General features: G+C 68.4%; 32 protein-coding genes (1 of these 32 cut by a window edge). 11 read left to right on the forward strand and 21 right to left on the reverse strand.

Features of this window, described 5'->3' with window-relative positions:
- The 8 genes from BLP83_RS15935 to BLP83_RS15970 form a co-directional block, all read right to left on the reverse strand.
- A protein-coding gene (locus tag BLP83_RS15935) for a nucleoside hydrolase (RefSeq protein WP_176764238.1) crosses the window boundary here: on the reverse strand, nt 1–31 show its 5' portion. It extends 905 nt beyond the left edge of the window; the window shows 31 of its 936 coding nt (coding positions 1–31); it begins with the start codon at nt 29–31; its stop codon lies off the left edge, out of view.
- Between the two features lie 164 nt (nt 32–195).
- Nucleotides 196–2,301 (reverse strand): ATP-dependent DNA helicase RecG, encoded by a 2,106-nt coding sequence (gene recG / locus BLP83_RS15940; protein WP_091245105.1) that lies wholly within the window; start codon nt 2,299–2,301, stop codon nt 196–198.
- 22 nt (nt 2,302–2,323) lie between these two features.
- Complete coding sequence (locus BLP83_RS15945) at nt 2,324–2,707, reverse strand: RidA family protein (RefSeq protein ID WP_091245109.1); 384 nt, start codon at nt 2,705–2,707, stop codon at nt 2,324–2,326.
- A 48-nt stretch (nt 2,708–2,755) separates the two neighbouring features.
- Nucleotides 2,756–4,945: a RelA/SpoT family protein gene (locus BLP83_RS15950; protein WP_091245112.1), complete on the reverse strand. Its 2,190-nt coding sequence runs from the start codon at nt 4,943–4,945 to the stop codon at nt 2,756–2,758.
- A 197-nt stretch (nt 4,946–5,142) separates the two neighbouring features.
- Entirely contained in the window at nt 5,143–5,442 is a 300-nt protein-coding gene (gene rpoZ / locus BLP83_RS15955; protein WP_091245114.1) for a DNA-directed RNA polymerase subunit omega, read from the reverse strand.
- A gap of 266 nt (nt 5,443–5,708) precedes the next feature.
- On the reverse strand, nt 5,709–6,839 hold the full coding sequence (locus BLP83_RS15960; protein WP_091245117.1) for an IS5 family transposase: 1,131 nt from the start codon (nt 6,837–6,839) through the stop codon (nt 5,709–5,711).
- 55 nt (nt 6,840–6,894) lie between these two features.
- On the reverse strand, nt 6,895–7,506 hold the full coding sequence (gene gmk / locus BLP83_RS15965; protein WP_091245119.1) for a guanylate kinase: 612 nt from the start codon (nt 7,504–7,506) through the stop codon (nt 6,895–6,897).
- Nucleotides 7,503–8,351: a YicC/YloC family endoribonuclease gene (locus BLP83_RS15970; protein WP_091245206.1), complete on the reverse strand. Its 849-nt coding sequence runs from the start codon at nt 8,349–8,351 to the stop codon at nt 7,503–7,505. Before BLP83_RS15970 ends, gmk begins: the two co-directional genes overlap by 4 nt.
- A 171-nt stretch (nt 8,352–8,522) precedes the next feature.
- Between BLP83_RS15970 and rph the strand changes: the two genes are divergently transcribed.
- The 4 genes from rph to BLP83_RS15990 all read left to right on the forward strand — a co-directional run bounded on the left by rph (nt 8,523) and on the right by BLP83_RS15990 (nt 15,922).
- Nucleotides 8,523–9,254 carry a ribonuclease PH gene (gene rph, locus BLP83_RS15975; RefSeq protein WP_091245121.1) on the forward strand — a complete coding sequence of 244 codons (732 nt, stop codon included), beginning with the start codon at nt 8,523–8,525 and terminating at the stop codon, nt 9,252–9,254.
- Nucleotides 9,255–9,259: 5 nt separating this feature from the next.
- Complete coding sequence (gene rdgB, locus BLP83_RS15980; RefSeq protein ID WP_091245123.1) at nt 9,260–9,856, forward strand: RdgB/HAM1 family non-canonical purine NTP pyrophosphatase; 597 nt, start codon at nt 9,260–9,262, stop codon at nt 9,854–9,856.
- Nucleotides 9,857–10,031: 175 nt separating this feature from the next.
- Nucleotides 10,032–14,498, forward strand: a complete 4,467-nt coding sequence (gene gltB / locus BLP83_RS15985) for a glutamate synthase large subunit (RefSeq protein ID WP_091245126.1) — start codon at nt 10,032–10,034, stop codon at nt 14,496–14,498.
- On the forward strand, nt 14,495–15,922 hold the full coding sequence (locus tag BLP83_RS15990) for an FAD-dependent oxidoreductase (RefSeq protein ID WP_425389022.1): 1,428 nt from the start codon (nt 14,495–14,497) through the stop codon (nt 15,920–15,922). The genes gltB and BLP83_RS15990 overlap by 4 nt, the downstream gene beginning before the upstream one ends.
- A 417-nt stretch (nt 15,923–16,339) precedes the next feature.
- Here BLP83_RS15990 and glnA read toward each other — a convergent pair whose 3' ends face one another.
- From glnA to BLP83_RS16020, 6 genes are all read right to left on the reverse strand, one after another.
- The gene (gene glnA / locus BLP83_RS15995; protein ID WP_091245131.1) at nt 16,340–17,749 is read right to left on the reverse strand and encodes a type I glutamate--ammonia ligase; all 1,410 of its coding nucleotides are present in this window, start codon (nt 17,747–17,749) and stop codon (nt 16,340–16,342) included.
- A gap of 177 nt (nt 17,750–17,926) precedes the next feature.
- Nucleotides 17,927–18,988, reverse strand: a complete 1,062-nt coding sequence (gene arsB, locus BLP83_RS16000; protein ID WP_091245135.1) for an ACR3 family arsenite efflux transporter — start codon at nt 18,986–18,988, stop codon at nt 17,927–17,929.
- Entirely contained in the window at nt 18,985–19,395 is a 411-nt protein-coding gene (locus tag BLP83_RS16005; protein WP_091245138.1) for an arsenate reductase ArsC, read from the reverse strand. The genes arsB and BLP83_RS16005 overlap by 4 nt, the downstream gene beginning before the upstream one ends.
- The gene (locus BLP83_RS16010) at nt 19,392–19,730 is read right to left on the reverse strand and encodes an ArsR/SmtB family transcription factor (RefSeq protein WP_091245141.1); all 339 of its coding nucleotides are present in this window, start codon (nt 19,728–19,730) and stop codon (nt 19,392–19,394) included. The genes BLP83_RS16005 and BLP83_RS16010 overlap by 4 nt, the downstream gene beginning before the upstream one ends.
- A 267-nt stretch (nt 19,731–19,997) precedes the next feature.
- Nucleotides 19,998–20,201 carry a hypothetical protein gene (locus BLP83_RS16015; protein ID WP_091245145.1) on the reverse strand — a complete coding sequence of 68 codons (204 nt, stop codon included), beginning with the start codon at nt 20,199–20,201 and terminating at the stop codon, nt 19,998–20,000.
- 193 nt (nt 20,202–20,394) lie between these two features.
- On the reverse strand, nt 20,395–21,525 hold the full coding sequence (locus BLP83_RS16020; RefSeq protein ID WP_091245149.1) for a response regulator: 1,131 nt from the start codon (nt 21,523–21,525) through the stop codon (nt 20,395–20,397).
- 285 nt (nt 21,526–21,810) lie between these two features.
- On the opposite strand from BLP83_RS16020, the gene BLP83_RS16025 reads away from it, so the two are divergent.
- Both BLP83_RS16025 and BLP83_RS16030 read left to right on the forward strand, forming a co-directional pair.
- Complete coding sequence (locus tag BLP83_RS16025; RefSeq protein ID WP_091245153.1) at nt 21,811–22,815, forward strand: flagellar motor protein MotA; 1,005 nt, start codon at nt 21,811–21,813, stop codon at nt 22,813–22,815.
- Nucleotides 22,812–23,921, forward strand: a complete 1,110-nt coding sequence (locus BLP83_RS16030) for a peptidoglycan -binding protein (RefSeq protein ID WP_091245157.1) — start codon at nt 22,812–22,814, stop codon at nt 23,919–23,921. The genes BLP83_RS16025 and BLP83_RS16030 overlap by 4 nt, the downstream gene beginning before the upstream one ends.
- 183 nt (nt 23,922–24,104) lie before the next feature.
- Here BLP83_RS16030 and BLP83_RS16035 read toward each other — a convergent pair whose 3' ends face one another.
- Nucleotides 24,105–24,887 (reverse strand): SIR2 family NAD-dependent protein deacylase, encoded by a 783-nt coding sequence (locus tag BLP83_RS16035; RefSeq protein ID WP_091245208.1) that lies wholly within the window; start codon nt 24,885–24,887, stop codon nt 24,105–24,107.
- Between the two features lie 105 nt (nt 24,888–24,992).
- Here BLP83_RS16035 and BLP83_RS16040 point away from each other — a divergent pair, with 105 nt between their 5' ends.
- The gene (locus tag BLP83_RS16040) at nt 24,993–26,699 is read left to right on the forward strand and encodes a hypothetical protein (protein ID WP_091245161.1); all 1,707 of its coding nucleotides are present in this window, start codon (nt 24,993–24,995) and stop codon (nt 26,697–26,699) included.
- A gap of 59 nt (nt 26,700–26,758) precedes the next feature.
- Here the strand turns inward: BLP83_RS16040 and BLP83_RS16045 are convergent, their stop codons facing one another.
- Entirely contained in the window at nt 26,759–27,535 is a 777-nt protein-coding gene (locus tag BLP83_RS16045; protein WP_091245164.1) for an SDR family oxidoreductase, read from the reverse strand.
- Nucleotides 27,536–27,601: 66 nt separating this feature from the next.
- Between BLP83_RS16045 and BLP83_RS16050 the strand changes: the two genes are divergently transcribed.
- The gene (locus BLP83_RS16050) at nt 27,602–27,949 is read left to right on the forward strand and encodes a hypothetical protein (protein WP_091245167.1); all 348 of its coding nucleotides are present in this window, start codon (nt 27,602–27,604) and stop codon (nt 27,947–27,949) included.
- A gap of 22 nt (nt 27,950–27,971) precedes the next feature.
- Here the strand turns inward: BLP83_RS16050 and BLP83_RS16055 are convergent, their stop codons facing one another.
- Nucleotides 27,972–29,297, reverse strand: a complete 1,326-nt coding sequence (locus BLP83_RS16055) for a Vgb family protein (RefSeq protein WP_091245170.1) — start codon at nt 29,295–29,297, stop codon at nt 27,972–27,974.
- A gap of 201 nt (nt 29,298–29,498) precedes the next feature.
- On the opposite strand from BLP83_RS16055, the gene BLP83_RS16060 reads away from it, so the two are divergent.
- The gene (locus tag BLP83_RS16060; protein ID WP_176764239.1) at nt 29,499–31,583 is read left to right on the forward strand and encodes a winged helix-turn-helix domain-containing protein; all 2,085 of its coding nucleotides are present in this window, start codon (nt 29,499–29,501) and stop codon (nt 31,581–31,583) included.
- A 164-nt stretch (nt 31,584–31,747) separates the two neighbouring features.
- On the opposite strand, the gene BLP83_RS16065 is transcribed toward BLP83_RS16060, so the two are convergent.
- Nucleotides 31,748–32,161: a DUF4156 domain-containing protein gene (locus BLP83_RS16065; RefSeq protein ID WP_143006726.1), complete on the reverse strand. Its 414-nt coding sequence runs from the start codon at nt 32,159–32,161 to the stop codon at nt 31,748–31,750.
- 257 nt (nt 32,162–32,418) lie between these two features.
- On the opposite strand from BLP83_RS16065, the gene BLP83_RS16070 reads away from it, so the two are divergent.
- Nucleotides 32,419–32,706 (forward strand): hypothetical protein, encoded by a 288-nt coding sequence (locus BLP83_RS16070; protein ID WP_143006727.1) that lies wholly within the window; start codon nt 32,419–32,421, stop codon nt 32,704–32,706.
- Nucleotides 32,707–33,379: 673 nt separating this feature from the next.
- Here the strand turns inward: BLP83_RS16070 and BLP83_RS16075 are convergent.
- Nucleotides 33,380–34,936, reverse strand: a complete 1,557-nt coding sequence (locus BLP83_RS16075; protein WP_245680063.1) for an RHS repeat-associated core domain-containing protein — start codon at nt 34,934–34,936, stop codon at nt 33,380–33,382.
- A 381-nt stretch (nt 34,937–35,317) separates the two neighbouring features.
- Between BLP83_RS16075 and BLP83_RS16080 the strand changes: the two genes are divergently transcribed.
- A complete protein-coding gene (locus BLP83_RS16080) occupies nt 35,318–37,957 on the forward strand; it encodes an outer membrane protein assembly factor BamB family protein (RefSeq protein WP_091245180.1) in 2,640 nt (879 codons plus the stop codon).
- Nucleotides 37,958–38,335: 378 nt separating this feature from the next.
- Here the strand turns inward: BLP83_RS16080 and BLP83_RS16085 are convergent, their stop codons facing one another.
- Together BLP83_RS16085 and BLP83_RS16090 are read right to left on the reverse strand one after the other, a co-directional pair.
- Nucleotides 38,336–41,227: a M16 family metallopeptidase gene (locus BLP83_RS16085; RefSeq protein WP_091245214.1), complete on the reverse strand. Its 2,892-nt coding sequence runs from the start codon at nt 41,225–41,227 to the stop codon at nt 38,336–38,338.
- Between the two features lie 337 nt (nt 41,228–41,564).
- A complete protein-coding gene (locus BLP83_RS16090) occupies nt 41,565–44,828 on the reverse strand; it encodes a S41 family peptidase (RefSeq protein WP_091245184.1) in 3,264 nt (1,087 codons plus the stop codon).
- Between the last annotated feature and the right edge of the window lie 733 nt (nt 44,829–45,561).

Genomic DNA, 45,561 nt, shown 5'->3' on the forward strand with positions numbered 1-45,561 from the left:
TGTCGATCAGGAGCTTCTGCGTCTTGGTCACGGTGTTCTCGCTGTGTGCGGTTCTAAGTCGAGGGCGCCGGCGATGAGCCGGGCGGTGGATGCTTGGCTTGGCACGGGTCGTGGCCTCAACCGGGGTGAGTGTCCGGGCCATGGTGGGCCAAGGCCCGCTCCATGAGCTCACTTCCGGGTGGGCCGAGGCCCGCCCTAGGCCCCCGCATAGCGGACGGCGGCGCCGATCCAGCGGGCGATGACGCGATCGGCGCGCTCTGGAGCCTCGGCGAGCAAAGCGTCAGCGAGTCGCTGCGCGGCGGGCAGCAGGTCCGCGTCGCGACCGAGGTCGGCAATGCGGAAACCGACCAGTCCGGTCTGTCGCGTCCCCAGCAGCTCGCCGGGCCCGCGCAGTTCGAGGTCCTTCTCGGCGATGACGAAGCCGTCATTGGTCTGACGCAGGGTGTCGAGGCGCTCGCGCGCCAGCCTCGACAACGGCGACTGGTAGAGCAGCACGCAGCTCGATTTGGCCGCACCGCGGCCGACCCGCCCGCGCAGCTGGTGCAGCTGGGCCAGGCCGAGGCGCTCGGCGTTCTCGATCACCATCAGGCTGGCATTCGGCACGTCGACGCCGACCTCGATCACCGTGGTCGCCACCAGCAGCTGGGTGTCGCCGGCCTTGAAGCCCTGCATCACCGCCTGCTTCTCGGCTGGCTTCATGCGACCGTGCACCAGCGCGACGCGCACCTCGGGCAGCTGCGCCAGCAGCTGCTCGTAGGTCGTCTGCGCGGCCTGCGCCTGCACCTCGTCGCTGTCCTCGATCAGGGTGCAGACCCAATAGACCTGGCGTCCCTCCGCGCAGGCGGCGCGGATGCGCTCGACCAGTTCGGGCCGGCGCTCCACGCCCAAGGCCACGGTCTGCACCGGCGTGCGTCCGGGCGGCAGGGCATCAATGACCGAGACGTCGAGATCGGCATAGGCGGTCATCGCCAGCGTGCGCGGGATGGGCGTGGCGGTCATGACCAACTGATGCGGAATCCGGCTGCCGACCAGGCCCTTGTCGCGCAGGGCGAGGCGCTGGTGCACGCCGAAGCGGTGCTGCTCGTCGATGATGGCGAGACCAAGGCCGGCGAAGGCCACGCCCTCCTGCATCAGCGCGTGCGTGCCAACGACCACTCCAGCGCCCTTCGCGATGCGTGCGAGCGCGGCCGCGCGCGCGCGGCCTTTGACCTTGCCGGCCAGCCAGACGACTTCGACGCCCAGCGGTTCCAGCCAGCTGCGGAAATTGTTGAAATGCTGCTCGGCCAACAGCTCGGTCGGCGCCATCAGCGCGACCTGGGCACCCGCCTCGACCGCGTGCAGACCCGCCATCGCCGCAACCACGGTCTTGCCTGAGCCGACGTCGCCCTGCACCAGACGCAGCATGGGCTCGCTCGCACCAAGATCCTGCAGCACTTCGCCGAGCACGCGCTCCTGCGCGGCGGTGAGTGCGAAGGGCAGGTTGGCGCGCAGCGCCTTTGCGAGGCGACCGCTCGCGCGCAGCGGCGGTGCACCCTGCTGGCGCAGGTCGACGCGCTGGCGGCGCAGGCTCAGGTGATGTGCCAAGAGCTCCTCCAGCGCCAGCCGGCGCCGCGCAGGATGCCGACCGTCGCTGAGTGCGGCGAGATCGGTGCCGACCGTGGGCGCGTGCACGAAGCGCAGGGCGCGGCCCAGGTCCGGCAGCTTGAGCTCGGCGCGCAGGCCCGCCGGCAGCAGCTCGAACTCCTCCGACGGCGGCAGCTTCTCGATGGCCGCCTGCACCAGCTGGGCCAAACGCGCGGGCCCGATGCCCTCCACCGCCGGATAGACCGGATCCAGCCGCGCCGACACCTCGCCACGCTCGGACTCGGCGATGCGCCGGTAGCTGGGATGCACCATCTCCATCGACAGGCCAGCTTGGCGCGCTTCGCCATAGCAGCGCACCCAGGCGCCGTGCGTGAACTGCGCGACCTGGCCCGCATGGAAGTGGAAGAAGCGCAGCACCAGGGTGTCGCCGCTGTCGTCACTGATCGCGATCTTCAGCTGCGGACGGAAGCGGAAGCCCTTCTCGACCGCTTCGACACGGCCCTCGACCATCGCCTTCTCGCCGTGGGCGAGGCTGGCGATCGGCGCCACGCGGGTGCGGTCCTCGTAGCTGCGCGGCAGCCAGAACCACAGGTCCTGCAGGCGCTCGATGCCCGCGGCCGCGAGCTTCTGCGCCACCTGCGGGCCCACGCCCGGCAGGCCGCGCACGCTGGCCTCGCCGGCGTGCGCGATGCCCGGCCGCGCGGCGAGGCTGTTCATGGCTTGAACGGGAAGCCCGATCTCAGCCGAGCACCATCACCGCATCGACCTCGACCGCAGCACCGCGCGGCAGGGCCGAGACGCCGATGGTCGAGCGCGCCGGATAGGGCGCCTCGAAGTACTCGGCCATCACCGCGTTGACGGTAGCGAAATGGCCGAGGTCGGTGAGGTAGATGCCAATGCGGGCCACATCGGCCAGCGAGCCGCCGGCGGCCTCGCAGACGGCCTTCAGGTTGTCGAACACGCGGCGGGTCTGGAAGGCGATGTCGCCCAGCACCAGTTCGCCGGTATTGGCCGACAGCGGGATCTGGCCGGACAGGAAGACGAGGTTGCCGCAGCGCACCGCCTGCGAGTAGGGGCCGATGGCGGCGGGCGCTTTGTCGGAATGAATGGCGTTGCGGGGCATGGGCGCTCCTTGCGTCACGGAGTTCGGGGTCAGGGTTCGGAGGCGGTGCTACAGACGCTGGATGCCCAGCACCACGTCGAGCTTGCGCACGCGCCGCATCACGTCGGCGAGGTGCTTGCGGTGCTTCACCTCGATGCCGAAGTGCATGACCGCCATGCGCAGGTCGCGCTCCTGGTATTCGACGTTGTCGATGTTCGATTCGGCTTCGGCGATCGCCGCCGCGACCTGGGCGAGCACGCCGGGCTTGTTGAGCACCTCGACGCGCAGGCCGGCGCGGAAATCGCCCTCGACCTCGCGGTCCCAGTCGACCGGCACCCAGCGCTCGGGGCTCTTCTGCAGCTCCGGCAGGTTCGGGCACTCCATGCGATGCACCACCACGCCCTTGCCGGAGGACAGGTAGCCCATGATCTCGTCGCCCGGCAGCGGCCGGCAGCAGGCGGCGAAGCTGAGCAAGCCATGGCCGGCACCGCTGATGTGGATCTTCTCCAGCCGCGGCGTCGAGCGCCGCTCGCCCGGAAGACGGCCTTCGGTGAGCGCCAGCGCCACCTGCTGGGGCATGCGGTTGCCCAGCGCGATGTCGGCCAGCAGATCCTCCAGGCGGCGCAGGCGATTGTCCTGCAGATAGTGGTCGAGCACCGCCGGCGGCACGCGTTCGAGCGAGGCTTCGATGGCGTCGAGCGCGGCCTCGAGCATGCGGTGACCGAGCTCGACCGCATCCTCGTGCTGCAGACGCTTCAGGTGGTGGCGGATCGCCGTGCGGGCGCGCGAGGACACCACGAACTCCAGCCACTGCGGGTTGGGCACGGCCGAGGGCGCGGTGATGACCTCGACGGTCTGGCCGCTGGTCAGACGCGTGCGCAGCGGCGCCAGCTTCTTGTCGATGCGCGAAGCCACCGCACGGTTGCCGACGTCGGTGTGCACCGCATACGCGAAGTCGAGGACGGTGGCGCCACGCGGCAGGGCGAAGATGCGGCCCTTGGGCGAGAAGATGTAGACCTCGTCCGGGAACAGATCGACCTTGACGTTCTCCAGGAACTCCAGCGAGCTGCCGGCATCCTGCTGCGATTCCAGCAGCTCGGACAGCCAGGCGCGGGCGCGATTCTGGGCGTTGTTGTTGCTGCTCTGCGGGGCGTCGGTCTTGTACAGCCAGTGCGCGGCGATGCCGCGCTCGGCGAGCAGGTCCATGTCCTCGGTGCGGATCTGCACCTCGACGTGCGAGCCGTAGGGGCTGAACAGCACCGTGTGTAGGCTCTGGTAGCCGTTGGCCTTGGGGATCGCGATGAAATCGCGGAAGCGTGCCTCGACCGGCTTGTACAAGGCATGCACCGCACCCAGCGCGTGGTAGCACTGCATGGTCTGCTCGACCACCACGCGGAAGCCGAACACGTCCATGACCCGCTCGAAGCGCTTGGCACGCACCTCGCCAGCCCGCGGTTTGAACTCGTTGCGCATCTTGTTGTAGACGCTGTGCGGCGTCTTCACCCGGCTCACCAGGCGATGCTTCAGGCCTTCCTGCTTGAGCTTCTGCGACAGCGCCGCCTCGATCGTGGCCATCGCCTCGCGGCGCATCACCGGCTGCTGCGCGATACGCCGCGCGATCACCGCGTGCCGCCAGGGGTGCATGGCGCGAAAGCCGAGATCCTGCAGCTCGGACTTGATCCGGTTCATGCCCAGGCGCTGGGCGATGGGCGCGTAGATGTCGAGCGTCTCGCGGGCGATGCGCCGGCGCGAGTCCGCCGACATCGAGCCGATCGTGCGCATGTTGTGCAGGCGGTCGGCGAGCTTGATGAGGATCACCCGCAGGTCGCGGGCCATGGCCAGCAGCATCTTGCGGAAGCTCTCGGCCATCGCCTCGTTGCGATCGCGGAAGCTCAGCTTGTCGAGCTTGGTGACGCCGTCGACAAGCTCGGCCACGGCCTCGCCGAACTCACCCGAGATCGCCTCGCGGCCGAGCTGGGTGTCCTCGAGCGCATCGTGCAGGATCGCCGCGCACAGGGTTTCGACGTCCATGCCGAGCTCGGCGAGGATGCCGGCCACCGCCAGCGGATGGGTGATGTAGGGCTCGCCGCTCTTGCGGGTCTGGCCGTCATGCGCGACTGCGCCGACGTGATAGGCGCGCTTGACCGTGGGGATCTGCTCGGCCGGCAGGTAGGGGCGCAGCTTGACCAGGAGGGCCTCGATGGCCTCCGGACACGGGTCGAAGGGCGCGTCGGCGCTGGCTAGGGCAGAAGGGGGCATGACGCGAGCCTAAACAGCGCCCGACCCGGCGGCAAGCGCGCTGTCGCAAGCGTTTGGGGCCGGTTCGGGCAGGGATTCAAGGTCGCCTCGGCAGGAAGCGCGCGCTCAGGCAAAGAGGCGGGGCTGCGCGCGACGGATGCCGAAAACGCCAACGGCCCCACGCGGGGGCCGTTGCGGAGCATCCGTGCCGGAGCGGCTTAGAGGTCGTCGCCACCCTTGGAAAGGTCGTCGTCCACTTCCGCCGCGGCCCAGGCCAGAGCCTCACGCTCGGCGCGCTCGCGCTCGGCCTTCTCCACCGCCTCGATGGTGGCGATGTCGATGCGGCGGGCGGCGATTTCGCGCAGGGCCAGCACGGTCGGCTTGTCTTCCGGGTCCTGCAGGCCGAGCTGGTTGTCGGCACCGTTGGCCAGCTGGCGGGCGCGGCGCGAAGCCATCACCACCAGCTCGAAGCGGTTGTTCACGACGGCGAGGCAATCTTCAACGGTGATACGGGCCATGGCGGACCGGCTCCGGGAATTCAAACAAGAGCGGAAGGATAGCCCTGCCGGACGCCCGCAGGCAAGCTCAGAGCGTGTGAAAAATCCCAGACGCCGTAGCGAGGGCGTCTCCGGGCTTTCGTGGCAAAACGCGGTTCGTGAATTCAAAGGAGTTTGGTGAACCAAACGACCGCGGAATTCGCGTAGCGCGCTGCCGCCACGGGCGGCCAGAGGCGGCCGCAGTAGGCGGATGGTTTTTTCACATGCTCTCAGAGGGCGTTGACAAATTAGGTGGTCAGGCGTCGAAGCAGCATCCGCGCCTCGGTGAGCCAAACCCAGGCTTCGGATACGCTGGTCTTGCGATCGTGATGCATCAACAGCCGACGTGCGCGCTCGTTCCACGCGTGCGTCCGCTCCACGATCCAACGCTTGGCGATCGCAATGAATCCCTTGGCCTTGACCTTGGCCGGAGACTCGAACAGGTCGAGCTGGTCGAACAGGTCGAGCTGGTCGGGCATAACCCAGCAGGCTGATCGAGCAGCGCTGCGAACCACGTGGACCTTGATGCCGTGGGACTGTGAGACCGTCTGCGCACACTGGCCCGCGTAACCGCCATCCGCATACAGCGTCTGGATCTGCGGATGCTTGGACATCGCTGACGCGACCACCGGGTGGGCGCCATCGCGATCCTGCACGCTGGCGGCGGTCACGCTGACTGCCAGCAACAAACCCAGCGTGTCCACGACCAGATGGCGCTTGCGTCCCTTGACCTTCTTGCCTGCGTCGAAGCCAAGGTCGCCGCCTTGGGGGGAGCCTCGCGTGGACTGCGCATCGATGATCGCCGCAGTCGGCGCCTCGGGGCGCTCCTCTCGGGCACGCCACATACCGCGCAGGACATCGTTCATCCGCTCGAACTTGCCCTGCTCGCTCCACCGCCGAAAGGTGCGATAGACGTTCTGCCAACGTGGAAACTCCCGCGGCAGCATGCGCCACGCGCACCCGGTCCGGACGACGTAGCAACACGCGTCGACCAAGGAACGCCGCGAGTAACGCGGCGGCAGGCCGCGGCCGCCCTCGTTGCTGAAAATGTCCTGCACCAATGCCCACTCCGCATCCGTGAGACAACTTGGGTAGGCCTGCTCAGGGGCAAGCCGTCGATGGGCATCTGTGTAGCCGTAGCGAGGCGTGGAAGGGGCAGGTTTGGAATCCGCATCAGCCACCGCACGGGGAGGCCTGCGCTCGATTCCCGCGCGCTTCAACGCAGAGCGTACGGTGCCCACATGGACCTCAAGCCCTGTGCGCCGCGCAAATTCATTTGCAACCTCGGAGACGGTCGAAAGGCAATCGTCCTCGACGATCTCCTTCAAAACGGTCAGATGGGTCTGGTCCAGCTTGCGGGGACGGCCTGCTGCGCTCATGTGTTGCCACTTCACGGACGGTGCCGCAAATGTAGCTAATTATGTAGACACCCTCTCAGGCCAGCAGCGCCTGGATCAGGCCCGCCTGCCGGCGCGCCTGCTCGGTGCGGCGCAGGCGGTGCGATCGGACGATCGCGCAGAGGTCTTCCAGCGCGCGCTCGAAGCTGTCGTTGACGATCAGGTAGTCGAAGTCGTCGAGGTGGGCGATCTCCTCGCGCGAATTTTCCAGGCGCTTCAGGATCGTCTCCTCGCTGTCCTGGGCGCGGCCGCGCAGGCGGCGCTCCAGCTCCTCGCGCGAGGGCGGCAGTATGAACACGCTGACGCAGTCGGGCACCAGCGCCCGCACCTGGCGCGCGCCCTGGTAGTCGATTTCCAGCAGCACGTCGCGGCCCTGCTTGAGCGGCTCCTCGACGGTGTGGCGGGCGGTGCCTTTCAGGTCGCCGTGCACCACCGCGTGCTCGAAAAACTCGCCGCGCGCGACCATGCCCTCGAAGGTCTCGCGACTGACGAAGTGGTAGTGCGCGCCTTCGGTCTCGCCGGGGCGCGGGCCGCGCGAGGTGTAGGAGATCGACAGCTGGATGTCAGGCTCGCGTTCGAGCAGGGCGTTGACCAGACTGGACTTGCCGGCGCCCGACGGCGCCGCGACGATGTAGAGCGAGCCGCTCATTCGATGTTCTGCACCTGTTCGCGCAACTGTTCGATCAGCACCTTGAGTTCGACCGAAGCCGCGCTGGAACGCGCGTCGATCGATTTCGAGCCCAGCGTGTTCGCCTCGCGGTTGAACTCCTGCAGCAGAAAATCGAGCCGGCGGCCGACCGCCTCGCGGCTGGCCAGCGTGCGGCGCATCTCGGCGATGTGCGCGCCGAGCCGGTCGAGCTCCTCGTCGACGTCGATCTTCTGCAGCTGCAACACCAGCTCCTGCTCCAGCCGGCCCGGATCGAGCGGCTGCTTGAGGTCGGCGATGCGCGCATCGAGGCGTGCGCGCAGCGCCGCACGGATTTCCGGCAGCGCGGTCTTGACCTCGGCGACGATGCGTTCGATGCCGTCGAGGCGCTCGCGCATGGCGGCGGCGAGTGCTGCGCCCTCGCGCTCGCGGGCGGAGATGAAGTCATCCAGCACGGCGTCCATCAGCGCCAGGCATTCGGCCTGCAGCGACTCGGCATCGACCTCGGCCTGCTCGATCAGGCCCGGGTGGCGCAGCAGCTCGGTGAACTCGACTTTGAAGCCGGGGAAGCGGCCGGACATTTCCAGCGCCAGCGCGCTCAGCTGGTCCAGCATCTGCGGGTTGAGCTTGAGACCCTCGCTGCTGGCGGCCGCGCGCAGGCGGAAGCCGACATCGACCTTGCCGCGGGCGATGCGCTGGGCCAGCTTCTCGCGAAACGCAGGCTCCAGCCCGCGCAACTCTTCCGAGAGACGAAAGCCCGGCTCAAGGAAGCGGTGATTGACTGCCCGGACCTCGCAGGTCAGGGTGCCAAAGCCCGTGGCGCGCTCGCCCGAGGCGTAGGCCGTCATGCTGCGGATGGAAGCGGCGGTGCGTGCGCTCATGCGGCCACTCTTGCGGTTGGGACGGGCGACGCGCGGATTGCATGTGCGCGAATCGCAGCAGGATCCACGCCGCGACAAGGGCCGGGGCGCAGGGAGGGCGATGGTAAACTGCGCGGCCGCCGTTAAGAAGCCGCCCCCATGAGCGATGTTGTCCGGCCGTCCGGCCGCCGTTTCGACGCCCTCCGCGAGATCCGCATCGAAACCGGCTTCACCCGGCACGCCGAGGGCTCGGTGCTGATCAGCGTCGGCGACACCCGCGTGCTCTGCAATGCGACCGTCGAGAATCGCGTGCCGGGCTTCCTGCGCGGCAAAGGCGAGGGCTGGGTCACCGCCGAATACTCGATGCTGCCGCGCGCCACCAAGGAGCGCACCCAGCGCGAGGCCAGCGCGGGAAAGATCGGCGGCCGCACCCATGAGATCCAGCGCCTGATCGGGCGCAGCCTGCGCGCCTGCGTCGATCGCGCGGCGCTGGGCGAACGCACCATCACCCTCGACTGCGACGTGCTGCAGGCCGACGGCGGCACCCGCTGCGCCGCCATCACCGGCGCCTACGTCGCGCTCTCCCTGGCCTGCCGCCGGCTGGAGAAACGCGGCGACATCACGCGCAACCCGATTCACGGCGCCATCGCCGCGGTCTCGGTGGGCGTCTATCGCGGCCAGCCGGTGCTGGACCTCGACTACGCCGAGGACAGCGACTGCGACACCGACATGAACGTGGTGATGAACGACGGCGGCGGCTTCATCGAAGTGCAGGGCACGGCCGAGGGCCATGCTTTCCGCCGACAGGAACTGGACGCCCTGCTCGATCTCGCAGCCTCCGGCGTACAGGGTCTGATCGGCTTCCAGCGCGCCGCGCTCGACGCGGCCTGAGCCCCGTGCAGAAGCTCGTTTTGGCCAGCGGCAACGCCGGCAAGCTGCGCGAGTTCCGCGAGATTCTCGCGCCCCAGGGCTTCGAGCTGATCGCGCAGGGCGAGCTCGGCATTCCCGACCCCGAGGAAACCGGGCTCAGTTTCGTCGAAAACGCCCTGCTCAAGGCGCGACATGCGAGCGAAGCTTCCGGCCTGCCGGCGCTGGCCGACGACTCGGGCCTCTGCGTCGATGCGCTCGGCGGCGCGCCGGGCCTGTACTCGGCGCGCTATGCCGGCGCGCATGGCGACCATGCGGCCAATATCGAGAAGCTGCTCGGCGAACTCGCCAGTCGCGAAGACAGCCAACGCAGCGCTTTCTTCATCAGCGTGATCGCGCTGATCGGCCACCCGCTCGACCCGGCGCCGCTGATCGCCGAGGGCCGCTGGCAGGGCCGCATCCTGCACGCGCCGCGCGGCAGCGGCGGCTTCGGCTACGACCCGGTGTTCCAGGACCCGGACTCTGGCCTCTCCGCGGCCGAACTCGAGCCCGCGCACAAGCACCGCATCAGCCACCGCGGCAAGGCCGTGGCGCAGCTGCTGAAGGCCCTGCAGCACCGCGATTGATTTCAGTGCTGCGCGACGCTGCGCGGGCCGCGCCTGAGGCGCCCCACATGGCTGGCCGGAATATGCCCCTTGGTAGTTTGACGCGTCGCACAAGGGTGTGATTGTGTGGGGGTCCGGCTGCCCACGGTGGGCGTCGGACACCGCGCCAGCACCATCCCCCGGGGGCAGCAAGCGTATGAGCGGAATCGAGCATCAGGCGCCGCAGGGTCTGTTCGACCCACGGCTGGAACACGACGGCTGCGGCTTCGGCCTGATCGCGCATCTCGACGACGCGCCGAGTCGCGAGATCGTCGATCTTGGCCTGAGCGCACTCTCGCGCATGACCCACCGCGGCGCGGTCGCCGCCGACGGCGAATCCGGCGACGGCTGCGGCCTGCTGATCCGCCGCCCGGAAGCCTTCATCCGCGCGCTGGCCGAGGATCACGGCTTTTCGCTGGCACCGCTGGCCACCGCCGGCCTGGTGTTCCTGCCGGTCGACGAGACACTGGCCGCGCGCTGCCGCGCCGAGCTGCAGACGCAGCTGGAGAAGGTCGGTTCGCGCATCGCCGGCTGGCGCCAGGTGCCGGTGAACCCGCAGGCCGCGGGCCCGCTCGCCAGAGAACGCCTGCCGCGGATCGAGCAGGTGTTCGTCAACGCCGATCGCGGCGAGGACGCCGCCGGCTTCCAACGCGGCCTGTACACGGCGCGGCGTCGCGCCGAGATGGCGCTGGCGGAGGTCAGCGACTTCCATGTGGTGACCCTGGCCGAGCACAGCCTGGGCTACAAGGGCATGGTGATGCCCGAGCGCCTGCGCGAGTTCTATCCCGACCTCTCGCATCCGCGGCTGGCGAGTTCGGCGGTGGTCTTCCACCAGCGCTTCTCCACCAACACCATGCCGCGCTGGGCGCTGGCCCAGCCCTTCCGCTTCCTCGCCCACAACGGCGAGATCAACACCATCCGCGGCAACCGTTTCTGGGCCCGCGCCCGCGGCGCCCGCATGCGCTCGCCCTTCGTCGACTTCCGCGAATTCCAGCCGCTGGTCAGCCAGGACAGCTCGGACTCGGCCAGCCTCGACAACATGCTGGAAGTGCTGCTGACCGGCGGCATGGACCTGCTGCAGGCCATGCGCATCCTGATCCCGCCGGCCTGGCAGAACGTCGACGGCATGGACCCGGACCTGCGTGCCTTCTACGAATACTTCGCCCTGCACATGGAGCCCTGGGACGGCCCGGCCGGCATCGTCGTGGCGGACAGCCGCTATGCCGCCTGCGCGCTCGATCGCAATGGCCTGCGCCCGGCGCGCTGGGCGCTGTCCAAGGACCGCATGCTGGTGGTGGCCTCCGAGGCCGGCGTGGTCGACTGGCCGGCGCGCGACATCGTCGCGAAGGGCCGACTCGGGCCGGGCGAGATGCTGGCGGTGGACCTGCACCGCGGCGAGTTCCTCGACACCGCGCGCATCGACCAGATCAACCGCGAGCGCGCGCCCTTCAAGCGCTGGCTGAAGCAGGGCGTGCGCTATCTCGAAACCGACCTGATCGACCCCAGCCTCGCCGCCGAGCCGATGCCACGCGAGGAGCTGCTGCGCCATCAGAAGATGTTCAACCTCTCGGCTGAAGAGCGCGACACCGTGCTCAAGGTGCTGGCCGAGACCGAAGGCGAGGCCATCGGCTCGATGGGCGACGACACGCCCCTGCCGCTGCTGTCGACCCGCGTGCGCTCGCTCTACGACGCCTTCCGCCAGGCCTTCGCCCAGGTCACCAACCCGCCCATCGACAGCTATCGCGAGAAGCTGGTGATGAGCCTGCACACGCAGATCGCACGCGAGAGCAACCTGTTCGAGTTGAACCCGGCCTACGCGCGGCAGGTGATGATCAATTCGCCGGTGCTCTCGCAGCGCAAGTTCCTTCAGATCCTGGCCCTGCGCGAAGAGGGCGTGGGCTCGGTGGTGATCGATCTGAACTATCCGGAGCCCGAAGGGCTCGACGCGGCGCTGGCGCGCTGTTGCGGCATCGCCGAAGAAGCGGTGCGCGACGGCAAGCTGCTGGTGGTGCTGTCGGACCGAGCGATCCGCGAAGGGCATCTGCCCATCCACGCGCTGCTGGCGGTGGGCGCGGTGCATCAGCACCTCGTCGCCTGCGGCCTGCGCTCGGACTGCAACCTGCTGGTGGAAACCGCCACCGCCCGCGACCCGCACCACTTCGCCTGCCTGATCGGCTACGGCGCCACCGCGGTGTATCCCTATCTGGCCTACCAGACCATCTTCGATCTCGCCCGCAGCGGCGATTCCGATGCGCGCCTGGCCCAGCACCGCGAGCTCGGCCGCAGCTATCGCCGCGGCATCCGCAACGGCCTGCTGAAGATCCTCTCGAAGATGGGCATCAGCACCGTGGCCAGCTACCGCGGCGCCGCCCTGTTCGAGATCGTCGGGCTGTCGACGGATGTGGTCGCACGCTGCTTCGCCGGTACGCCCAGCCGCGTGGGCGGACCAGGCTTCGCCGACATCGAAGCCGACCAGCAACAGCTCGCCGAACGCGCCTGGAACACCGGCTTCGGGCTGGAGGCCGGGGGCCTGTTCAAGTACATCCACGGCGGCGAGTACCACGCCTTCAACCCGGACGTGGTCGGCGCCCTGCAGGTCGCCACGCTGACCGGCGAACACGAGGACTGGCTGAAGTACGCGAAGCTGGTGAACGAGCGCGAGCCGTCGATGCTGCGCGATCTGCTGGAGCCGGACTTCGAGCGCGCCACGCCGATCCCGCTGGACGAAGTTGAACCGGCCTCGGCGATGTTCAAGGCCTTCGACTCGGCCGGCATGAGCCTGGGCGCGCTGTCGCCGGAAGCCCACGAGGCCCTGGCGATCGCCATGAACCGCCTGGGCGGCCGCAGCAACTCCGGCGAGGGTGGCGAGGATCCGGTCCGCTATGGCACCGAGAAGACTTCGCGCATCAAGCAGATCGCCTCGGGCCGCTTTGGCGTCACCCCCGAGTATCTGGTCAATGCCGAAGTGCTGCAGATCAAGGTGGCGCAGGGGGCCAAGCCCGGCGAAGGCGGCCAGCTGCCCGGCCACAAGGTCAACGAGCTGATCGCGCGTCTGCGCTACGCGAAGCCGGGCATCGGCCTGATCAGCCCGCCGCCGCACCACGACATCTATTCGATCGAAGACCTGGCCCAGCTGATCTACGACCTGAAGCAGATCAACCCGACCGCCCTGGTCTCGGTGAAGCTGGTCAGCCACGCCGGCGTCGGCACGATTGCTGCGGGCGTGGCCAAGGCCGGCGCGGACCTGATCACCGTCAGCGGCTACGACGGCGGCACCGGCGCCAGTCCGCTGACCTCGATCAAGTACGCCGGCGGGCCCTGGGAATTGGGCCTCACCGAAGCGCACCATGCCTTGAGAGCAAATGGCCTGCGCGAGCGCATCATCCTGCAGACCGACGGCGGGCTTAAGACCGGTCTCGACGTGCTGAAGGCGGCGCTGCTGGGCGCCGACAGTTTCGGCTTCGGCACCGCGCCGATGATCGCGCTGGGCTGCAAGTACCTGCGCATCTGCCATCTCAACAACTGCGCCACCGGCGTCGCCACCCAGCACCACGTGCTGCGTGCCAAGCACTTCAAGGGCATGCCCGAGCAGGTGATGGCCTACTTCATCGGCGTGGTCGAGGAGCTGCGCGGCTACATGGCGTGGCTTGGCGTGCGCACGCTGGCCGAGCTGACCGGCCGCAGCGATCTGCTGCGGCCGCGCCCGAACACCGACGCGCGTCGCCAGCGCATCGATCTGCGGCCGATCCTGGCGCCGCCGCCGAATCCGCCGGCCGCGGCCTGCGCGCCAGGGCGCCCCACGAAGGATCCCGACGACTTCCACCAGCGCCTGCTGGCCGAGGTCGGCCCGGCAATCGAAGCAGGCACGGGCGGTCGCTTCAGCTATGCCGTGCGCAATGTGCACCGCTCGGTTGGCACCGCGCTGTCGGGCCTGATCGCGCGCCGCCACGGCAATACCGCGATGGCGGCCCACCCGGTGCGGCTGGATCTGTCCGGCAGCGTCGGCCAGAGCTTCGGCGCCTTCAACGCAGGTGGCCTGGAGCTGCACCTGACCGGCGAGGCCAACGACTACGTCGGCAAGGGCATGGCCGGCGGCCTGATCACGGTGCGGCCGCCCGATGACGCGCGCTATCTGGCGCGCAAGTCGGCCATCCTCGGCAACACCTGCCTGTATGGCGCCACCGGCGGTGATCTGTTCGCCGCTGGAACGGCCGGCCAGCGCTTCGCCGTGCGCAATTCCGGCGCCACCGCCGTGGTGGAAGGCGCGGGCGACCACTGCTGCGAGTACATGACCGGCGGCGTGGTCGCGGTGCTGGGCAGCACGGGGCTGAACTTCGGCGCCGGCATGACCGGCGGCTTCGCCTACGTGCTCGACCTCGACCGCAGCTTCGTCGACCGCTACAACCACGAGCTGATCGACTTGAACCGCATCACCCTCGAAGGCCTGGAAGCGCATCTGCAGCACTTGCGGGGCCTCATCGAGCGCCACCGCGTACTCACCGGCAGCACCCTGGCGGCAGAGGTGCTCGACGACTTCCGCGGCTTCCTGCCGCGCTTCTGGCTGGTCAAGCCCAAGGCCGCCGGCCTCGATTCGCTCATCAACGCACTGCGGAGGGCTGCGTGATGAAGCGCGATCCCATGCATTTCCTGAGCTCCGGCCGCCGCATGCCGGCCGAGGTGCCGGTCAAGCTGCGCATCCTCGACGGCCGCGAGATCTACGGCCAGTACGAGGCCGCCGAGGCCGCCGACCAGGCGGCGCGCTGCCTGGACTGCGGCAACCCCTACTGCGAGTGGAAGTGCCCGGTCCACAACTACATCCCGAACTGGCTGGAACTGATCCGCGAAGGCCGGCTGTTCGAGGCCGCCGAGCTCTCGCATTCGACCAACCCGCTGCCCGAGATCTGTGGCCGCGTCTGCCCGCAGGACCGACTCTGCGAAGGCGCCTGTACGCTCAACGAGGACTTCGGCGCGGTCACCATCGGCAGCATCGAGAAGTACATCACCGACACCGCACTCGCCCAGGGCTGGCGGCCGGATCTGTCCGGCGTGGTGCCGAGCGGCAAGCGCGTCGCGGTGATCGGCGCAGGGCCTGCGGGCCTCGCTTGCGCCGACGTGCTGGCGCGGCAGGGCATCCAGGCCGTGGTGTTCGACCGCCATCCCGAGATCGGCGGCCTGCTGAGCTTCGGCATTCCGCCCTTCAAGCTGGACAAGGAGGTCGTGCGCACGCGCCGGCAGGTGCTGGAGGGCATGGGCATCGATTTCCGTTTGGGCGTGGACGTCGGCCGCGATGTCAGCTTCGATCAGCTGGTGGATGAGTTCGACGCGGTCTTCCTGGGCCTTGGCACCTACACCGCGGTCGACGGTGGCCTGCCGGGGCTGGACCTGGACGGCGTCGTGCCCGCTCTGCCCTATCTGATCAGCAACGGCCGCTACGCGCTGGGCATCGATCCCGAGCCGGCGCGCCTGTGGGGCAAGCATGTGATCGTGCTGGGTGGCGGCGATACCGCCATGGACTGCAACCGCACCGCGATCCGCCAGGGCGCGGCCACCGTGTCCTGCGTCTACCGCCGCGACGAGGACGACATGCCCGGCAGCCGCCGCGAGGTCGCCAAGGCCAAGGAAGAAGGCGTCAACTTCCTGTTCCGCCTGCAGCCCAAGGCGATCCTCGGCGACGAGGAAAACCGCGTGCGCGCGGTGCAGGTGGTCGAAACCCGGCTCGGCCCGCCCGACGCCAAGGGCCGTCGCCAGTTCGAGGAGATCCCCGGCAGCGAGCGCGAGCTCGCCGCCGACCAGGTGATGGTGGCCTTCGGCTTCACCCCGAGCCCGCCGGAATGGCTGGGCAAACACGGCGTCAGCCTGCAGGCCAACGGCCGCGTGCGCGTGGCCGAAGACGGCGCCCTGCCCTTCCAGACCGCGAACGCCAAGATCTTCGCCGGCGGCGACATGGTGCGCGGTGCGGACCTCGTTGTTACGGCAGTGTACGAAGGCCGCGAGGCGGCGAAGTCGATCGCGCGCAGCCTGGGAGTCGCGGCATTGGCCAGCGCCTGAGTCGCCCGGCGCGCGCTGGGCGCACGACGAAGTCATCGCGAGCGCCGGACCGGCGCGAGCCTATCCCGGGGCGGGCCGGCAGATTTGCGCGTGTCCCCAAGGCCCAGTCGACCTGCGGAAGCGGCCTGCAGTCGGCTTGGGCGCACCGTACGCCCGACCCGGGACTCAGTCTGGTGTTGAACCGTCTTGCCTCCGCGCTGGCGTCGCACCTGGAGCCCGCTGGCGTCAGGTCGCTCCTGGCCGTTCGACGCGACTGGGTGACGCACGGTTTGCGGCTGGGTGCGGAATGCGGAACAGCCCCGCGCCCTTGGGTTTTGGCCGGCGACTCAAGTCGCAGGGCTGGTCAAACAAACGGGGCCTGCTTGCGCAGGCCCCGTTGAAGTGCCCCTGGGGAGAGGCGGGTTCCGCTGATGCGGCTTACAGGCTGTAGTACAGCTGGTACTCCAGCGGATGCGTGGCGGCGCGGAACTTGGTGACCTCCTGCATCTTCAGCGCGATGTAGCCGTCGATGAAGTCGTCGCTCATGACGCCGCCGGCCTTGAGGAAGTCGCGATCCTTGTCGAGCGCGTCCAAAGCCTGGTCGAGGCTGTGGCAGACGGTCGGGAAGTTCTTCTCTTCTTCCGGCGGCAGGTCGTAGAGATCCTTGTCGCTGGGCGCGCCCGGGTCGATCTTGTTCAGGATGCCGTCGATGCCGGCCATCATCAGGGCGGTGAAGGTCAGGTAGCCCGAGTTCATCGGGTCCGGGAAGCGCATCTCGATGCGCCGTGCCTTCGGGTTGGTGACGAAGGGGATGCGGCAGCTGGCGGATCGGTTGCTGGCCGAATAGGCCAGCATCACCGGCGCCTCGAAGCCCGGCACCAGGCGCTTGTAGCTGTTGGTGGTGGAGTTCGAGAAGGCATTGATGGCGCGCGCGTGCTTGAAGACGCCGCCGATGTACCACAGAGCCAGCTGCGACAGTCCCGCATAGCCGTCGCCACTGAACAGGTTGCTACCGCCCTTGGCCAGCGACTGGTGCACGTGCATGCCGCTGCCGTTGTCGCCGACGATCGGCTTGGGCATGAAGGTGGCGGTCTTGCCGTTGCGATGGGCGACGTTCTTGACGATGTACTTCAGCATCGTCAGCTCGTCGGCCTTCTTGACCAGGGTGTTGAACTTCGCACCGATCTCGCACTGGCCGGGGCCGGCGACCTCGTGGTGGTGCACCTCGACCTCGATGCCGACCTGCTCCAGCAGACGGCACATTTCGGCGCGGATGTCGTGCAGCGAATCGACCGGCGCCACCGGGAAATAGCCGCCCTTGACGGTCGGGCGGTGGCCGCTGTTGCCACCGTCGTACTTGCGGTTGCTGTTCCAGGGCGCTTCTTCGGAGTCGACCTCGAAGGAGGCGCCGCTCATTTCGTTCTTGTAGCGCACCGAGTCGAAGATGAAGAACTCGGGCTCGGGACCGAAGAAGGCGGTGTCGGCGATGCCGGTCGACTTCAGGTAGGCCTCGGCGCGCTTGGCCACGCCGCGCGGGTCGCGGGTGTAGCCCTGCATGGTCTTCGGATCGAGGATGTCGCAGATGAGGACCAGGGTCGGATCGGCGGTGAAGGGGTCGATGAAGGCTGTGCTCGGATCCGGCAGCAGGACCATGTCGGACTCGTTGATGCCGCGCCAGCCCGGGATGGAGCTGCCGTCGAACATCTTGCCGTCCTCGAACAGGCTGGGTTCGAGCACGCGGGCCGGGAAGGTGACGTGGTGCTGCACGCCGCGGACGTCGGTGAATCGCAGATCGATCCACTCGATCTCGTTGTCCTGGGCCAGCTTCTGAACCTGTTCGAACGACATGAAACGCTCCGCGGGTGGTGGGGACTGCTGCAGGTGCAGCAATCATCGTGCCAGCCGGAGTGCGCGGGCACCTCACTGATTTGGAAGTACATTTCTGAGGATCCGAAGCGCCTCCGCACCCAGCTGGTGCGTCAATACGGAAGCCCCGCACCAGATCAGTGCAATCGCGCCAGCAGCTCAGCCGTGGGCGCTCCGAGGCGCCCGGCGACGGATCCAGGTCACCAGGGACAGCATCACCGGCACCTCGACCAGCACGCCGACGACCGTCGCCAGCGCCGCGCCCGAGCCCAGTCCGAACAGGCTGATCGCCACCGCCACCGCAAGCTCGAAGAAGTTGCTGGTACCGATCAGGGCAGAGGGTCCGGCCACGCAATGGGGCACCTTGAGCCAATGGTTCAAGCCCAGCGCGATCGCAGCGATCAGATAAGCCTGGATCACGATCGGCACCGCCAGCAGCAGGATGACCAGCGGCTGGGCAAGGATCTGCGGCCCCTGAAAGCCGAACAGCAGTACGAGCGTGATCAGCAGGGCGATCATCGAGACCGGCCCGAGCGCAGCCTGCACACGCTCGAAGATGTCAGCGCCGCGCGCGAGCAGAAGGACGCGAAGCGCCTGGGCAATCGCCAGCGGCACCAGGATGTACAGGCCGACCGACAGCAGCAGGGTGGCCCAAGGCACGCTGATCGCCGACACGCCCAAGAGCAAGGCGACGATCGGCGCGAAGGCGAACACCATCACCGCATCGTTGAGTGCGACCTGGCTCAGGGTGAAGTTGGGCTCGCCGTCGACGAGGTTCGACCATACGAACACCATCGCCGTGCAGGGTGCGGCCCCCAGCAGGATCAGCCCGGCCACGTAGCTGTCGAGCTGATCGGCAGGCAGCCAGTCGGCGAACAGGCCGTAGATGAAGAGCGCGCCGAGTGCGGCCATGGTGAAGGGCTTGATCAGCCAGTTCACCGCCAGCGTGACCCCGATCGCCCGCGCCTGCTGGCCGACTTCGCGCATGCGCGCGAAGTCGATCTTCATCAGCATGGGGATGATCATCAGCCAGATCAGCAGGGCCACCGGCAGGTTGACGTGCTCGACTTCCATCGCCGCCAGCGCCACGAAGGCGAACGGAAACAGCTCGCCGAGCCCGATGCCGGCAACGATGCACAGCGCCACCCACAGGGTGAGGTAGCGGCCGAACAGGTCCAGCCCGGGGCGCTGCGCCGCGACTTGCGGGGCGGAGACGCTCATGGGGACACGCCCAGTTCGGCCAGCAGGCGCAGGACACGCGCGGAGATGTCGTCGCGCACGGCCCGGTAGGCCTCATCGTCCATGTGCTTGGGATCAGGCAGGGCCCAATCCTCGCGTCGCTTCGCCGGCACCCAGGGGCAGGAGTCGCCGCAGCCCATGGTGATCACCGCATCGAAATCGATGCCTTCGATCTCATCCAGCGACTTCGAGCCGTGCGCCGACAGGTCGTAGGCGAGCTCGGCCATGAAGCGCACCGCCTTCGGGTTGATCAGCCCCGAGGGTCGGGAGCCCGCGCTGTACGCCTCGACCCGGGCACCGCCGTGGAGACGGGCGAAGGCTTCAGCCATCTGACTGCGGTTGGCGTTCTCGACGCAGACGAACAGGACACGGACGGGTTCGGGGCTCATGGGGCGGGTTCCTGGCAGAGGGGTGGGCACACGCTCGCCGTAGCGCAGGGAGTGCCGGCACAGCAGTTCTCGGTGAGATAGGCGAGCAGCGCGTTCATGCGCTCGAAGTCGGCGACCAGCTGGATGTGTCGGCCGTCGCGGTGGTCCTGCACCAGACCGGCGGCGCGGAGCTGGTTCAGGTGCGAGCTCAGCGTGGGGCCGGGAATGCCCAGCCGGTCTCTCAGTTCCCCCACGCAGAGGCCGGCCGGTCCGGCCTGGACCAGCGCACGGAAGGCGGCGAGGCGATGTTCCTGGCCAAGGGCGCGCAGGCAGTCGAGTGCGATCGGCGTATCCATGATTTTATTTTTCTGGAACTGTCGAAATGATCGCACAAGGAAAGGCCCGCATGTGCGGGCCCCGGTCCTTGCTTCTCTCCTATCCAGCGGAGCGTCCGACAGGCCTCCTGCCCGAACGGCGTCTCTGCGTGCGCGTCCCTGCGCGGGCGGGCCCTCCCTGGCCCCCGGGATCGGCACCGTCCTGGCGCCGATCACCGGAATCCCGGCGGCGCTGCCGCCGGGCGGGCGAGGCCTCCGGCCCCGCCATCTCGGGTGTCTTGCCCTGCGTCAGCGCACGCTGAACGGGCTGCTGCGCAGGCCAGGAACATAGCGGCGGGCCTGAGCGTAGCCGCTGCTGCGGCCATAGCCGACGCCGAAGTCGCGTTCGCGGTAGCGCTCGTGGCCGTCGTCCTGCGCAGGCAGCGGACGCGTCGGCAGGGGGGCCGTGACAGCCGGCGTGCGCGAGGTCGTGCGGGGGTCCAGGCTGTTCATGGTGGTGTCTCCGTGCTGTGGTGTGCTGGTAGACTACAACACCAGAGCAAGAGGGCGATAGGCCGGAAGTTATGCGGACCGCCGTGCGGGGGATCACGGTGGGGGAGCGTTCAGAAACTGGGCGCAAACGGTCGCGCGATGCGCAGCCCGAGACCGGCGTCGGCAAGGAGAGCGCTGGATACCGCCGCTGGGCTCAGCTTTCGGCGATGCGCCGGGCCAGCGCCCGCGCGCGGCGGGCGCGGCTGATCACGCCGGTGACCAGATGTCGCGGCTGGATGGGCTTGGTGAAGAAGTCATCGCCGCCCGCCGCGAGCACATCGAAACGCACGTCCTGCTCGTGGTCGCCGGACAGGAAGACGATGGAAAGGAGCTCGCTGCCGGGCAGAGCGCGGATGCGCGAGGCGATCTCGATGCCGTCGATACCCGGCATGTAGAGGTCTAGCAGCACCACCTCGGGCTGGAACTCGCGCACGGCCTCGACCGCCTGCTCGGGGTCCATGCAAGCCCGGGTCTGCACGTTCTGGCTGCGCAGCACGGCTTCGCAGAACAGGATCTGGCTGCGGTCGTCGTCGACGATCAGCACGCGGAAGGGTTTGGCCTGGCCAGGCTGCACCGCTTCGAGCACGCGCGTCGCCAGCGCCTCGACGCCGTCGGCATGCCGGACGACTTCGTCAGCGCCGGCGCGCAGGGCGAACATGCGCTCGGCCGGGTCGGCGCTGCGGGTCAGCACCAGCAGGGCAAGCCGCCGGTCTTCGCTGCGGTAGGCGTGGCTGAAGGCGCGGGCGCGGCGGGCGTATTCCGGAAGCTCGGTGGCATCGATCAGCACGGCATCCAGTCCGGCTTCGATCGGCTCGGCGATCGCGGCTTCCACGTCGCGCCGGGCTTGCACCTCGATGCCGGTATCGCGCAGACGACGCGACAGGGCCTCGGCAAGCGCATCGTCCTGGCTCACCAGCAGCAGGGTCCGGGCCGGCTGTGCGCTGCTGGCTGCGACCGAGGGCAGCAGGTCCAGATGCACCTCGGGAGCGAGGTCCTCGCACAGGCGGCGCAGGCGCAGGCGCTGGTTGGCATCCGGATGGCGCCCCTCCTCGACGAAGGAGCACAGGTAGGCGGAGAGCGCGATCGCATGCTCGACCACGTCGGAGGCACCGGCCAAGTCGGCCTCGTGGACCAGCTCATCCAGCTGTTCGTGCAGGCCCAGCACCTCGGTGGGCTGCCACTGCCCCATCAGCACGCGGCCAAAACGCTCGACCCACTCGTGCGCATGCGCTTGGGCGGAGGACACCGCGGGGCTGGCATGGGAGGCAGGCAGGGCCGGGGACATGGGCGGGGTCCGTAAGGTCGGGCGTGGCCCGGGACAGCGGTGCCGCCGATTCTAGCAATGCGGAAGGGCTGCACACCCCTACCGGCCATCGCCCCTGCGACGCATCAACCCCGCCGCCCCGTGCCGACATTCCGTCGGGCAGTCAGGAGCGAACGCGTATCCGCGTGCAAGGTTCTTGCCGTGCGGATTCGTCGCACCCCACCGTTCAGCTGCGAGGGAACAAAGCGCCGGCGGCTGCAGTCATGCTTGGCCGCGCCCTCCCCTGCCCCTGCTGGAAATTCCCCCATGAGCCAACCGATCCGCGTCCTCGCCTGGATCCTCGCCGTCCTGGTCCTGCTGGGCGCCGTCGCGGTCGCCCTGGCCTCGCCGCTGGCCGCCGCCTTCGGCGCCACGCCAGTGTTCAACAGCGTCATCCTTGCGGTTTTCGCGGTCGGCCTCGCGGCCAACCTGACCCAGGTGCTGCGCCTGCAGCGTGAAGTGCGCTGGATCGAGGGCTTCAGACGTGCGAACCCTGAGCACCCGCCCGGCGGCCAGCCGGTGCTGCTGGCGCCGATGGCCAAGATGCTCGGCAAGGGGGTCAAGCCGCAGAGTCTGTCGACCGCCTCGACTCGCACCATTCTCGACAGCGTCTACCTGCGCCTTGAGGAGCAGCGCGATCTTTCGCGCTACCTGATCGGTCTGCTGATCTTCCTTGGCCTGCTCGGCACCTTCTGGGGCCTGCTGATCACCATCGGCTCGGTCAGCGAAATCATCGCCGGGCTGTCGGCCGGCACCGACGCTGCGCAGATGTTCGAGCAGCTGAAGTCGCGCCTGCAGGAGCCGCTGGGTGGCATGGCCACCAGCTTCTCGACCTCGCTGTTCGGCCTCGCCGGCTCGCTGGTCTTGGGCCTCACGGACCTGCTCACCGCGCGTGCCGCCAACCGCTTCTACAACGAGGTCGAGGAGTGGCTCTCGGGCCTGACCCGGCTGTCATCCGGCGGCATCGGCAGCGGCGAGGGCGAGACCAGCGTGCCGGCCTATGTGCAGGCCCTGCTGGAGCAGACCGCCGACGGCCTGGAGCGCATGCAGCGCGCGATGCTCGAAGGCGAGCGCGAGCGCCGCGGTGCCGCCGAGCAGATGGCCGAGCTTTCGACCCAGCTGGCGCGGCTCGCCGAGACTCAGGTCGAGCTGCGCGGCGCGCTGAAAGCGCTCGGCCAGGGCAATGCCCTCAGCGAGGACCTGCGCTCTGAGTTCCGCCTGCTCGGCCGCACCATCGCGGCCGCCAGCGAAGCGCGCCGGGGCGCGCCGTGAGCACGCTCGCCGCGCGCCGCCGCCGCGGCGTCGATTTCTGGCCCGGCTTCGTCGACGCGCTGTCGGCCCTGCTGATGGTGCTGGTGTTCCTGCTGCTGGTCTTCGCCGTCGGCCAGTTCGCGCTATCGGACGCGCTGTCCGGCCGTGACCGCGCGCTGGATGCGCTGAACCGCGAGCTCGCGGCGCTCGCCGAGGCGCTGTCGATGGAGCGCAGCGCCAAGGAACAGGCCCTGACCGAGGTCGGCGATCTCACCGCCAGCCTTTCCTCGAGCGAGCGCGCCGTGGCACAACTGCAGATCAACCTGGACAGCACCCGCACCCAGCTCACCGACAGCGAGTCCGAGCGCGCGCGCCTCACCGCCGACGTCAACGCACTCGCCGAGCTGAAGCGCCAGCTTGAGGCGGAGCTGGCCTCGCGCCTGGCCGAGCTCGATGAGAACAAGGAAAAGCTGGTCGTACAGACCGAGCTGTCGGCCAAGGCCGCTGCCCAAGCCGAGCTGCTCAACCGGCAGCTCCTGGCACTGCGCGAGCAGCTGGCGCGGGTCGAAGCCGCGCTGGCCGCGGCGGAAGGCGAAGGCCGGCAGAAGGATCTGCAGATCGAAGAGCTGGGCGCGCGTTTGAATCTGGCGCTGGCCGACCGCGTCAACGAACTGACCCGCTTCCGCTCGGAGTTCTTCGGCAAGCTGCGCGCCGCACTGGGCAACCGCGCCGATATCCAGGTGGTCGGCGACCGCTTCGTGGTGCCCTCGGAGCTGCTCTTCCCCAGCGCCTCGGACGAGCTCAACCCGGCCGGCATCGAACAGCTGCAGCGCCTCGCCAGCACGCTCAAGGAAGTCACCGCGCAGATCCCCGCCGACGTCGACTGGGTGCTGCGCATCGACGGCCACACCGACCGTCGCCCGATCAGCACCGGCCGCTTCCCCTCCAACTGGGAGCTGTCCTCGGCGCGCGCCATCGCCATCGTCAAATTCCTCACCCAGGCCGGCATCCCGCCACGGCGGCTGGCCGCCAACGGCTTCGGCGAGCACCACCCGCTCGATCCCGGTGCCAGCGAGGAAGCCCTGGCGCGCAACCGCCGCATCGAAATCCAGTTGACCAACCGCTGAGGCTCACGCCGCGTACGGCACCGGCAGGCAGCCGCGGCCGTACGCCAGGCGATGGCCGCGCGAACACTGCAGTGGCGGATCGATCCCATCCGCTTCCATAGGCCGGGCCCTGGCCCACCATGGACTCGCAAGACACGACGGGCTCGAACGCCCCGCGCTGCGATCCGGATCGGAGCCACGCTCTCACTCCAGGCGCAGGACCTCGATCAAGCGCGGCAGTGCATGACCCGCGCTGGCCCGCCACAGGCCATCCATGCGCGGGCTGAGCGCCGAAGGCTCCGGGTTGATTTCGTAGCGCGGGCAGGTCTCGGGCGCGATGTCCGGTAGGCCGGCGGCGGGATGCACAAGGCCCGAGGTGCCGATCACCAGTACCAGATCGGCCAGGCGCGCGGCGCGGCCGGCAGCAGTGAACTCGTCGACCGGCAGCGACTCGCCGAACCAGACCACGCCTGGCCGCAGCGGCCCGCCGCAGGCGACACAGCGAGGCGGGGCGACGCGCAGCTCGGGCGCCTCGGCCCAGGCCGGGTCAATGGCGATCGCTTGTTCGGCGTCGCAGTCACGGCAGCGGGTGGCGGCGATGCGCCCATGCAGGTGCAGTACGTCGGTGCTGCCCGCGCGCTCGTGCAGGTCGTCAACGTTCTGCGTGGCCAGCACGAGTCCGGGGCTGAGCTCGGCGAGCGCGGCCAGCGCGCGATGGCCGGCATGCGGCTGGGCCTGCGCGATCTTGGCCATGCGCCAGCGGTACCAGGCCCAGACGAGGGGTGGATCCTCGTCGAAGGCGAAGGGCGTGGCCAGTCGCATGGGATCGAAGCGCGACCACAGGCTGTCCTCGCCGCCGCGGAAGGTGGCGATGCCGCTTTCCGCGGACATGCCGGCGCCGGTCAGCAGCAGCGGGCGCTCGGCGGCACGCAGGGCGTCCAACAGTCCATCGGGGATGGCTTGCGCGGAAGGATCGATGTCACGCATGGCGGTGTCGCGGGTCTGGCGCTGGCCGCACAGCCTCGAACGCAGGCTGGGCGAATTGCAAGGCTTGCTACCATCCACGCTTCTTACACTCCAGGGACTTCCGCCATGAAGCTGCGTATCGCCGTCCTGCCTGCCGCTCTCGCCGCCCTGTTGCTCGCCGCCTGCGGCAAGGACGAGGGTCCGCTGCCGCCGCTGGCCTACGTGCCTGCGGACACGCCCTATGTGATGGGCGCGATCGAGCCGATTCCGCGCGCGGTCGCCGACGAATGGCTGGCCCTGAGCAGCCGCCTGCTGCCGATGTACCGCGACCTGCTGGACCAGTCCATCACCGAACTTGAAGCCAAGCCGGCCGAGGAAGCGCCCGGCCTGCCGCTGCTGCGTGGCCTCCGCGCCGAACTCGAAGGCAAGGCTGACCTCGCCCAGCTGGTCGAGGCCTGGGGCCTGACGCTGACCCCGCTGAGCGCGGTCTATGGCATCGATCTGGTGCCGGTGCTGCGCATCGAGCTGGCCGACGCCGCGCGCTTCGCCGAGGGCATCGCCCGCATGGAGGCCGCCGCCGGCGCCGCGCTGACCCGCGGCACGGTCGACGAGCTGTCGTACTGGAGCTTCCAGCCGGACGAGGCCCCGCTGCGTCTGGTGTTCGCGACACAGGGCAATCAGCTGGTCGCCACGCTGGCGCCGGCCACCGCCGATGACGCCCTGCTGCGCCGTCTGCTGGGCCTCGAACTGCCCGAAGACAACCTGCTGGACGCCGGCATCCTCGCCGACTTGAACAAGCGCCTCGGTTACGTCGCCTATGGCTCCGGCTACCTCGACCATGCGCGCCTGTTCGAACTGTTGGCGAAGCCGATGACCGGCAGCCAGGGGGCCTTCCTGAAGGCGCTCAAGATCACTCCGCCCGACGCGGCCTCCGAGGCCTGCATGAGCGAGGGTCGCGCGCTGACCGCGCAGTGGCCGCGCACCGCGGTCGGCTACACCCGCTTCGACGCCGGCGGCTACCGCATGCGCGCGCTGATCGAAGCGCCAAAGCCGGTGATGGACGACCTGCGCACGGTGCTGGCGCCCACGCCCGGCCTGGCCGAAGCCGCCAGCGCGCTGATGAGCTTCTCGTTCGCGCTGAAGGCCGACGCCCTGCCGCCCTTGGCCAGCAAGTGGGCCAACGCCGTGCGCAGCGCGCCCTGGACCTGCGAGGCCCTGCAGCCGCTCAACGAGAGCTTCAGCGAGCTTGGCGACGCCATGCAGAACCCCGCGATCTACGCCGTCGGCCCCAGCGCCAACGCCCTGCATGTGCTGCTCAGCAAGTTCGAACTGCCCGCGGGCGGGTTCGCCTCCGGCGAGACGCCCACCTTCGAGGGCAAGCTGCTGATCGGTTCGCCCAATCCGCAGGGCCTGGTGGCCATGGCGCGCAACTTCGTGCCGCAGCTGGCCGAGTTCCGACTGGAAACCGATGCCGAGCCGGTTGCCATGCCGACCCTGCCGGATGCGCCGGTCGAACTGCAGCTGTTCGGTGCTGCCAGCGCACAGGCACTTGGCATCGCGATCGGCGAATCCCAGCGCGACAGCCTGCGCGCCTCGCTGGCCGTGGACGCCACCGGCCCGCAGCCGCTGTTCCAGTTCAGTTACCAGGGCAAGTTCTACGGCGGGATCATGCGCAGCGTGATGGAGGAAGCCGCCAAGGCCGACCCCAACGCGCCCGACATGAGCCCGATGTTCAAGATCTACGAGGACATGATCGAGCGCGCCGACGCGCAGATGCTGTTCAGCGCCGACGGCATCGAGTTCACCGCCGAGTACGTGGTGCCGAAGCGCTGAGTGTGGGCGCTCGCATCGGCGCGCTGCGATCCGTCAATCGCTGCGCGCCGATGCAAGGCTCAGAAACCGTACTCGCTGAAGCCGCCGTCCACCGCCAGACACTGGCCGGTGATGTAGCTCGCCGCTGGCAGGCAGAGGAAGGCCACTGCAGCCGCGACCTCCTCGGGCTCGCCCACCCGCCGCATCGGCGTGCGTTCGATCACTTCATCGAGATAGTCCGGGTCGGCCAGCTTTGGCGAGGTGCGGCGCGTGCGGATGTACCAGGGCGCGACCGTGTTGACGCGGATACCGTCCTCGGCCCACTCGCAGGCGAGATTGCGCGAGAGCTGGTGCAGGCCGGCCTTGCTCATGCCGTAGGGCGCGCCGGTACGCACATGGTTCAGGCCCGACACCGAGCCGATGTTGACGATGCTCGACTGCGCATGCTGACGCAGCAGCGGATAGGCCAGCCGGCACAGCTCGAAGGGTGCGGCCAGGTTCAGTTCGACGATCGCCCGCCACTGCGCGTCCTCGTAGTCCACCGCCGCACGGCTCTCGTTGGTGCCGGCGTTGTTGACCAGGATCGACAGCGCCTCGCCGCGGTCCTCGATCCAGTCGAACAGGGCAATGCGCTCCTCCGGTTGGGCAAGATCGGCGGCGAAGGTCGAGCACGACAGCCCCACGATGTCTTCTTCCAGCTCGGCCTGCACGGCCGCCAGGCGCTCGCCCTCGCGGGCTACCAGCAACAGGCGCGCACCCAGCGCGCCCAGCTCGCGCGCGCAGGCCAGGCCAATGCCCCAGCTGGCCCCGGTGATCAGGGCCACCTGGCCATCCAGACGCCAGCGCGATGCACTCATGCCACGACCTCGATGCAGGGAATCCGGCGGGCATAATCGCAGGCCGACTCCGCCGCGAGAACCCGCATGCGCGCCGCCCCCATCCTGATCGCCACCAGTCTGATCGCGCTGCTGCTCGGCGCCTGCGCCGAGGGGCCCGCACCGGCCAGCGACTGCAGTCCGCAGGCGCAGTGGCGTGCCGGCCTGGAGCGTCGCCTGCCCGACCCGGTCTGCAGCGAAGACGCCGCCAAGGAAGCCCATCTGCTTGGTACCGAACTGGCCGGCCTGCGCGCGGAGTTCGATGAACTCGCCGAGCAGTTGCGAACCACCACCGGCGAATCCGCCGGCGCCCTGCAGCGTCGCCAGCGCCAGCTGCAGATCGACATCGAGGCGATCGAATCGGAAGCGCGCATCCAGGGCTGGATCACGCGCTGAACGCGCGGGTCCGGCCGCGACCTCAGGGTTCGATCGGACGATGGGTGAAGAACGCCACCGATACCGGACCCAGCGTGGAAACGTCGATGAACAGCCCTTCGCCCGAACGCTCGGCGCCGCCGTACCAGACGCCCGCCATCCAGCGTGCGTCCGGCATCGCTGCCACGCCCAGGCGTTCGCACTCTTCCGCCGCGGCATTCGGCAGCAGGCGCTGGATCAGATAGCCGCCGCTGCCAAAGCCCGCACCCTCGCCGGCATCGCTGTCCCAGCGCAGTTCGCCGCTGGCGCAGCCGTTGAACTCGATCGAGAGCTGACCCCAAGGTCTGCGCTGGATGTCCCCCGGGTTGAAGTCCGCCCCAAAGGCCGCGCCGGTCGCACTCTGCATGGCCTCGACCCGCAGGCGCTGGCCCTCGACCTCGCCGGCCCCCACCACCCAGTACTGCGAGCCGATCTGCGCCGTATCGAGGGTCCGGGCGGCTGGCAGCACGGCCACGAAGGTGGCACCGCGCAAGCCGCCGGCGCCTGAGCTGACCAGCTCGCCGATCACCTCGCCGCTCGCGGCGTCGATCTTGATCACGCGGTTCTCGCTGGAACTCGCGACCAGCAGCGTGCTGGCGTCGAGACGGTCGATGCCGGTCGGCCTGAATCCGGGCGCGAGTTCGGTGAACACGCGTTCGAAGCCGCCATCGGCGCGGAAGCGCAGCACCTTGCCGGTGGCCTCGCTGGTGACCAGCACGCTGCCGTCAGCCTGGAACAGCAGGCCGCGCGTCCAGTTGAGGCCGCCGCTGCCGGCGGCAATGAAGCCCGAGGTCTGTCCGGTCGACGGATCGAAGCGCACCACGTTGGCGCTGTCGAAGCCGGGGATGTACAGCCTGCCGTCCGGCCCGAAGCGCAGGCCGTTGTCGGCGCCGGCCAATCCCGCGCTGCGCGCGGCCACGACCACCGACGCGTTGGCGCCGGGCGACTCAAAGCGCAGGACATCCGAGCTGGTGTAGCGGCCGACATAGGCTCGACCCTGGGCATCGAAGTCGATGCCGGTGATGCCCGAGCCCGGCGTGCTGACGTACGCGGTATCTACGTAGGCCAGGGTGTCTTCGCGGTAGCGCTCGACCACGCCGCGCCCCTCGGCGATGACATACAGATGCCCCTGGTGACGGCGGATGGCCTGCGCACCATTGAGCCGGGACCGCGCATCGAGGTTGCCCAGCGAGGCACCGGTGCAGCCGTCGTAGACGTGCACGGTCGAGTAGTAGCCACTCACCAGGACGCGCGGGCAGGCCTCGGCCGCGGCGGTGAGCGTGGGCAGCAGGGCGGCGAGTGCGGCAAGCGGCGATAGCCAGCGGATCATGGGGGAGCTCCGTTCGTGTGGAGTCGTCAGGCTGCCCGCGGCCGTCGCCGAAACCCTGCGTTTTGCCGCCCTGAAACCTCTCTTTTTTCTCTCTTCGCAGCGCCAGCGTGCCGGCCCGGCCGCGGGCGGGGCATGGCTGCGGCATGCTGCACCTCCGCCCTGGCCTCGGGTCGCACGGCCTCGCCTGCTACCGTTCGCACCATGTCCGAACTCCACGCCGCCGCCGATGCTGATCTGCAGATCGGCGACTGGCGGCTGACCCCCGCCACCCATCGCCTGAGCCGCGACGGCGACGAGAAGCGCTTGACCCGGCTGCAGGTCCAGCTGCTGCTCGCGCTGGCCGAACGCCCCGGGCAGAGCTGGAGCCGGCAGGCGCTGATCGAGCGGGTATGGCCGCGACGCATGGTGGCCGACGAAGTGCTCTCGCGCGCCATCGCGCAACTCCGGCTGCTGCTGGCGGACGACGCACGCCAGCCCCGGTATATCGAAACCCTGCATGGCACCGGCTACCGGCTGCTGGCCGCGGTCGGGCCGGTCCCCGTCGAAGCACTCCCCGCTGCGGGTCCACCGGCGCCGGCCATGCCGGCAACCGCCGCGATGGGGCGGCGGCGTCACGCCGCGGTGCTGGGGCTGCTGGCCGCGACCATCGGCGTACTTGGAATCGGCCTGCTGGCGCTCGGCGCGCTGCAGCGCGACCCGAGTCCCGCGCGGGGCGCCGCGGACGTGACCCAGCGCATCGCCGCCGCGCAGAGCTTCATGAGCGCGGCGGGTGTGCTGCGTCAGCCGCGATTCTCAGCGGACGCGCGGCAAGTGCTGTGGATCGACACCGCCAGCGGGCGCATCGAAGTCGCCGAGCGCTCCGGCCGACGCCTGCACAGCCTGTCGTTCGGTGCCGCCCAAGCCGGCAGCGCGGCCTTCGCGGCAGACGGGCAGTCGGTCTATGCCCTGCTGCAGACGCCACAGGGCTGCAGCCTCGTCGAAGTGCTGCTGTCGGCGCCGACCTCAGCCCGCACGCTTTCCGCCTGTCGGCAGGCCGGCCTGGGCGTGGCCGTGGACGCCGATGGCAGCCTGCTCTTCACCGGACCGCAGGGCGGGCTGCAGCGCCATCCGCGCAATGGGCGCGCGGAGCAGACCCTGACGCACCCGGACTGCGCGGGCTGCGTCGACAGCCAGCCGCGTCTCGCCGAGGGTCGGCTCGCCTTCCTGCGAGGGCGCCCGGAGGCCCAGGCGATCTGGCTGCAGCAGGCCGCGGGGCCCGCGCAGCAGCTCGCCGGTGGCGACGATCGAGTCACCGACCTGGCGTTCGCGGGCGCGCTCGCCAAGGGCTCGAACGCCCTGCTGGTGGCCAGCAATGCCTGGGGCAGTCCGGGTCTTCTGCAGATCGATCCGATCGACGGCGCGCTTCGATGGCTCGGCGCTCGCGGCGCCTATGGTGTCGATGTCGCGGCCGACGGCAGCCTGCTGCTGGAACTGCGTCAGGTGCAATCGCCGCTCTGGCTGCAGCGCGCCGACGCAGCGCCGCAGCGCCTCACCCAATCGCTCCGCGACGACAGCCAGCCCGCGCTCAGCCCAGACGGCCGGCGCGTCGCCTTCGTCAGCAACCGCAGCGGCAACGGCGGCATCTGGCTGCTGGACCTGGACAGCGGCAGCGAAACCCTGTTGGCACTGCCCGCCGCGCGCGCCTGGACGCGACCGGCCTGGAGCGGTGACGGCCAGCGCCTGTGGCTGAGCCGATACGCGGACGCGGGCGTGCAGGCCGTGCAGATCGACGCGGCAACCGCGCGCCTGCTGCCGACGCCAGAGCCGCTGGCGGCGCGGGCGGCCGAACGGGTCTTCGAGCGCGGCCCCGGCGACTACCTGGTGCAGGTGCTGGAGGGTGAACAGCGCCTGCTGCGCTGGCAGCTCGGTGCGCAGGGCGGGGCCATTGCCGCAAGCCGCGGCGTCGGCGCCTGGGCCAGCGACGGCGAGTGGCTGGTCTTCCAGACCGCAGGGGCGCGCGGCCTGTGGCGCTGGCGCTGGAGCGACCCCGAAGCCCCTGCGCAGCCTGTGCCCGTCGCCAGCGAGGGCGGCTGGACCGTGCATCGGGGCCGCCTGTGGTGGTTCAGCGATGCGCCGCAAGGCCGCCTGCAGCACCGGGATCTGGCCACCGGCGCAACCCGGGTGTGGTCGGAACACTTCGGCGCCGCACCGCGCGAACTGCAGGTGCTGGATGACGGCGCCGCCGTGCTGTTCTCGCGGGTGCTGCGGATCGACAGCGAACTGATGCTCTACACGCCCGCAGACTGAACATCCCGCAGGCGGTCGTCACCTTGTGCAGCGCGGCCAGCGGCGTCGCAGTGGCCGCCCATCGAACGGCGAGCGCGCCGCGACAGCCACTGCGACCGCCCGGCACCCTCGGCAGGCGTCGGCCGCGAGCGCGAGGCCGTGCCGCCTGCGGCGGCCATGCGGCTTCAGTCTTCCAGCGGAATCACTTCGACTTCTTCAAAGCTCGAGGGCCGCGACTCGGCGGGCTGCGCCTGCGCACGCGGTGGCGTGCCGCCCCCGCAGCGCCAGGTGCCAAAGCGCTGCTCCCCGTTCAAGGGCTCGGACAAGGGCTTCAGGGTATCGCCCTGGCCACCGGCGGCCTGATTGCGCGCCAGCGTTTCCAGCTCGTCGCGCACCTTGATCGCGTTGCGATCCACAAACGCCACCCGATCGCGCACGCTGACCGTGATCTCGCTCAGCATGGTGCCGCAGCGGCTCATGTCCGCCCCTGCATCCACCACCCGGATCTGCTTGGCCTCAGGCTCGATCTTGACCCAGGTGCAGGCCGGCAGCAGGACGACCAGGCTGGTGACGAATGCGACGCGGACGGCACGGGACATGGAGAACTCCGGGGATCACTGGGCGCCGCGGAGTCTAGCAAGGCCCACCCCGGGCACCGCGCAGCACCCCACGGCGCCGTTCAGCAACGCGCTGGCGCCGGGCGAGGATCGGCGCGCGCTCAGCTGCGGCGAAACGCCGAACCTCGCGGACATCGAAGTCCGCCGAATGGCGGGCTTTGCTGTTGTGGGTGGCTCGACCTCAGCCGTCTGGGCCTATCTGCCGGGTCCTGGCCAGCCCTGCATTTGACTTCCGGAAAGTGAACCTGACCCCGTTTCCGGTTCGACCCCGCCAGTTCTCCAGCGAAGTCAGGCCTCGCTCTCCGCAGCATGTGGCAAAACAAGACCTGACCCTGGATTTCCCTGCCGGCTCTATAAGATTCTTCAGCGCCGACGAGCGCAGGATCGCCGAGGGCGTGCTCGACTCGCTGATTGTTCAGCACCAGGCCAAGCGGCTGTTTGCACAGCCGGCCAGTGCGAGTGCGAACACCGCTCCCAAAGCCACAGCGCCCAGCAAGAGCAGCGGCAAGCGGCGCGCTGCGCGCTGACCCTCCGCGCAACCCCAAGCCTCAGAAACAACAAAGCCCGCCGGATGGCGGGCTTTGCTGTTGTGGGGGGCTCGACCACAGCCGTCAGGGCCTATCGTTGCCGCGACCCAGCGAAGTCAGGCATCGCCCTCCGTGGCATGTGGCAAAACAAGACCTGACCCTCTGCTTATGTCGGGTGCCGGCGAGCCCTGCATTTGACTTCCGGAAAGTTAACCTGACCCCGTTTCCGACCCCGTTTCCGCTCAATGAACCCGGTTTTCAAGGAAGTCGAAATGCAATGCGTAAACTGACCAAATGTTTCCAGCAAGATCCGCAATTGCATGCCGATACACGCCATTCCTAAGCAGTACTAGTTCCTGCACTGTTAACGCTTGAGGAGCACGAACCTTAGCTTGCGGGAAATCCACTCTTCTCACCGCTCCATAAATGAAACTGTAGTGTCGGGTCAAGCAGCTTGACTCGAATTTGAGCTGAATACCCCGTTCTGTGTAGTTCGCGCTCAAGAGTTGGCTTCTCCAGAAGCTCCGAGGCATACCCGGGATGTATCGCTCCTTTTCCAACAAGCTTTGCGCATTTCCATGAAGTTTGCACCTCAATTCGCCCGCGTAGTCGAGATAGCGCTCCAAATCGAAACGAGTAGAGCCTCCCATACACCTAATGTAAAGAAATCTACTCAACACGCCTCCGAATCTGGGTTGGCTTCGCAGGCCCTATCCAGGCTAGTTCTAGACATTTCGAGTGCAACTCCAGCGGGTCCAAGATACCGAGAATACAAGCCGAGATTCCGGCGAATTTCGTCCCGCATTCTGACCACTCCATCTGGTCCACGGGTAGTCCAACCACGTCTCGATACCTCACGCGCAACCACACGATTGAAACCCGCCTGCCCCTCGGGACCGAGATCCGGTGGCACAGAAGGCTTTCCATGCTTGCCCCACTGACCATCTGTCCGAAGAGTGTTCACCTCAGCGGCTCGGAGACCCTTCTCGTAGCCGGAAATCGCAGCATCACGGAAGCTCCTAGAGTCCTTGTAAACATGAACCTCAAACTGCGACTCACCTCCACCAAGGTTGACACTATCAACCCTCACCACATAGCCTCCACCTATACTCTCATAATCTCGGCGTATCGCTCGGGGAAGTGGATCACTTGATTCACTTCCTGCTTGAAGCGGGTAGATTCCCCTCCGCTCAAGATCACGAATCAGCTCTCGGCAACCAGAACTCCAATCGCAAGCAAGCCGCCCATCCGGATCGGTGTAGGTATAGGGGTTGTTGTTTGCATACCAATACCGATTGAAATTCCCACCGGTACTCAGATCCACATGCACAGGATCCGGGCTGATGAAGCGCATCGCCACCGGGTCATAGTAGCGCGCCTTCATGTAGGTGAGACCGGTCGCGCCATCCTCCATATGGCCGGTGAACGCCGGGCCATTCTGGTACTGCCAGCCGACCAGTGTCGAGCCGTAGGGCGCGCGCACGTCCTCGTGCACGATCGTGCCGAAGGCGTCCGTCTTCTGCCGCACGCTGCCGATCACATCGGTGTGGATCGCCCGCCGCGCGCCGTTCACCGTCTCACCGATCAGCCGCCCGCCCAGCCGCGCGTACTTGCGGGTGGTGCCTGCGCTCGTGCGCTCCATCAGCAGGTCACCGGACTGGGTGTAGACCTGATAGACCGTCTCCCCGCCGCGTACCGTGCGCGCGCGATGGCCGTGGGCGTCGTAGCGGTAGCTTTCCACCACGCTGCTGCCCGCGTTCCACGTCTGCGTCACCCGGTGCGCGCTGTCCCAGCTCAGCGTGAACTGCTGGCCGCCGAACTGGCGACCCGTCATCTGCCCGCGGGCGTTGTGGGCGTAGTTCAGGACCGGCGTCGATACCCCCGCCTGGCTCACGCTCTGCAGCAGACCACTGCTGGCATAGGCGTAGCTGTAGGCCCAGGGCGACTCGGTGCGCAGCGGCGGCTGCGGCGAACTGTTGGCCACGGTCAGACGATCCAGGCCGTCGTAGATCATCGAGCGGCTGGCGTTGCGATACGCGTTGGCGTCGCCCACCAGGTCGTTGATGGCGGTCAGATTGCCGTTGCCGTCCCAGTTCAGGGTATCGCGCAGGCGAGCGCTGCCGAACGCGTCGTCCCTGCGCTCGCTGGGCAGGCCGCGCGCGTTGACCGGTGGGCTCGGAGCCGAAGCCCACGGCCTGTGTGTCCTGGCCGGACGCTTACGGCAGAACACGGAAACAGAAACAACACAGCCCGCCGAGCGGCGGGCTGTGTTGTCTGTGGCGAACGGAGGACCTGGACTCAGCGGTGACTTCCAGCACTGGGTGCTACGAAGCTGGACCTGCGCCGTCACCCGAGCTGACCCCGTCGCCCGGCAGCCCCGAAATGCTTCACGGGTGTGATCGCACGGCGGGCAAGGTACCGCGCCCAGTCGCTATCGAGAATTGACACCGGCTGAGCAAGCGCGATCCTACGCTTGCGTTGCCAAGCGCCGAGCCCATTTGGGCGCCGCGATGCCACCGATCGTCGAGCCACTAGAATTCGGCTTGCCTTCGGAAGCCAACCCTGGGCTTTTCAACCTCTTCGTCTTCAACCCTACGAGAAGTTCATCAGTATGCGCATTGTCTTTTGCTTGGCTGTTTCGATGGCCGCGTCTTGGCTTGCGGTCTGCCCCTTGGTAGCGCAAGCCCAAATCCTGAGAGAAGTGGGCCGTACTTTGGGTGGCTCCGGCTCCTTGGTGCTTCAGCACGATCGTGCGGAGGAGCAAGCCGCCATTGCGCCGGATGGGACGACCTTCCTGCTGGCGCAGGGAGAGTCGGAGTACGTGCTGCGGAAGATCAACTCGCAGGCGCAGGTGCTCTGGTCGCGGGCTCTACGCACGGGCGATAACCGCAGTGCGCGAGGTGTTGGAGTTCACATCTTGGCTAACGGTGATCCGGTGGTGCTGGCGGCCGGGCTTCAGCAGACCGGAGACGATCCCGCTGGCCTGGTCGTGTTGCGCCTGGCAAGTTCCGATGGACGGCTACGCTGGCGCTCCGGCTTCCCAGGTATCGGATTCTCGACCAAGCTGGATTTCGCGCTGTACGAGGACCTTGTGTTCGTGCAGCGTGATGCTGTGGTACGCGCCGTCCAAGTGGATACCGGTGCCGAGGTGTGGCGGACGGATCTCGGCAGTCTCGGCTTCACTTCCAAAATGGCTGTCGGATCAGCACGTGTGGCTGTCGTCGACGGCGCGAGCAGCCAAAACGGAGGCTGCTGCACTCTGCGCGTGCGGAGTCTTGATTCACGCTCCGGCGCACTCCTTTGGACGTCCACGTTCGACCAGATCGGCGAGATCTCGGGTATCTCCGATCCGCAAGTCGTCGTCGGCGCGTCGGGTGAGATCTTGGTCGCGACGCCCCTTTGGACGACGCCGATGGCGCCCCGCCTCATCGCAGTCTCCGACAACGGCACTCTGCTCTGGCAGCGATCACTCTCCCAGGAGTTAGCCTCCATGCGTGAGCTGCGACTGGGACTTGGGCTGCAAGGTGACCCTGTGGTGGCAGCGTTCAACTCGGAGTCTGGGAATCGCGACTACCGACTGGTGCGGATTGATCGGGCTTCCGGCCAGACCCGATGGAGCCACGCCCGGCAGATAGCAAATGCTCAGCGCATCTTGGACCTGCGCTTGGATGCCACAGCGGATATCGCGGTTCTGGCGCACACGCACACCTTAGGCGGCCAAGATCAGGTGATCACCTTGCACCAAGCGGCGGACGGTACGCCGCGCTGGTCGCGCACATGGACGACTGGGCCAGGGCATCGGCTCGAGTCCTGGAAGCTGGGCTTGATCAGCGGGAGCCGCGTCTTCGCGCTCTCGCGCGCGACGCTGAGCTCTATCGTCGGCGCGTCCTTCACCCGCTCCGCGCACAGCGTGCTCGATGCGGCCAGCGGCACGATTCTTGGCGCCAGCCTGGCCGACACCTTTCAGGACGGGCTTGCCGAAGACGTTGAGTGTGTCCGCAATGGGTCGCGCGATCCCCGCACGATCAGCCGGCTCGACTCCGAGGGAGCGGTAGTGACTGCGGGCTGCCAGCTGGCTGGAACCCATCGACAGCTCGTCGTGGCGAAATTCACTGGCGAAGGGCTGCAGTGGACCCGTGGCCTCGGTATCACATCGACAGAGAACCAACGCCCGGCGGCGGTTGTGTCAACCGACAGCATGGTTGTGCTCGCGTCCGCAACCCACTTCATCCTGTTCGGACTTGATCCCGCGACCGGGCAGACCCGTTGGACGTGGCCGAGCCCACCGAACGCAGGCCCCATCACAGGTCAGCCGGAATTCCGCGACGTCATCGATCTGGGCGACGGCACGGTATTGGCAGTCGGCTCGGAAATGGATACCAGCGACTTCCAGCGGCGTGCGTTACTGGTACGCGTTGATGCTTCCACCGGGGCCTTGTTGTACAGGTCCTCCATCGATGATCCAGGTTTCAACCTTGAAGCCAGAAAGGTCCTTGCCACGGTCGAGGGGCAGGCATACGTAACTCTCGTTCGCTACAACGACGCGACTGGCGTTCGGCACCAGATCGCGCGCATCGAGCCCGGGACGGGTGCCCTGCAGTGGCGCTGGCAGCTTCAGGAGGCATCGCAACCCTGGAACGCGGCTATCGGCCATTTGCTTCAGACTCCACTGGGCGTACTGACGGTAGAGGGCAGTCAAAACGGTTTCTGCCGTTTGTCGCAGCTTTCCCCTGGCGGACACCAGCGGTGGTTCCTCGATTGGCGGGAGGGGGCGACCAACTGCACAGGACTGCGGATTGAACGCGGTTCTGCGGGCAGCTTTCTGCTCACGCACACCGGGCCCATCGACGGAGGGGTGAATGTGTTCTGCAAGATCGAACGTCGTTCACTTGCGGACGGCAGCCTGATCTGGACATCAAGACTTCTTCCACAATCGAGTGAGCGATCATGCTCGGCGGCGGACAGCGGCGATGGCCGCTACACCCTTGTCGGCGCAAAGGCTGAGCCAATGCCGGCAGGCTCGACGAGCGAGCGCGCGCGCATCGTGGTGCTCGACTCAGCAACAGGTGCGTTGATTCGCGAGATCGATGCGATCCCCTCCACGCGGGGTAGCGGCGTGCCACTGCCCGAGCTACTCGCGACGCGCGAGGGCGCAGTTGCGGTCCTGGATGTCGTGGGAACTGAGGGAGAGCGACGAATTGCCGCCCTCATGTTCGAGGCGGACGGCCTGTTCAACGATGGATTCGAGTAGCTCGCTCGACAGCCCCGGGACTTGAAGGCGACCAGTCGCTCAAGGGAATCGGACCGGGGCTGACGTTCGCCCGATCAGGGCTCATCGCGCGCGCGGCAACGCTGAAGAATTCAGCGTTGCCGCCCACCACGGAGGGCGCGCCCGCGGATCAAGCACGCGATGCTGGATCCAGCGTGACCGAGCGAAGCGAAGGCGTCGCCGCGTAGCGGCCGAACGAGTCCCGATCTGTGCCGGACTCGCGACCACAGATCAAGGGCAGGAGGGACTTGATCCGTGTTGACTTGGGCATGCGAATTGGCCGTCGTGAAAACGCACAGGCCGCCGCAGTTTCCTGCGACGGCCTGTGATCTTTTCTTCGGTCAAGAAGGGACCGGATGGTTATTCGGTCAGCTCACCATCCGCATCCAGCACCTGCACCGGCACTGACGCGCCGAACAGTTCGCGCACGGGCTGTTCGATCTTGGCGAGGTCGCCAACGATGACCCAGGTGAGTGCGTCGGGCTGGATCACGCCGGCAGCGCTGCGGACCTGATCCAAGGTCATGGATTCCTGCAGCTTCTGGTACTGCAGCGGCCAATCGTCCGGGCGGTTGTAGCGCAAGATGCCGCTGATCTGGCTCAGCACCGCGCCGGCGCTCTCGAACGAGCCTGGCATGGCACGCACGTTGCGGGCCTTGATCTTCTCGACTTCCTCAGGGCTGGCCGGGCGCGCGCCGGTGAACTCGCGCAGCTCGCGCTTGATCTCGGCGATGGCGTCCACGGTGCGATCGATCTGCACCGGCGCCGAAACGATCCACGGACGCTGGCCGAGTGCTGCCGGCACGAAGCTGAAGCTGCCGTAGGACCAGCTCTTGTCTTCGCGCAGATTCATGTTGAGGCGCGAGGTGAAGGTGCCACCGATCACCCCGTTGGCGACATCGAATTCAATGGAGCGCGGATCCTTGGTCGGCGCCACGAGTTGACCGGCGAGGATGTTGGCCTGGATCGCGCCCGGCTGGTCGACCAGGAACACGCGCTGACCCTGCGGCAGCGGCACGGTGGCGAGTGCAGGCACCGCGGGTGCGGGGCCTTCGGCCTTCCAGTCGGCGAAGTGCTTCTCCAAGAGCGGCATCAGCTCGTCGAGCGTGATCGCGCCGACCGCGACGATGGTCGCCAGGCCCGGATGGGTCTGCTCGCGGTGGAAGGCCAGCAGCTGCTCGCGGCTCAGCGAGGCGATCGACTCCTCGGTGCCGGTGCCGCTGAAGGGAATGGCATAGGGATGGCCCTCACCGAACAGCACCGGCGGCAGGATGCGCAGCGGAATCGAGTTCGGCCGCGCCTTCTCCTGGCGGATGGCGGCGATCCAGCTCTGCCGCACGCGCTCGATGTCGGCGGCATCGAAGCGCGGACGCAGCAGGGTGTCGGCCAGCAGGTCGAGCGAGGGATCGAGATTCACCCGTAGCGCCGACAGCGAGACGCTGGCGTTGTCGAGGCCGGCACCGGCGCCGATGCTGGCACCCAGCGATTCGGCGCGGGCGCCGAAGGCCAGCGCGTCAAGCTCACCCGCGCCCTCGTCGAGCATGCCCATGGTGAAACCCGCTGTGCCGAGGGTGCGGCCCTGGTCCAGGGTGTAGCCGCCGCGGAACTCGATGCTGAGCTGCACCACCGGCACGTCATGGCGCTGCGCCAGCACCACCTGCACGCCGTTCGACAGCGTCGCGCGCTCCAGCGCGGGGAAGCTCAGCGTGGGGAACTCGGTGGTCTGCGGCACGCCGGTCGAGCGGTCCACGCCCGCGTCGAGTGCGCGCAGGCCCGGGGCCGGCGTCGGCTCGACCAGGGCAACGCCTTCCTCACCGGCCTCGATGCTGCGCACGTCCGGCGGCGAGGGCGGGCGCTGGCCCGGCACCACCACCAGGGTGTGATCGCCACTCGACAGCCAGCGCTGGGCGGTGGCCTGCAGCTCGGCCGGGGTGGCGGCGAGAATGGTGCGCATCTCGTCGCGGAAGCAGCCGGGGTTGCCGGTGTAGACCGTGCACTGCGCCAGCACGTCGGACTTGCCGCCGAAGCCGCCGACGCGCTCGATGCCGCGGATGAAGCTCGCTTCGAACACGGTGCGCGCCTGCGCCAGCTCCTCGTCGCTGATGCCTTCGTTCACCAGTCGCGCGATCTCCTCGTCGAGCACGCGCTCGACAGTCTCAGGCTCGACGCCCTGCTTGACGTCGACGAAGACCAGCAGGCGGCTGCCCAGCTGACCGCCGAGCAGGAAGCTGGACACGTTGTCGGCGAGCTTGTCGGTGTGGACCAGGCGACGATCCAGGCGCGAGGTGCTGCTGCCGCCCAGCAGCTGCGAGACCAGCTGCAGGCGATCGGCGTCGGCGTCGGTCGCCTCGGCCACGTTCCAGGCCCGGTAGACGCGCACCTGAGGCACGCGGTCGGGCAGCACCTCGCGGGTCGAGGCCTCGCGCTTGGCGACATCGACCTTGGGCTGGGTGGTGACCGGGCCGGGCGGGATGTCGCCGAAGTAGCGCGTGACCTTCTCGCGCGCGGTCTCGACGTCGATGTCGCCGGCCAAGACCAGCACCGCGTTGTTCGGGCCGTACCAGGTGCGGAACCAGTTGCGCACGTCATCCAGGGTGGCGGCGTTCAGATCGGCCATCGAGCCGATCACGCTCCAGCTGTAGGGATGACCTTCCGGATACATGGCCTTGGACAGGCGCTCCCAGGCCTGGCCGTAGGGCTGGTTCTCGCTCTGGCGCTTCTCGTTCTGCACCACGCCACGCTGCTCGTCGAGCAGGGCCTGGTCGATGGCGCCGAGGAAGTGGCCCATGCGGTCCGACTCCATCCACAGCGCCATGTCGAGCGCGGTGGTCGGCACGTTCTGGAAGTAATTGGTGCGGTCGGTGTTGGTGGTGCCGTTCTGGCCGGTGGCGCCGACCTGCTCGAAGGGCCCGAAGAATTCGTCGCGGTAGTTCTCGGAGCCCTGGAACATCAGGTGCTCGAACAGATGGGCGAAGCCGGTCTTGCCGGCCGGCTCGTCCTTGCTGCCGACGTGGTACCAGACATTGACCGCGACGATCGGCGCCTTGCGGTCGGTGTGCACCACCACGCGCAGGCCGTTGGGCAGGGTGAAGGTCTCGTAGGGGATGTCGACCGGCAGCGCGATCTCGGTCTTCGCCGAGGACGTGGCGACATCGCTGCGCACGCGTTCGGCGGGCGTGCAGGCGACGAGCGAAAGACCGAACAGGGCGCCCAGCAGGGCCACCGCCAGCGGCTTGGTGGAAGGCAGACGCATGCGCTGCTCCGTATCCATGGAAAGGGAGCGGAATCATAGCGGTGCGACATCGGCCTGCCGACCTGCCAGTTGGCACAGGGTGGCGCGCGCGACGGTTCGACCTCACAAGGTCTGCACGCAGGGCGGCAGAGCGCGCGCGACCCAGGCGTGAGTCACGCGTGCCGCTTCGCGCGTGTCGCGGGCAGCCGGTTGGGCCGCGCTGCGCTTGGCCCAACCTACAAAAACCACCGCGAGGACTCAGGTGGGTTGGGCCGAGCGCAGCGCGGCCCAACACTGCGGGCTGCACACCACCGCCACACAGCGCGCGGGCGCCCTCACGAGCGCCCGCGCGACCTGCTTACATTCGCGGAAACTGCGTCGGCGCCGGCGGTGCCTCGACGCGCTTCGGCGGGCTGGCCTCCAGCGCGCGCAGCAGCTCGGCCACGCCGCGCTCCAGGCTCGGGTCGCGGCCAGCGGCGATCGCCTCGGGGCGATCGATGACTTCGATGTCCGGGGCCACACCCTCGTCCTCCACCGCCCAGCGGCCTTCGGTGTCCATGAAGCGGAAGGTCGCGGCCAGGATCGCACCACCGTCGGCCAGCCGCGGATTGCCGCTGATGCCGATCAACCCACCCCAGGTGCGGGTGCCGATGATCGGGCCGAGGCCCATCTTGCGGAAGTAGTAGGGCAAGGCGTCGCCACCCGAGCTGGACAGTCCGTTCGCCAGCATCACCTTCGGCCCGGCATGGTGCAGCAGCGGGGTCGGGTTGGGCTCCAGGCCGCGGCGCTTCCAGAAGTTCAGCGGCTGCCGCGACAGCATCTCGATCATGCGGTCGGGGATGAAGCCGCCGCCGTTGTAGCGGTCGTCGATGATCAGCGCGTCCATGTGCGCATAGGCGAGCATGCCGCGGTGCAGCTCGCGGTTGCCCTCCACCGCCGTGTTCGGCAGGTGGATGTAGCCGACGCGGCCGCCCGAGAGTTCGGCGGCCAGGCGACGGCGAGCGTCGACCCAGTCCTTGTAGCGCAGGGCCTGCTCGCTGGTCAGGGTCTGCACGCGCACGGTGCGTGCGCCCGCCTCTTCCGGCCGCGCGTTGACGCGCAGGCTGACCACCTTGTCACCCTTGCCTTCCAGCAGCTGGTAGAGGTTCGCCACCTCGCGGGTGCTGATGTTGTCGATGGCGAGGATGAACTCGCCCTCGCGCACGTTGGCGTGCGCTTCGGTCAGCGGGCTGCGCAGGGCCGGGTTCCAGTTCTCGCCGGCGAAGATCCGACCGACCTGGAAGTAGCCGCTCGCGTGGGCCCGGATGTCCGCCCCCAGCAGGCCGCCCTCGCGACGCGCCACCTGCGGCTCGTCGCCGCGCTCGACATAGACGTGGCCGGCATTGGTCTCGCCGGCGAGCTCGGTGAGCAGGTAGTCGAGGTCGGCGCGGCTGGCCACGTGCGGCAGCAGCGTGGCGTAGCGCTCGCGGATCGCCGTCCAGTCCTGCCCGTGCATGCCGGGGTCGTAGAACCAGTCGCGCAGGATGCGCCAGGCATCGACGTACTGCTGCGCCCACTCGCGCTTGGGATCAACCCGCAGCTGCAGGCCGTCGAGCTTGAGCGCGCCGGCCTCGAAATCGACCTCGGGCTTGGCCTCGACGATGGCGAAGCGCTCACCGCGACGCAACAGCAGGTGACCACCACTGGCCGCCAATGTGTAGCCCGTGATCTGGCCGGCCACGGTCTTGGGCTGCTCGTCGTCGAGACCGAGGAAGCGCAGCTCGCCCGGGCCCTGGCCCGTGCTGGCGACGAAGAACACGCCCTTGGCATTGGCCGACAGGCCCTGGTAGTTGCCTGCCGGCGCCTTCAGCGCGACCACGCGCTGGTTGAAGCCAGGCACGTCGATGCGCAGGCGCTTCGGTTCGGCCTTGCCGCCGCCATTGCCGTTACCGGGCTTGGCTTCGGCCGCGCTGAGCGGCGCGACCTCATCGCTCTTCGGCGCGTACAGCACCGGGCCGTCGGCCGCCAGCGTTGCTGCATAGATGCGGGTGGCGTTCTGGTAGAGGTAGTTGAACTCGTAGGCCGAGAACGCGAGGTTGAAGTCGCGGTTCGACAGGAAGTACAGGTAGCGGCCTTCCGGGTCGAACACCGGCGCGAACTCGCTGGTCTCGTCCGGCGTCAATTGCTGCGTGACGGAACTGTCCAGGCTGTACAGCCAGATCGAGCCGTTGCGGCTGCCTCCGGTCTTGACGTAGGCGACGAAGCGGCTGTCGGGCGCCCAGCTGTACTGGGTGATGTCCTCCTGCACCGAGCTGTCGATCTCGGTGGTGGCGCCGGTCTCCGCATTGACCAGACGCAGGCGCTGGCGCTTGTCGCCATAGACAAAGTGACGGCCATCCGGCGACCAGCTCGGCGCGAAGCGCCAGATGTCACCGTCGATGGTGACGCGCCGCGCCGGGCTGCTGCCATCCTGCGCCTGCACGTAGAGCTCGTACTCGCCGGATGCATCCGACAGATACGCAACGTAACGGCCGTCCGGCGACCAGCTGACGCTGTGCTCGCGCGCATCGGGGGTGCGCGTCAGGTTGCGCGCCTCGCCGTGCTTGGCCGGCACGCTGAAGACCTCGCCACGCGCGCCGAACAGGGCGCGCTTGCCGTCGTGGCTCAGATCGAAGCTCTCGATGTTCTTCGACGCATCGACAAAGCGCGGCTGGGTCTCGGGGAAGTCCGCGCGCACCGTGATCGGGATCTGCCGGGTTTCGCCGGTGGCCGGCAGGAACTGCCAGAGCGCGCCGCCGTTCTCGAACACCAGGCTGTCCGGCCCCGCGCTCGGCCAGAGCACGTCGAAGTCGCTGCACTGCGTGAGCTGTCGAGGCTCGCCGCCGCTGGCCGGCATCGCGAACAGGTTGAGCGTGGTGTTGCGGTCGGAGACGAAGTAGATCGTGTCGCCGATCCACATCGGCTGGTGGTCGGTGGCCGGATGGTTGGTGAGCTGCTGCGAGGTGTTGTTGACCAGGTCATAGGTCCAGACCTCCTGCGCGCGGCCGCCGCGGTAGCGCTTCCACGCGCGGAAATCACGGTCGATCGGCGTGTAGACGAACTGCCTGCCGTCCGGGCTCAGCATGCCGCCGCCGCTCTCGGGGATCGCCAGCGGCTGTTCCATGCCGCCGGCCACCGGCACCAGATACGGCCGGCCGCTGCGCTCGTCATACGGCGCACGGTTCATGCGCACCACCACGTGCTGGCCGTCGGGCGTCCAGTCGAGCACGCGATTGTCGGTGCCGCCTCTGGGCGGCATCGATCCCACGTCGTTGTACCAGGTGAGCTGCCGCGGCTCGCCGCCGGCGGCCGGCATCACGAACACCTGGCGGGTGCCGTTGTACTCGGCCGAGAACGCGATCTGGGTGCCGTCCGGGCTGAACTTCGGATACAGCTCACGGCCCGGATGCGAGGTCAGGCGCTGGGCCAGCCCGCCCTGGGTCGAGGCGATGTAGAGGTCGCCGGCGTAGACGAAGGCCACGCGCTCGCCGTGCACGTCGGGAAAGCGCAGCAGCTTGGTCTCCGCGCTGGCCTGCGCAGTCGCGGCGAAGCCCGCGAGTACCAGCGAAGCGCGCAGCGCGCGGCTCAAGATCGAGGGGGCCATGAAGCGTCCTTTGCCGATGGGGTGGCACGGAGTATGGACGCGGGGTGGAGAAGCGGTGAGGGTCGTTGGTTGGGGGGCGTTCCTCGCTGCCTTCGCCCCGCGCATCAAGCAGGCGCCTGTACCGGGCAACACGGATCGCATGCCTCCGTGCTCGATCCGCCTGTACGCTCTGCATGGCGCGCGACAGGGCTCAGCCTTGCCCTGGTCTTCGCTGGGCGTGTCGGGAAACCGAGTTTTCGAACTCAGCGGACGTCGGCGTACAGAGGGAGCGGCTTGCATGGGACATGGGTAGGCCGGGCAGCGCGCAGGACTGACCGAAAGTGCTCTTCGCTACCGACGACGACTCGGCGAAGAAGCGAAACGGAGGCAGCGTGGAGCTCATGGTGGGCCAGGGCCCACCCTATGAGGTCTTGGTCTTCGTCTTCGTCTTCGTCTTCGGCTGCTGTTGCGGTTGCCATGGCTCTGGCGGGCAGGAGCCCGCGCTGTTGACGGGGCCCCTGGGGAGCGGCGGGAGGCCGTGGATCCGCCCGCAGGGGCGCCGGCAGGGAGGCCGGCGATGTTCGTGACAGTGCAGGGATGCACTGTCCACGAACACCCACGGACTCTCGCGAACCCTTCGCGCACGGATGCGCGAAGGGCGCGGACGAGGGGTGGCCTTTCTCTTGCCTACTTCTCTTTGGCCACGCAAAGAGAAGTAGGTCGGGCAGCCCGCAGGGCTGACCGAAAGCTCTTG

It is taken from the genome of Aquimonas voraii (assembly GCF_900101825.1).
GTDB lineage: Bacteria > Pseudomonadota > Gammaproteobacteria > Xanthomonadales > Xanthomonadaceae > Aquimonas > Aquimonas voraii.

Excerpts from the sequence above, each read along its gene's own strand:
- BLP83_RS15950 (WP_091245112.1), bottom strand. The coding sequence starts at position 4,945 with ATGCCCCCTTCTGCCCTAGCCAGCGCCGACGCGCCCTTCGACCCGTGT.
- BLP83_RS16040 (WP_091245161.1), top strand. The coding sequence starts at position 24,993 with ATGAAGCTGCGTATCGCCGTCCTGCCTGCCGCTCTCGCCGCCCTGTTG.
- BLP83_RS15970 (WP_091245206.1), bottom strand. The coding sequence starts at position 8,351 with ATGACGGCCTACGCCTCGGGCGAGCGCGCCACGGGCTTTGGCACCCTG.
- BLP83_RS16055 (WP_091245170.1), bottom strand. The coding sequence starts at position 29,297 with ATGATCCGCTGGCTATCGCCGCTTGCCGCACTCGCCGCCCTGCTGCCC.
- BLP83_RS16005 (WP_091245138.1), bottom strand. The coding sequence starts at position 19,395 with ATGAGCCCCGAACCCGTCCGTGTCCTGTTCGTCTGCGTCGAGAACGCC.
- BLP83_RS16065 (WP_143006726.1), bottom strand. The coding sequence starts at position 32,161 with ATGTCCCGTGCCGTCCGCGTCGCATTCGTCACCAGCCTGGTCGTCCTG.
- BLP83_RS15945 (WP_091245109.1), bottom strand. The coding sequence starts at position 2,707 with ATGCCCCGCAACGCCATTCATTCCGACAAAGCGCCCGCCGCCATCGGC.
- BLP83_RS16025 (WP_091245153.1), top strand. The coding sequence starts at position 21,811 with ATGAGCCAACCGATCCGCGTCCTCGCCTGGATCCTCGCCGTCCTGGTC.
- BLP83_RS16035 (WP_091245208.1), bottom strand. The coding sequence starts at position 24,887 with ATGCGTGACATCGATCCTTCCGCGCAAGCCATCCCCGATGGACTGTTG.
- gltB (WP_091245126.1), top strand. The coding sequence starts at position 10,032 with ATGAGCGGAATCGAGCATCAGGCGCCGCAGGGTCTGTTCGACCCACGG.
- rph (WP_091245121.1), top strand. The coding sequence starts at position 8,523 with ATGAGCGATGTTGTCCGGCCGTCCGGCCGCCGTTTCGACGCCCTCCGC.
- arsB (WP_091245135.1), bottom strand. The coding sequence starts at position 18,988 with ATGAGCGTCTCCGCCCCGCAAGTCGCGGCGCAGCGCCCCGGGCTGGAC.
- BLP83_RS16020 (WP_091245149.1), bottom strand. The coding sequence starts at position 21,525 with ATGTCCCCGGCCCTGCCTGCCTCCCATGCCAGCCCCGCGGTGTCCTCC.
- glnA (WP_091245131.1), bottom strand. The coding sequence starts at position 17,749 with ATGTCGTTCGAACAGGTTCAGAAGCTGGCCCAGGACAACGAGATCGAG.
- BLP83_RS16080 (WP_091245180.1), top strand. The coding sequence starts at position 35,318 with ATGCGCATTGTCTTTTGCTTGGCTGTTTCGATGGCCGCGTCTTGGCTT.
- BLP83_RS16050 (WP_091245167.1), top strand. The coding sequence starts at position 27,602 with ATGCGCGCCGCCCCCATCCTGATCGCCACCAGTCTGATCGCGCTGCTG.
- BLP83_RS15960 (WP_091245117.1), bottom strand. The coding sequence starts at position 6,839 with ATGAGCGCAGCAGGCCGTCCCCGCAAGCTGGACCAGACCCATCTGACC.
- recG (WP_091245105.1), bottom strand. The coding sequence starts at position 2,301 with ATGAACAGCCTCGCCGCGCGGCCGGGCATCGCGCACGCCGGCGAGGCC.
- BLP83_RS16015 (WP_091245145.1), bottom strand. The coding sequence starts at position 20,201 with ATGAACAGCCTGGACCCCCGCACGACCTCGCGCACGCCGGCTGTCACG.
- rpoZ (WP_091245114.1), bottom strand. The coding sequence starts at position 5,442 with ATGGCCCGTATCACCGTTGAAGATTGCCTCGCCGTCGTGAACAACCGC.
- BLP83_RS16090 (WP_091245184.1), bottom strand. The coding sequence starts at position 44,828 with ATGGCCCCCTCGATCTTGAGCCGCGCGCTGCGCGCTTCGCTGGTACTC.
- BLP83_RS16010 (WP_091245141.1), bottom strand. The coding sequence starts at position 19,730 with ATGGATACGCCGATCGCACTCGACTGCCTGCGCGCCCTTGGCCAGGAA.
- BLP83_RS16045 (WP_091245164.1), bottom strand. The coding sequence starts at position 27,535 with ATGAGTGCATCGCGCTGGCGTCTGGATGGCCAGGTGGCCCTGATCACC.
- BLP83_RS16085 (WP_091245214.1), bottom strand. The coding sequence starts at position 41,227 with ATGCGTCTGCCTTCCACCAAGCCGCTGGCGGTGGCCCTGCTGGGCGCC.
- BLP83_RS16060 (WP_176764239.1), top strand. The coding sequence starts at position 29,499 with ATGTCCGAACTCCACGCCGCCGCCGATGCTGATCTGCAGATCGGCGAC.
- gmk (WP_091245119.1), bottom strand. The coding sequence starts at position 7,506 with ATGAGCGGCTCGCTCTACATCGTCGCGGCGCCGTCGGGCGCCGGCAAG.